Genomic DNA, 54,160 nt, shown 5'->3' with positions numbered 1-54,160 from the left:
ATTCAAGGCCGCAGACAGGGCAGAGCCTCCACGCCGAACGCTCCGAACGCTCGGCTGCCGGGGCCCGCCACGCGAAGAGAAGTAGCATCCGAGTCATGGTGGCATGCCCGACGACAATCCTCTAAAGGTTTTCGAGGGCGTCGCTCATCCAGCACGTCGGCTGGTCCGACGGCAACCGCAATGCGGTCGCGGAAGCCGTGGCCCGGACCCGGGCGAAAGGGATCCGTGGGGCTTCGTCACTCCAGGTAACTCACGGCCGCCCAGCTCAATGAGCGGCCGGATCCGGTGTCCGGCCCAGGCGTGGCGCCCTGTCCGGGGCTGACGCACAGCGGCCTCCCTGTACGCACGCCATCGGATGAGCCTGCCGGCACGGTCACCGCCAAGGGGGCCATGGTCGCATCTGGGCCCGTTCGTACGCGCCCCATGGAATGTCGTCGCTGACGGGAACCACGGCGTTGACGGATCCCCATCGCAAAGTTACGGTCATGACCGTAATCGCGAACGCGCGAACCACACGTGGAGGTGACGCTGTGCAGCAGCACGCTCAACACCTGTCCGTACGCCGGAAAGGCGGAGGCGCTTGAGACGCGCCCTGCGCGGAGCGGTGGCGGCTGCGCTCCTCGCGACATCGCTCGCGCTGCCGTTCGCGCCAGCGTCCGCAGCCGACCTGCGGATCGTCAACGGAGGCTTCGACGGCGGGCTGACCGGCTGGAGCGGCTCGCACAGCCCGGGCGGGGTCGACGCCGCGGTCTGGGACGGGCGTACCACCGCGCGCATCACCGACGCCGACCCGGCTGCCGCCTACGGCCGGGAGAGCATGCCGGGCCTGCCCGCCACGGCGGGGATCCGCTACACGCTGTACGGCGAGGTCTGGGCCGACAGCGGCACCGCGTATCTGTACCTGCGCTTCAGGGACGCCTCGGGCCGCCTGCTCGCTGCCGGTGCGAACGCCTCGGCGACAGGCAGGCAGTGGAACCGCGTCACGGCCTCGGGCGTCGCGCCCACCGGCACGGCCACCGTATCGGCCCTCATCTACTCGGGCGTGACCGACGTGGGCACCGCCTACTGGGACGAGGTGCTGATCACCCGGGACGTGACCGATCTGGGCGTGCAGATCGAGAGCAGCGTGCCGAACGCCACCACGTTCGCGGGCGGCAGCGCGTACGCCCTCTACACCGGCACCGCCGACACCAACCCACAGCTCGCCGTGATCGACGTGGCCACCGAGCAGGTGACCCGGAAGATCACCATTCCGGACACCGCGGCCACTCCGACCGTCGGCGGCTGGGCGGCGGCCACGGCCACCGACGGCAGCATCTACCTCGGCACCTATCCCAACTCCAAGCTCTACCGGTACGTCCCCGGCCAGTCCACGGTCACCGACCTCGGGCGGGCGGAGGGCGGTTACTCGTTCATCTGGGATCTGGAGCCGGGAGCGGACGGCAAGGTGTACGGGGGCACGTACAACGACGGCCGTTACTTCAAGTACGACAACGGCGCCTTCACCACGATCGGGAGCGTGCCCGTCGTGGAGGGCGCCCAGTACGTACGCAGCCTCGCCCACGACCCGGCCGCCAACGCCACATACCTGGGCACCGGCACCAATGCCGGCCTGATCAGGTTCGACAACGTCACCGGGCGGGTGGACAGGCTCCTTCCCGACGCCTACGCCCATAACTCCATGGTCGGCGGGCTCACCTGGACAGGGGGCAGGTTGTTCGCCTGGATCGACCGCACCCTCCTCGTCCTGCGCGTCGTCCGCCAGACCGACGGCTCGTACGCCGCCGTAACCGATGCCACGATCACCGATGTGGACCTGCACCAGTCGCCGGCCCGCGAGGGCAAGGTCTGGTTCGTCCGGGAAGGTCTGCTGCACTCGTACGACGTGGACACCCGAGCCGTGCAGGCGACCGACGTCCGCCCCGGACTCGACGTCACCGGATACACCTGGGTCGACGGCACGCTGGTCGGCCTCGGCACGGCCGCGGACGGCACGAGGATCTTCAAGTACGACCCCGCGAGCGGCCGCTGGAGCACCCGAGTCGTCTCCGGCACTCCCGTACTGCCTGCCGCGATCAATGCTCTCGGCGCGGGACCCGACGGCAAGGTCTACACCGGCGGCTACCTGACCGGCGGCACCGGCGTCTACGACCCGCTACGGGGCGACGGTGACGACAACCGGCCGGACACGCCGACACTCAACGGGCTCAGCCAGACCGACAGCCTGCTGGCACACAACGGGCTGCTCTACATCGGCGCTTACCCGTCGGCCAAGCTCTACAGCTACGATCCCGCCCGTTCGTGGCCGCCCACGCTCAGGTACACCGGCGGCGCGGCGGGCGACAAGGCCGACGACTGCGAGCCGGGCAAGGGCCCACCGCCTCAGGACCGGCCGTACGCGCTGGCGGGCGCGCCGGACGGGACCGTCTACATGGGCACGGTCCCGAAGTACGGCAAGCGCAGCGGCGCACTGACCATATGGAAGGAGGGCACGGCCGGGCGGACCGTCTGCGTGGCGTCGAACCAGTCCGTCGTCTCGCTGGCCTACGCCGGAGGCAGGCTGTTCGGCGGCACGTCCACACGCGGTGCGCTGGGCGTCGACCCCGTCTACGCGCCGGGGGCGTCGGCCATGCTGTTCTCGTACGATCCTGCCGATGGCGGCGTGCGCACGTACCAGCTCCCGCTCACAGCGCCCAAGGCCGTCACGGCCCTTGCCGAGGTGGACGGCGAGCTCTGGGGACTGGCGGGAGGATCGCTGTTCACGCTCGACCCGGCGCGGCCCGAGGCGATCACGGCGAAACGGCTGTTCCCTGACCCTGACTACGCCGCCAAGCCCAGCATGGCCTGGCGTGACGGGGTGCTGCTGACCGTGGCCCAGGATCCGGACCATGTGTACGGCACGAGCGGCGACCAGATCTTCAAGATCGAAAAATCGAGCAGAGCGCTGACCGTGCTGCTGACCGTTCCGGGGATGGAAGGGCTGACGGCCGACGGCTTCGGGAACCTCTACTACAAGGTCAACGAGCGGCTGCACAGGCTCGCTGCCCCCGGATCGTAAGGCCTATTTCGGACCAAGCCGAAATAGGCCTTACGCGGGTTACCGGCGTCGGCCGACCGTGAGGACGGCCAGCCAGTGCCGGGTGAGTGATCCCTCTGGGCGTGCGGCGAGCAGGCGGCGTATCTCGTGGTAGAGGTGCTCCTTCTTGGCCGCCTCCATGGCAATGTGGCCGGAGAATGTCTCCAGCAGGGCGATGTACTCCTCTGTGGTGTAGCGACGGCCCCATACGAAACGCCGTGTCCCGATGACCGCGAAGTGCCCGGAGGCCTCGAATTCCGTGGCGGTGGTATCGGGCTGGTCCTCGGGACGCGGCGGTGGCCAGGAGCCGCCGTCGCCCTCCCCCATCTCGTCGTACACCGGTTGGATTTCCGTGAAGAACGGGTCGAAGTCCGGGGGAAAAGCGTGGTCGGCGTCCCATACGGCCAGATGGCCGCCTGGGGGCAGGAGCGCAGCCGCCTTCTCGTACTTCACCTGGGGATCGACCCATTTCCAGGCAGTGGCCGCGTAGATGAGGTCGAAGTGGGCACCGGCGGGAGGTGTCCATTCCTCGAACGAGGAGGTGGCCACCGAGACGCCGGGGAAATCGCGCAGCCCGCGCCGCGCCTCCTCGGCCAGGGCGTCGCCGAGCTCGACGGCCGTGATCCGGAAACCCGCCCGTGCCAGAGGGAGCGTGGCTTTCCCCGGACCGCATCCGACTTCGAGAAGGTGTGCGGGCGGTTCGATCCCTGTCATCGCGAGCAGCTCGGAGTACAGATCGGCGGGGTAGCCGGGGCGCGCCATTTGGTATTGGGAGGCCACAGTGTCGAAGGTGGCTCGCAGACGTTCGCGGGACATGGCTTAATTCTGATCTATCGCCGTTCGGGAAACAGTTCACCGATCCGCGCCACCGTGTGCGTTCCGTCGCCCGTGCATCGCCAGACAGCGGTCTTGTTCTCCATTTCGGGGCGCAAGCCTCGATCATGGGCGGGGCAGACGGGCCAGACCTTCCAGAGGATCTCCACGATCGCTTCCTGGGCGGCGTCGGCGACGCTCACGAGCGCCCCCTGAGCATCGCTTCCCTCGGCGGGCCAGATGCCGTTGCCGTGGTGACCACCCTGGAACTCCACCCGGGCAGAACCGCTGTCGTCCCAGTCGGGAACGATCAGCTTGAGGGTTCCGGTGATTCCCGCGCCGCGAACGTCGCGTTCGACGACACTCAGCGCCTGCTCCAAGGCCGCCCACAGGCCCGGTTCGAGGGCGAAGGTCGGCTGGAAGTCGATGTCGCGGAGCAGCCTCCTGCCCAGCCGGGCGATGTCGGCCGCTGTCAGATCGGCGGTGGGGCGTTCGAGGAGTTCCCGCGTGGCAGGAGTGCTCACGCCCGCCTCCTCCAGCAAGCAGGCCAGCGCGATGACGGGGTCGGCGTCGAGGTCGCCGTCGCGCAGCGCCACGTGGATGCGGCCCGCCAACTCGTGGGCGAACTGCCGGGTCTGCTCATCGGAGTGCACGCCGCAGTGTTACCTGCGATATGGATCCAAGCAACCTGCGGCTATGGTGCGGCTCGTGACGTATCCCGAGATCATCCCGATTTCATATGAGCCCGACTATCGCACCGCCCACATCGGCCAGTGGCGCGACGGCCAGTTCCTCGGCGGGGTCGTGGCAGCCTTTCGAGAGGGCTACTCGATGACAGAGGACTGGCAGGCCCACAAAAGGTGGTACGCCATCCTTCACCGCTTCAACTCGGACGGGCACTACCTTGACTCGCGCATCGAATGCACCGGCGCCGATGACAGACACAGGGAGTCGGTGGACGCCGGCGATCGGCGTCTGAGTGAATGGCTCGCGGAGCTGCCCGGCCTCGAGTTCGGCGATATCGCCATCCGTCCCTTTCGGTTGGAGTTCGACGGCGTGGTGTTCGGCCTGATCCTGGAAGATCATGGAGGTGCGGAATGCGCCGAGCTGTATCCCGACAACCTCGGGTTCTACGCGCCCTGGGACGGCGAATACGACACCTGATCGTCCCTGCAGCGAGTCGCACCTCGCTGATATCACCCGACCCGTACGGGATGCCGAGGAATGCGGCTGTGTCACCGGACCGGACTCCCCGCACCCGGCGACTGGCTGTCTCGTCGAGCGTCACACCGGCGGACAGTGATCGCAGGCGTCAGCCGGCTCCATCGGTTTCCGGCGTTTCGGGCGACAAGTCGCTGAGGCCGTCGATCCGCGCGCGGAGGGCGTCCGCGTCGCCGGGGGCCAGTTCGGCGGTGAGGTCCAGGGCGCGCCGCAGGGTGTCGCCGCCCTCGCGGAGCCGGCCCGCCGCCAGTTGGGCCTCGCCCAGCCGCCGCAGGGTCCGGGCCCCGAGCGCGCGTTTGCCGCCACGGCGCCAGGCCAGTGACTGGCGGTAGTAGGCGATCGCCTCCTCGTACTGACCGAGCAGGTGATGGATGTGGCCCATGCTGTCGAGCGTGGCCGACTCGCCGGGCATGTCGCCGAGTTCGCGATGGATGGCCAGCGCCTCCTCGCAGCGGCGCAGCGCCTCCTCGTACGCCCCGAGCTGCGCGTGGAACCAGCCGATGTTGTTCAGCACCCGGCCTTCGCCCGCCCGGTCGCCGGCCTCCCGGTACAGCCGGAGCGCCTGCTCGCTCAGGTCCAGCCCCTCCGCGTACAGGCCGTGGCGGTCATGCAGCACGCTGAGATAGATGAGGCAGAGTCCCTGTCCGATGTGGTCGTTCAGCCCGCCGAACAGGCCGAGCGCCTCCCGCAGGTGGGACTCGCTCTCGCCGTCCTGGCCGAGCCGGATGAGGGCCTGGGCGAGCCCGACGCGGGCGTGGGCCTCCGCGGCCCGGTCGTTCAGCCGTACGGCCGCCTCCAGCGCGATGTGGTGCATGGCTGCCTGGTCGTCGGAGCGCCCCTCCTGGGACAGGAAGCCCCAGCAGGCGCCCGCCAGCTGCCAGGCATGCGTGTCGAACCCCGAGTCCGCGGCATGCCGGATCGCCGCCGGCAGCGTCCGGTGCTCGCGGCCGAACCACGCCAGGCTCTGCGCACGGTCGGTGATGCGGGCCAGGACCACGCCGGGCCGCGGCGGCGCCAGCGTCAGCGGCACGCGGTGGTACAGGTCCAGCAGCCGGTCGCCGAGGCGGGCGCTGTGCAGGTAGTGGTCGAGCAGCCGGTGCAGCGCCTCACGGCGCTCGGCCTCCGAGTCGTGGAGGCGGGTCAGCTCCTCGGCGTACGTGCGGAGCAGGTCGTGCCAGCCGTAACGCCCGGGAGAGCGCTCCGCCGCCAGGTTGGCCCGCGTCAGCTCGGTCAGCAGGCGGTGGGCATGCCGTACGGGGATGCCGGCCAGGCTGGCGGCCGCGGCGGTGGAGATCTCAGGCGCCGGTAACAGGCCGCGCAGCCGGAACAGCCGTGCGGCGTCCGGGCTGAGGGCGCGGTAGGACCAGGAGAACACCGTACGCATGTTCGTCGCCGCGTCCCCACCGTCGAAGACGTCGAGGCCGTCGAGGCCGTCAGCGCCGTCGTCAGCGCCGTCGTCAGCGCCGTCGACGCCACCGACGCCCTCGTCGAGGCCCGAGATGAGCGTGCCGAGCGGGAACGCCGGGCGGGCATGGGCGCGGGCGGCCACGATGGCCAGGGCCAGCGGGAGCCCGGCACACCGGGAGACGATGTCGTCGACCGCTCGCGGCTCGGCGCCCACCTTGTCCACGCCCAGCCGGCGCGTCAGGAGCGCACGGGAGTGCGCGGGAGAGAAGAGCCCCAGGGACAGCGTGCGGACGCCCTCCGCCGCGACCAGGCCGGTCAGTTCGGCGCGGCTGGTGATCAGCGCCAGACAGCCGGGCGCGTTGGGCAGCAGCGGCCGGACCTGGTCGGAGTCGAGGGCGTTGTCGAGCAGGATCAGCACGCGCCGCTCCGCCAGCAGGCTGCGGTAGAGCCCGACCTGCGCCTCCAGCGTCGTGGGGATCAGCTGCGACGGCACCTGCAAGGCGTCCAGGAACAGCCGCACCGCCTCGGCCGGCGGCCGGGCGGTGTGGGCGGGGCCGAACCCCTGGAGGTTCACGTAGAGCTGACCGTCGGGGAAACGGTCGCGTACCCGGTGGGCCCAGTGCACGGCCAAGGTGGTCTTGCCGACGCCGCCGGTGCCGGTGATGACGCAGGGCGCCATCACGTGCGCCGCAGGCGAGGAGTCAGCGGCCGGGTGCGTCAGCCGGTCCAGGGCGGCCAGCTCGTCCTCGCGGGCGGTGAACAGCTCGGTGTCCGGGGGGAGGTGCCGCGGGACGGCGAGGGCGGCCGTAACGGTCACAGCGAGGGCGGTCGTGCCGTTCACGGCGTGGGTCGCCCCGCCCTCAGCGACCTCACCCCCGGGCGCCTCACCCCCGGGCGCCTCACCCCCGGGCACCCCGACTCCGGGTGCCCCGACCCCAGGCGCCCCGGTTGCCGCGGTCACGGCCTCGGCCGCCTCATCACGGCCGGCGAGGATCGCCTGGTGCAGCCGTTGCAGTTCCTCGCCGGGCTCGATGCCCAGATCCTCGGCGAAACGGCGCCTGACACGGCGGAAGACGGCCAGCGCCTCGATCCGGCGGTCGCAGCGCAGCAGCGCCGTCATCAGCAGGGACACCAGCCGCTCCCGCAGCGGGTTCTCACCGACCAGGGCAGCGAGCTCCGCAGCCACCTCCTGATGCCGCTCCCGCCGCAGGTCGAGCACGGCCCGCCGCTCCAGTGCGGCCAGCCGCTCCTCCTCGAGGCCCGGTACGACGACGTCCGGCAGCCACCGGCCCGCGACGTCCGCCAGGGGCGCGCCCTGCCACAGCGCCAGCCCCACACGCAGCAGGCCGGCGGCGCGCTCCGGCTCCGTCTCGCCGCCGGCCTCACGCACCAGTTCACGGAAGCGGTGCAGGTCGATGCGGTCACGCCCCACGGTCAGGCAGTAGCCGCGCCCCGAGGTCACCAGCGTCACCTCGGGGAACGGCGTCAGCAGCCGGCGGAGCCTGGAGATGTGCCCCTGCACGGCGTTGCGGGAGGACTCAGGCGGTTCGGCGCCCCACAGCGCCGTCTCCAGCCGCGCCACCGCGACCGGCCGTCCCGTTTCGAGCAGCAACATGGCCAGGACGGTCCGCTGCTGCGCGGTGGACGGCCCCAGCCACCGTCCGGTGTCCCACACTCCTACTGATCCCAGCAGACGGAACTCGACGCCGTCCACGGTCACGCGTCTGCCTCCCGCCGCACAATGCCTCAGATGAGTGCCCGGCATGATCACTTCCTGGCAGCCTAACCGCCGACTCAGCAGAAAATAAGCGCTATTTCAGCCCCAAAAGGCAGTCTTTTCCCAGTGGCACACCCGCTGCCGCGCAACCTCACGAGGAGGCAATCATGGAGATCAAGGTCAAGAAGGTCGAGTCCGTCAAGGCCACCCAGAACCCCGCCACGTGAGGCGCTGACACCGCCTGGCGATACCTCCCGCGGGGAGGGACACGGCGCTCCGCTCTTGCGCGCCGTGCCCTCCCCGCGGGACCCCCTACGTGCGTACTGGCGCTGGAGGCACGATGCGTGTGGCGTTGAAGGAATGCGAGTGGGAGGCGACCGGCGAGGATCTGCTGGTGGTCTTCGACGCTCGCGAGGCGATCACCCTGAGCGATCCCGAAGGCCAGGTGGCCGCGCTCCTGAGCGAGCTGCGCCGGGCCCCGCAGACCGCGGCCGAGCTGAGCGTCGCCCTCGGCAGGCACGGGTTCAGCCTCTCCGAGGAGGACGTCTCCGGGGGCCTGAGCGGGCTCGACTCCCTGGGCCTGATCGAGGACGCCGACGGCAGGACCCTCGGCGACCCGGACGAGGACGAACGCCACTTCTCGAACCTCAGCTTCTACGGCACCTACGCCTCACTGGACCGCCGCCGCGCCGCGTTCCTCCGGCCCCTGCGCGAGGCCCACGTCCTGGTGCTCGGCGTCGGCGGAGGGGGCTCCTCCCTGGTGCAGTGCCTGGCCGGCCTCGGCGTCGGCGAGATGACGCTGGTCGACCAGGACCGCGTCGAACCCCGTAACTTCGCCCGGCAGTTCCTCTACCGGCATGCGGACATCGGCCTGTCGAAGGCCGAGCGCGCGGCCGCGTGGGTGCGCGACTACGACCCGGGCATCAAGGTCCACCCCGTCGACCGCTGGGTCTCCGCCCCCGAAGACCTCGCCGACCTGGTCCAGGGCGTCGATCTGATCGCGGGCGGTCTCGACGGTCATCCGCACGCCAACCTCTGGGCGAACGAGGCCGCGGTCCGGGCCGGCATCCCGTACGTGCTGGGCGGCGCCAACCGCAGCCAGCTGATGTACCTCTCCGTGGACCCGGGCCGAACCGCCTGCCTGGCCTGCGACTACGCCGACCGGCCCGCCGAGGACACCTCGGAGGGGATCGCGTACCGGATCGTGGAGAACATGAAGCTGAGCAACCCGCTCACCGGGCCGATGGCGATGCAGGTCGGCTCGCTGCTCGCCTTCGAGGCGCAGCGGTACCTCACCGGCTACGAACCGCCCCGCGCGGCCGGGTTCCGGGTCACGCTCGACATGCGCGAGGGGCTGGTGCCGGAGTGGCAGCCCCTGCCCAAGAACCCGGAGTGCCAGATCTGCCGCCTGGCACCGCCGCGCGAGGGTGAACGCCGGTGACCACCCCCGGCTCCGCCACGGTCAGGCTCAAGGCGCTCAGCGTCGTTCCCGAGGGCGATGACGAGGTGCTGGTGGGCGACCCCGCCACCGGCACGTTCGTGACGATCCCGGCGGTCGGCGGCGTGGTGATCGCCGCCCTCCAGCGGGGAGCGAGTATCGACGAGGCGGCGGCCGAGGCCGAGGAGTTCGCCGGTCAGCCGGTCAACGTGCCGTCGTTCGTCGACACCCTCGGGGAGCTCGGCTTCCTGGCCGAGGACGCCGGCGATTCAGGCGACGGCGTCGCGCCGGAACCCGTCCGCACCGCACCCATCCAGGCCCGCCGCTGGATGACGGGCATCCGCCCGGAGGCGGTACGCCCCTTCTTCGGCCCCGTGGCCTGGACCTTCTACGCCGCCTGCCTGCTCTACGCGGTGGGCGTCTTCGCCTTCCGGCCCGGTCTGATCCCGGACCCGGCCGAGGACGCCTTCGCCTTCGACGACACCGGGCTGAGCGCGCTGGCCTGGCTTCCCTTCGTGTGGTTCGCGGCGGCCAGCCACGAGTGCGGCCACTGGCTCGGCGCGCGGGCTCTCGGCATCCAGACCCGCTTCGGCGTCGACCGCCGCATGTGGATGCTCGTGTTCGAGACGGACCTCACCCAGCTGTGGACGCTCCCCCGCCGCCGGCGGTACGGCCCGCTGCTGGCGGGGCTGGCTGTGGACTCCGTGCTGCTCGCCGTGCTGCTCACCGGCCGGCTGCTGATCGACACCGGCCACTGGTCGGCCCCGGACCTGGTCCGGTCGCTGCTGGCCGCCTGGGTGTTCATCAAGGTCATGCAGATGCTCTGGCAGAGCCTGGTCTTTCTGCGCACCGACCTCTACGCGGTGCTGGTCAACGCCCTGGGCTGCCGCAACCTGTGGCGCGTGAAGTCGCTGATGCTGCGACGGGCCTTCGGGAGGCTGACGCCGGAGGAAGCCGAGGAACTGGCCGACTCGACCGAGACCGACCTGCGCGTCGGACGCTGGTTCCGCTGGGTGTGGCTCGCGGGATTCCTCGGAGTGGCCGCCTGGTTCTGCCTGCTGCTGCTGCCGGTCTTCGCGGAGGTCCTGCGCTGGACGGCCGACGGGCTCGCCGAGGGTCCCCTGTCCGCCGCGTTCTGGTACCGGCTGCTCTGCGCGGGCCTGCTGCTGGGCCCCGAGACCCTGGCCCTGTCGCTGGCCGTCAAGGAGTACGCGGGGCGGCTCGCCGCCCGCCGGGGTGCGTCGCGCCGCGCGAGCGGGACCGAGGTCGCGGGCTGATCGATAGGGTCGGGCTCATGAGCGTCGAGATCGAGATCGTGCGCGAGGCGAGTGACGACGTCGTGGCGGCGCTCAGTCGGCTGCTGCCGCAGCTGTCGACGACCGCGGAAGCGCTCGATCGCGAGGCCGTGCGCCGGCTGCTGGCCTTCGAGTCGAACACGGTGCTGGTGGCGCGCGTACAAGGACAGATCGTCGGGACCTTGACGCTGGTGACCTTTCCGCTGCCTTCCGGGCTCCGTGCGCGGGTCGAGGACGTGGTGGTGGACGAGGCCGCCCGTGGGCAGGGCGTGGCGGCGGCGCTGACGGACAAGGCACTCGAGCTGGCCAGAGAGTCGGGGGCTCGTACCGTCGACCTCACGTCGCGGCCGTCCAGGGAGGCGGCGAACCGGCTGTATGAGCGCGCGGGGTTCCGGCGACGGGAGTCGATCGTCTACCGGTTCACGGATTTCAGCTGAGGATGATCGGGTTGGTGAGGGCAGCCATCTCCCCACTGGGATGGCGTACCTCGATGCGTACGAACGCCGACTCCTCCGCGCTGGTGCGCCACTCCAAGGATCCCGATCCATCGCCGGGCAGCGCTTCGCCGTGCACCTTGCCGCGATCGGTGTGAAAGCTGACAGCGCCGGACGGCACGCCGCGTACGTCCACCCGCACCACGGCCGGCGCGCCAGAGGTCTCCAGCCGCTCCCCGATGCCGGCACTGCGATCACCGGCCGATACCTCGAACGACAGCGCGACCGTGGCCGATTCGGCGATCCAGCTCCGGCCCGCGCGGATGCCCGCGAGGACCGCTTCGGTGCTCAGCTCCTCCGCCAGCACGACCGTGTGCGGCGTGCCGATCTGGCCCTCAAGATGGGTGTCGCTGTTGCCGATCGCCGGCCGCCACCCTCCCCCGTGAATGTCACAGGTCAGGTTGCGCCCCCATTCGGCCAGTGCCGACTCGTTGTCCGCGTTCCACGGCAGGCTGGAGGTCCACAGCCCGTTCCACACCTCCACCGCGTCGAACCCGTCGTACGGGTACATGAACACGCCGGAGGGGTACGGCGCGTGCGGGTGGGCCGCCACGCAGATCCCACCGGCTTGATGGACCTGGTCGAGGTGCCGGTCTATCACGCCGTCCCGTACGCGATACCGCCAGTCGATCACCTGCCCAGGTCGGATGCCGAGCGCCAGCCAGTGCCCGGTATGGCTGGTGGCCTCCTGGCCGATGATCACGAGCAGATCGTCACCGGCGAGCGTGCCCCAGGCTCCGTGCGCGTCGGAGGTGTTGTGCTCGGTGGTCGCGATGAAGTCCAGCCCTGCCGCGCGGGCACCGGCCGCGAGTTGCTCCGGTGTCAGCTCTCCGCCGTGCGAGAGCTCCGAATGCACATGGCAGTCGCCTCGGTACCAGCCACGCCCCCGGCCGGGCACCCGCTCGGGCGGGAACCGCCGCTCCGCCGTTCCGTGATCCATGACCATCAAGGTAGTTGATCAGCCGCAGCCCCACGGCAGGATCGCCTTCGACAGCAGGTTCGCCTCGAGCACCCGGCTGTTCTTCCCGGCGCCCCAGACGCGCAGGCGCACGCTTGCGCCGCCTCCTCCTCATCGGCTCTGTCCCCCAGCATCATCCTGGGTGCGGGCCAGGTCGTAGGCGGCGGCCGACAGGGCGAGGAGGATGAAGAGCAGCACCACCATCAGGCCGTGGCGGAACGCCACCGGCCAGCCCTGGTTCAGGGCGCCGAAGAACGTCGAGCCGACCGCCGCGATCCCGATGGCCGAGCCCAGGCGCTGGCACGTCTGCAGGACCCCCGCCGCGCTGCCGCCGCCCGCGGGCGGGACCTCCGACAGGGTGATGGCCTGGTTCGGAGAGATGACCAGGCCGCTGCCCATGCCCGCCACCAGCAGGGGAAGCGCGGTGGCCAGGCCCACGCCGCCGCCGGGGATCAGGGCGGTGGCGGCCATGGTCGCGGAGACGCCGATGATCACCGTGGTCAGGCCGAGGGCGACCAGGCGGCGGCCGAGGCGGTTCACCAGCCGGCCGCCGACCACGCTGGCCGAGGCGGAGCCGAGGGCGAACGGGGTGATCGAGAGGCCGGCCTGCAGAGGGTTGTATCCCAGGCCGCTCTGCAGGTACAGGGTGAAGATGAAGAAGATCCCCGTGAAGCCGGAGAAGTAGAACAGGGCGATGGCCGAGCCCAGACTGTACGAGCGCTTCCTGAAGAGCGCCAGGTCGACCAGCGACTCACGCCGGTAGAACCGCTCCCACATCACGAAAGCGGCCAGTACCAGGAACGAGAGGGGGATGAGCACCCATTTGGCGTTCCCCTCCCATTGGTGGCGCTGGATGAAGGGCAGGAGCAGGCCCGCCACCCCGATGCCGAGGAGCAGGACGCCGACCGGGTCCATGCTCTCCCGCCGCTCCCGCCGCGGCATGACGTCAGGAGCGGGCAGTACGCGCCAGGCCAGGGGCAGCAGGATCATCCCGATCGGCACGTTCACCAGGAACACCCATCGCCACCCGTGATCGGCCCCGAAGACGGTGACGAGGGCGCCGCCGATCAGCGGCCCCGCGGCAGTGGAGACGCCGATCGTGGCGCCGAGCGCGCCGAACGCCCGGCCTCGCTCGTACCCGCGGAACATCTGCTGGATCAGGCCCGAGACCTGCGGGTTCAGCATTCCGGCCGCCATGCCCTGCACCAGCCGGGCCGCGATCAGCACCTGCGTGTTCCAGGCGAAGCCGCACGCCGCGCTGGACAGCGTGAACAGCACCACGCCCCACATGAAGAGCTTCCTGCGGCTCCTGGCGTCCCCCAGCCTCCCGGCCGGGACCAGCAGCAGCCCGAACGTCAGGGCATAGCCGGACAGCGTCCACTGCAGGCTGTCCTCACTCGCGTGCAGGCTCGCCCGGATCGACGGCAGCGCCACGTTGACGATGCTCACGTCCAGCCCGGTCATGAACGCCGCCACCAGGCACACCGCCAGCGCGTGCCTGCGCGTGTCCACCCCGGACGCTCCCATTCCGCTCATAGTTCTCCTTTCTCCCCAAAAGACGGGTAACGTCCGGTCATGAATTCGATGACCGTTGAGCAGAACGGCATCAACGCCGTTCCCGAAGCCGAGCGGCGCGGCCGCCCCGGGGACCTGTTCTGGCCCTGGGCGGGCTCCAACCTCTCCCTGTTCGGCGTCGCGTTCGGGGTGTACGTCGTCGGTCTCGGCCTGGGCGTGGTCCCGGCGATCATCACCGGGACCATCGGGTACGTGCTGTCGTTCCTGCTGGTCGGCCTGGTCGCCATCGGCGGGACACGGTCGGGCGTGCCGACGATGGCCCTGGGCCGGGCGCCGTTCGGCTACCAGGGGAACAAGCTGCCCGCCGTCTTTTCGTACATTTCAAACGTCGGCTGGGAGATCGTCCTCGTCACGCTCTCCGCGCAGAGCGGCGCGGCCATCCTCGCCCGCCTCGCGCCCGGCATCCCCGCCACGACGGCGACCGCCCTCTGCTTCGCCGTCGCCGCCGTCGTGGTGGTCGCGGTCGGCGTGTACGGCCACGCCATGATCATGGCGGTGCAGCGGTACCTGACGTACGCGTTCGTCGTGCTGACCGTCGTCTACATGATCCTCATGGCGCCGAAACTCGGCGGGTCGCTGGAGAGCACGGCGGGACCCGGCGGATGGGTGGGCGGGGTCATCTTCGCCATGACGCTGCTGGGGCTGGGCTGGGTCAACTGCGGCGCCGACTACTCCCGGTACCTGCCCGCCAACTCCCGGCCCAGGTCGGTGGCGCTGTGGACGACGCTGGGCGGCGCGCTGCCGCCCATGGTGCTGCTCGTGTTCGGCGTGCTGCTGGCGGGCGGCGATCCGAAGCTGGCCGAGGCCGCCGGGGGCGATCCGGTGGGGGCGCTGGCCGGGGCGCTGCCGACGTGGTTCCTGCTGCCGTACCTGCTGACCGCCATCGGGGGCTTCCTGGCCGGGGCGATCATGGACATCTACTCGTCCGGGCTGTCGATGCTGGCGCTGGGTGTGCCGATCAGGCGGCACTACGCGGTGCTGATCGACGGCGTCCTCATGGTGCTCGGCGGGTACTACCTGCTGTTCGTGTCCGACAGCTTCCTCGGCACCTTCCAGGCGTTCCTGGCGATCATCGGTGTGGTGATGGCGGCCTGGGTGGCGATCTTCCTGGTGGACATGTGGCTGCTGCGGGCCGGCGGCCGGTCGTACGACGAGCGGCTGCTGCGGCCGGGCGCGCCCCCGCTCAACGGGGCCGGGCTGGTGTCGCTGGTCGTGGCGTCGGTCGTGGGGCTCGGGCTCATCACCTCGGCCGATCCGTACATCGCCGATGTGGTCGGCTTCCTGATGAGCGACGAGCTGGAGAAGAGCACGTTCGGGGCGGCCAACATCGGCGTGGTCATCGCTCTCGTGCTGGCCGGGATCCTGTACTTCCTGATCACGACCTTCATGCGGCGGCGTCGCGGCGCGTGACCTCGGCCAGGTCCATTGTTACTGTAGGTGAGTAATGATGGACGTTCCGTCGCGGTTGCTGCGGCGGGCGGTGCACGCCACCGCCTGCGTGCTTCTCGCGATCGCCGTGGTGAGCTCGCTGCGCGAGGGCCGCGTCGCCGTGGCCGTCGGCGGCGTGCTGCTCGGCCTGGCCTACGCCGCCGGCTGCCTGGCGGTGGTCCGGGCGCGGGGGCCCGTGTGGCTCGGGCTGGTGACGGCCGGATGGCTGGTGCTCGCCGCGGTGGCGCCGCCGTTCGTCTGGCTGGCGTTCCCGCTGCTCTTCGCGTATCTCGACCTGCTGCCGCTGTGGGCGGCGATGTTCGGGGTGGCGGTGGTGACGTCGGCGGCGATCCTGGCGGCAGCGTGGCACGCCGGCGAGCTGACCATGCCGCTCGTGGTGGGGCCGGGCGCCGGGGCCGCCGTGGTGACGCTGCTGGTGCTGGCCTGCAGAGCACTCGAGGTCGAGGGCGCTGACTGACGGATCGGAGTGCCCGGAGTGACGGCTCAGGCCGTCACGATGGCGAAGTCGGGCACCGGCCGGTCGAGCACGGCGACCAGCCGCTGCAGGGCCGCCGTGTCCCCCTCGCGCTCCACACCCTCGACGCCCTTGCCCGACAGCAGCCCCACGAGCTGCTCCTTCGTCAGCCGGAGCGTCAGGTCCGCGCTCTCGTCCGCCGGCTCCCGCTGATGGATGAGCGCGCCGTTGGACAGCGTCGTACGGTGCCGCTCCCCCAGATCGGTGAGCTGCCAGTCGATCGACACCCGCTCGTTCCAGGCGCGGGGCCCGTCCACGCGGATGGCGAGCGAGTCGAAGACCTGCTCCACGGTCAGCGCGGTGAGCAGGTCGGGCGAGGTGACGTCCACGGTGGCGGGCACGATGCCCTCGGACAGCTCGAGGGCGCCCATGAGGTAGAAGTTGCGCCACGTGGCGTTCTCGGCGCCGTGGCCGAGCCGGGTGTAGACCTCGGCGAGCAGGTCGCGCGCCTCCTTGTTCCCCTCGTCGGCGAAGACGGCGTGGTTGAGCAGCTGGGCGGCGAAGCGCAGGTCCTTCTCGCGGATGTAGCGCCTGGCGAGCTCGACCACGGCCGAGCCGCCGCCCAGGCATTCGACGTACCGGACCGCGCTCTCCCTCGGTGGGTGCTCCCAGAGCCGCGCCGGGTTCCCGTCGAACCACCCCAGGTAGCGCTGGTAGATGGCCTTGACGTTGTGGCTGACCGAGCCGTAGTAGCCGCGCGTGTGCCAGACCTCCTCCAGCCCGGGCGGCATGTGCAGGACCTCGGCGATCTCGGGCCCGGTCAGGCCCTTGTTGAGCAGCCGCAGGGTCTGGTCGTGCAGGTACGCGTACATGTCCCGCTGCTGCTCGAGGAGCCGTACGATGCCGTCGCGGCCCCAGGTGGGCCAGTGGTGCGAGGCGAAGGCGACGTCGGCCCGGTCGGCGAAGAGCGAGACGGCCTCGTTCAGGTAGCGCGCCCAGAGGCGGGCGTCGCGGACCTGCGCGCCGCGCAGGGTGAGGATGTTGTGCTGGTTGTGGGTGGCGTTCTCGGCCAGGCAGAGTGCGCGGCGGTCGGGGAGGAGGAAGTTCATCTCGGCGGGGGCCTCCGTGCCCGGTGTGAGCTGGAAGACCAGCGGGATCCCGTCGACGGTCTCCTCCTGTCCGGTACGCGTGACGTCCAGCGTGGGCGGGATGAGCGACACGGTGCCCGTCGAGGTGGTCATGCCGAGGCCGCAGCCGATCTGGCCCTCGGGCGAGCGGGGCAGCGCGGGGCCGTACATGTAGACGGCCCGGCGGGTCATGGCGGGGCCCGCGTAGACGTTCTCCGCCACGGCATGTTCCATGAAGCCGGCGGGGGCCAGGATCGGCACGTCTCCGTCGGTGACGCCGCGTACGCCGCCGAAGTGGTCCGCGTGCGAGTGCGTGTAGAGGACGCCGGTGACCGGGCGGTCGCCGCGGTGGTCGCGGTACAGCCTCAGCGCGGCGGCGGCGCACTCGATGGAGATCAGCGGGTCGATCACGAGGACGCCGCGCTCGCCCTCGACCAGGGTCATGTTCGACAGGTCCAGGCCGCGTACCTGGTAGACGCCCTCGGTGACCTCGTACAGGCCCTGCCTGGCGCAGAGCCGGCCCTGCCGCCAGAGGCTGGGATGGGCCGTGTCCGGGCACTCCCCCCGGAGGAAGTCGTACGAGTCGTTGTCCCAGATGACCCTGCCATCCGCCGTCCTGATCACTGCCGGGCTGAGCTTCCCGATGAAACCGCGGTCCGCGTCCGCGAAGTCGCCCTTGTCGTGAAATGGAAGGTCTGCCATGCCAAGCCGAGTGCCCGAGAATCAGCCCGAATAGCCCAATGAATCGCCCTAATAGCATGAATCTAGGGCAATAAGGACACGGCGAAGGCTGTGTGGTTGGCTTGTCGGGTGGAAGCGTGTGTGTTCGACCTCGATGGCGTGCTGGTGGACTCCGAGCCGGTGTGGGAGGAGGTGCGGCGGGCCTTCGTCGCCGAGCACGGCGGCACGTGGCAGCCCGACACGCAGTCCAGGCTCATGGGCATGAGCACCCCGGAGTGGGCCGCGTACCTGCACTCGCTCGGGGTGTCGCTGTCGCCCGACGAGATCGCGCGGGGGGTGGTCGACCAGATGGCCGCCCGCTACCGCGACGAGGTGCCGCTGATGCCGGGGGCGGTGAAGGCGGTGCGGCGGCTGCACGAGTCGGTCACGCTGGGGCTGGCCAGTTCGTCCCCGCGTACGCTGATCGACGTCGTGCTGGCGGCGGCCGGGCTGACGGAGTGCTTCGCGGCCACCGTCTCGACCGAGGAGGTCGAGCGGGGCAAGCCGGCGCCCGACGGATACCTGGAGGCCGCCCGGCGGCTCGAGGTCGATCCACGGCAGTGCGTGGCCGTGGAGGACTCCAGCAACGGGCTGCGCTCGGCGCACGCGGCGGGCATGCGCGTGATCGCCGTGCCGCATCCGCGCTACCCGCCCGCGCCGGACGCGCTGGCCCTGGCGGGGCGCGTCCTGCCCGACCTCGACGCGCTGACCTCCGAGCTGCTGGGGTCGCCCTCGTGAACGTGCAGGCCAGGGGGCTATGCTTACGAAATCGTGCGAGACATCACGGTTTTCAGCGGTAGCGCCCATCCTGAGCTGGCCGAAGAGATCTGCGACCACCTGGACACGCCTCTCCACCCGGTGAGGGTCGAGCGCTTCGCCAATGACGTGCTCGAGGTGCAGCTCCAGGCCAACTGCCGCGAGCGCGACGTGTTCCTCATCCAGCCGCTCGTGCCGCCCGTACAGGAGCATCTGGTCGAGCTGCTGCTGATGCTCGACGCGGCCAGGGGCGCGTCGGCGGCGCGGACCACCGTGGTGCTGCCGCACTATGCTTTCGCGCGGTCGGACAAGAAGGACGCCCCGCGCATCTCGATCGGCGCGCGGCTGGTCGCCGACCTGATGGTGACCGCGGGCGCCAACCGGGTGCTGGCGATGACGCTGCACTCGCCGCAGGTGCATGGCTTCTTCAGCGTCCCCGTCGACCACCTGCACGCGCTGCGCGAGCTGGCCGCGCACTTCCGCCAGTACGACCTGTCGAACACGGTCGTCGTCTCCCCCGACCTCGGCAACGCCAAGGAGGCCGCCCACTTCGCCCGCCTGCTCGGCACCGGGGTCGCGATGGGCGCCAAGCAGCGCTTCAGCGACGACCGCGTGGTGATCAGCTCCGTGATCGGCGAGGTGGCGGGCAAGGACGTGATCATCCTTGACGACGAGATCGCCAAGGGCAGCACGGTCATCGAGCTGCTCGACCGGCTGCGCGAGCTCGGCGCGCGTTCGGTGCGGGTGGCGTGCACGCACGGTCTGTTCGCGAGCGGGGCGGTGGAGCGGCTGAGCGCGCTGCCGGAGGTCGCGGAGATCGTCTGCACCAACACCGTGCCGCCGCCCAAGCCCAGCGAGAAGCTCACCGTGCTGTCGATCGCGCCCGCGCTGGCCGAGGCGATGCGCCGCATCCACGACGGGGAGTCGGTGAGCGCGCTGTTCAACGCCTCGTGATCAGAGGCGACCTTCCCACTCAGCGGTCGATGGATCATAGTGGCGACTATGCACGCAGCGACTCAACGACTGCTGAGCGACTTCCTCCAGGGCATCGAGCCAACCGTTCCCCTGGTCGCGTTATGGGCGCACGGCTCGCTGGCGACCGACGACTACCAGCCAGGGCGTAGTGACCTGGACCTGATCGCGGTCGTCGGCACGCCGGTGACGATGGAGCAGTGGCGCCGCATCAAGGCCGTCCACCGGGGGCTCGACCGGCCGCTGGCGACTCGGCTGCACTGCTCGTACATGGCCAGGGAGGAACTGGCCGACCCCGACACTGAGCACGTGACATGGGCGTATGAGCGGATCTTCCGCCGCCCCGTCACCGCCATCACCCGCCGCGAACTGCACGACGGGGCCCTCCAGTTGTACGGCCCGCCGCCCGCCGGCCTGCTGCCACCGGTGTCCGACGAAGAGGTGGCCGAGTTCGTACGGGCCGACTTACGCGACTTCTGGCTCGTCAAGACGCGCGGACGGCGGCGCTGGCTGCGCGACATCTGGGTGGACCTGGGGATGCTGACGGTCGCCAGGGCCACGGTCACGCTGCGGGAGGGGCGGCTGATCAGCAAGCGGGAGGCCCTGGACGTGCTCGCCGAGCTGGGGGCGCCGGAGAAGGTGGTGGCCGACGTGCGGGCCCGCCGGTACGGCACGCCCCGGCCGGTGCTGAGCCGGTTCAGGAGGGGGCGGCTGGCCCGCGCGTTCGTCAGGTCGGCCATCAGGAAGGCCCTGACCTGAGGGTCGCCGTGAGCTCGGCCAGCGCCCGCGTGATCTGCTCCGGGGTCAGGCCGAGCACCGAGCGCTGGTAGCCGTACACCTCGGGAGCCAGCGGCGCGAGCAGGACGTCCACCAGCGCGTCGGGGTCCGGGGTGCGGGCCGCGACCAGGAGCGCGCGGACGTGCGCCCGCCAGAAGCCGTACGCGCCCGTCTCGAAGCGCGAGCGGCCCACTTCCGAGCCGAGGACCAGGTGCCGGTGGTCCTCCAGCAGGCGCACCATCGCGACGTAGAAGGCGGCGAGCCGCTCGCCGGGCGGCGCTCCCGGGCCGAGCGGCGGGTCGCCGCGCAGCAGCCGCTCCTGCAACGCCCGCTCGTGCTCGTCGAGGAGCGCGACGGCGATCGACGCCCGGTCGGGGTAGCGGCGGTAGAGCGTGCCCCGGCCCACCCCGGCCTTCTTGGCGATGTCGTCCATCGTCACGTCCTGCGGGAGCCGCTCCGCGAAGAGCTGCGCGGCCGCCTCCAGGATGCGCGCGCGGTTCCGCGCGGCGTCGGCTCTCTCCATGCGTCCCATTGTATGTGGACACAGCGTCCGGTTATATTGAAGTGGACAGCGTGTCCACTTCAAGGGAGAGACCATGTTGCTGCATCTGGACGCGAGCGCGCGCCGGGCGTCGTCGTTCTCGCGCAGGTTGTCCGCCGTGTACGCCGACACGTGGCGGGCGGCGCATCCCGATCGCCCGTACGCCTACCGGGACCTGGCCGCGCAGCCGGTGCCGCACATCGGCGAGGCGTGGACGGAGCTCTGCGACCACCTCCTCGAACACGAGATCACCGACATTTCGCGATATCGGGAGGCGGTGCGGACGCCCGCCCAGCGGCAGGCGTGGGCCGTCGTGGAGCCGCTGCTCGACGAGGTGGTGGCGGCCGAGGTGATCCTGATCGGCACGCCGATGTACAACTACTCGATCCCCTCCTCGCTCAAGGCCTGGCTCGACCAGATCACGTTCCCGAAGATGTCGCTCGAAGGCCGCTCGTTCGTGGTGACGAGCGCGCGGGGCGGCGCGTACGGGCCGGGCACGCCCCGCGAGCCCTACGACCACCAGGAGCGCTACCTGCGCGACTTCTTCAAGGGGCACTTCAGGGTCGAGGACGTGACGTTCATCCACGCGGAGCTCGTCAACGCGCGGCTCGACCCGGCCCTGGCGGACCTGCGCGACAGGCACGAGGAGTCCCTGGCGGCGGCGCTCAAGGAGGCGGCCCGGTGAGCTGGCTCGTCCTGCTCCTCGCCGGCCTCGTCGAAGTGGCGTGGTCGCAGAGCATCAAGCCGACGCACAACTTCACCCGACCGGTGCCCACGCTCGTGTGCCTCGTCCTGATGGCCGCCGCCGTCTGGCTGCTGTCCCAGGCGATGAACACGCTGCCTGTCGGCACCGCGTACGCCGTCTTCACGGGCATCGGCGCGGTCGGCGCGATCAGCCTGGGCATCGCGCTCAACGACGACCCCGTCTCGGTCGGCAGGATGGCGGCGCTCGCCCTGATTGTCGGAGGGATAGTGTTGGCGCGAGTTACCACCTAAACCAGGGGAAGGGCGGCAAATGGGGGAAATCAGGCAGTCCTATCTGGTGGCCGCGACGTCGGCGGTGTCCCTGCTGCGCGATCCCGCCGTGGCGGCGGCCTGGGACAAGCCGAGCGCGCTGACCGAGTTCAGCGTCGCGGGGCTGGCCGGGCACCTGGCCCACCAGCTCGTCCGCGTCCGTGACGTCCTCGCGCCCGACGGGGTGGCCGGCGAGCCGGTCGAGCTCCTGGAGCACTACTCGAGGTCGCCGTGGGTGCAGGCGGGGCTCGACCACGAGAGCAACGTGAGCATCAGGCGCGGCGGCCAGGCCGCCGCCGCGGACGGGCCCGGGGCGCTGGCGGACCGGACGCAGGTGCTGCTCGACGTGCTGAGCGCCGCCCTGGCCGCCGAACCCGACGACCGGGTCGTGGGCCTGCCGTGGGCGGGGTGGTCGCTGCGGCTCGACGACTTCCTGCTCACGCGGCTCGTGGAGCTGGTCGTACACTCGGACGACCTGGCGGCGAGCGTGGGGCTGGACACGCCGGAGCTGCCGTCCTCGATCATCGATCCCGTGGTCGAACTGCTGGCCCGGCTGGCCGTCCACCGGCACGGGGCCACGGCGGTCATCCGCACCCTGAGCCGCGCCGAACGCGCCCCGGCCACCATAAGCGCCTTCTGACGCCGCCCGCCGTCAGGAGGCGATCATGCGGAGGGCCGTGACCACCTCGCGGCCCGACAGCGCGCTGTCCGGGTCCAGCAGCCACTGTGACAGGAACCCCGTCAGCATCGCCTGGTAGACCGTCCCCACCAGCCGCTCACGCGCCGGATCGCTCCCCGGCTCCAGCCCCTCGAAGAGCTCCGCCAGCCCCACCCGCGCCTCCTTGATGGAGCGCATCAGCTGCTCGCGCACCTCGGGCACGTGGTCGATCTGCCCCAGCAGCTCGAACTGGGTCACCCACAGCGGCCGGAGCCTGGAGAACGACTCCGTCACCCGGTCCCAGGCCGCCTCGAAGCGCTCCAGCGGCGTCGCGTCCGCCTTGACGTCGGCCGCCAGGGTGGCCCCGAGCTCGTCTCCCCACTCCCGCATCGTCTCGAAGAGCGCCTCGTTCATCAGCGCTTCCTTCGATTTGAAGTGGTAACCGATGCCCGCCAGGCTCACCCCGGAAGCGTTGGCGATGTCGCGCGCGGTCGTGCGCGAATAGCCCTTCTCGATCAGGCACTGCTTCGCCCCCGCCAGCAGATCTTCCCTGTTTCCCATGCCCAGAGGCTAGCACAACTGTCTTGAAAATCTGTCCTAGACAAGCGTCTGAGACATATGTACTGTCTGAGCCATGACGAACATCCTCATCTCCGGCGCGAGCATCGCCGGCACCACGACGGCGTACTGGCTCAGGCGGCACGGCTTCGACGTGACCGTGGTCGAGCGGGCCCCCGCGATCCGCGAGGGCGGCTACAAGGTGGACATCAGGGGCGCGGCCCTCCGGGTGGTCGAGCGCATGGGAATCATGGACGCGGTCCGCGCCAGGAGCACGGACATGCGGATCGCCACCCACTACGACGCCAGGGGCAGGAAGGTCGCGACCATGGACGCCGACCTGTTCGGCGGGCGCACGGGCGACGACGTCGAGATCATGCGCGGCGACCTGAACGAGCTGCTGTACGACCTCACGCGCCACGACGTCGAGTACGTCTTCGGCGACTCCGTCACGGGCATCGCCGAAGACGGCACGGTGACGTTCGAGCGCTCGGCGCCGCGCAGGTTCGACCTGGTCGTCGGCGCCGACGGCGCGCACTCCACCACCAGGAGGATCGCCTTCGGCGAGGAGTCCCGGTACGCCCGCGACCTCGGCCACTACATCTCGATCTGCACGGTGCCCAACAAGCTCGGCCTGGACCGCGAGGAGGCCGTGCACGCCGCCCCCGGCAGGACCGCGAACGTCTACAGCACCAGGCAGGACACCAGTGCCAAGGCCCTGTTCATGTGGTCGTCGGAGCCGCTGGCCTACGACCACCGCGACACCGGCGCCCAGAAGGACCTGCTGGTGGAGGCCATGCGGGGCGTCGAATGGGAGGTGCCGGCGCTGCTGGAGTCCGTACGCGACGCCACGGACTTCTACTTCGACTCGGTCACGCAGATCCACATGGACCGCTGGTCGAAGGGGCGCGTCGTGCTCGTGGGCGACGCGGCGTACTGCGCCTCGCCCGCCTCGGGACAGGGCACGAGCCTGGCGCTCGTGGGCGCGTACGTGCTGGCGGGCGAGCTGGCGAAGGGCGGCGGGGCGGAGGGCTACCAGCGCGAGATGCGCCCGTTCGCGGAGGTCAACCAGGCACTCGGGCCCGCCAACGTCAAGGGCATGGTGATCGGGTCGCGTGCGGCCCTCTGGTTCCAGCTCAAGATGATCAAGCTGCTCCCCCACCTGCCCGGCCGCGACCGGATGATCGACAGGATCGCCGGGCCCATCCACCGCGCCGCGAACGCCATCTCGCTCAAGAACTACATGGAATAAAGCGTTCCGTTCTGATATATTGAGATCAGAACATTCCGTTCCAGAGAAATAGGGGTTCGCCATGACCATCCTCGTCACCGGAGCCACCGGGACCGTCGGCCGTCTCGTCGTCGAGGAGCTCCTTGCGGCCGGGCAGCACGTACGCGCCCTGACCAGGAACCCCGCCAAGGCCGGCCTCCCCGAGAGCGTCGAGGTCGTCGCCGGAGACCTCGCCAGCCCCGATTCGCTGAAGGACGCCTTCGAGGGCGTCACCGGCGTGCACTTGATCAACTTCGCGGGCGACGACTACGCCCCCCTGCCGGACGGCGCCGCGATCGTGGAGCTGGCCGTCGAGGCGGGCGTGCGACGGGCCACCGTGCTGGGCGGCCGCGAGGACGGCCCGCTCGAGCAGGCGCTGGCCGCGACCGACCTGGAGTGGACGCTGCTCCACCCGGTCGAGTTCATGTCCAACACGCTGCGCTGGTGGGCGCAGACGGTGAAGACGGAAGGCGTCATCAAGGAGCCGTTCGGCGACCGGCTGAGCGCCCTCGTGCACGAGCGCGACATCGCCGCCGTGGCCGCGACGGTGCTGGTCGAGGGCGGCCACGGCGGCAGGACGTACGTGCTGACGGGTCCCGAGGCGATCACGCTCAGGCAGAAGGTCGAGATCCTGGGGACGTCGATCGGCAGCCACGTCGAGTACGTGGAGCTGACCGTGGACGAGGCGCGGGCCAAGTGGGCCGCCGACGGCATGGGCGAGCAGACCATCGACTTCCTCGTCCAGGCCCTGGGCAACACCCCGGAGGTCGGCTACACGGTGGTCCCGACCGTGCGCGAGATCACCGGCCGGGACGCGCGCAGCTTCGCTCAGTGGGCCTCGGAGAACGCCGACGCGTTCCGGGTGTGATCGGTGACCTCGGGATAGTCCTCGACCGGGGTCCGCTTGCCGAGCAGGTGCCGGTCGAGGAAGCTGACCAGGTGAGCGCGGGTGATCCGCAGCGCCCGCGCGCCGTCGAGCTGCTGCGCCGGGAGGCCGAGCTGCGGCCTGAGCACGGCGTAGTCGACGAAGGCCGCGTGGTCGGTCCCCGCCACCGTGATCCAGCGCTTCCAGCCCTTCAGGTTGGCCCAGGCCTTGTCCCACGAGCCGTAGCCGGGGGCATGCCCCGGCGCCCCGACCAGCATGAACGGCCGGTCGAGCGGCTCGTCCAGCGCGAACGTGCCGTCCAGGTTGACGCCGGCCTTGATCCGGGTGTCGGCGAGCATGGTCTGGGCGGTGGCGTACCCGCCCATGGAGTGGCCGATCATGGCGATCCTCGACCGGTCGATCGCCCTGCCCCACCGGCCCTTGACCAGCTCTCCGAGCACGAACCGCACGTCCTTGACGCGTCCCGCGGCCACCTTGACGTTGTCCTGGCCCTTCACGCAGGCCAGGCAGGTGGTGGTCCGGCCGTCGGGGAACGTGGTCGCGACCGACTCGTACGTGTGCTCCACCGCCGCCACCAGATAGCCGCGGCTCGCGAACTCCTCGGCCAGCGAGGTCAGGGTGGCGCGCGGGAAGGAGAAGCCGGGCGACATGACGACCAGGGGGTGCCTGCCGGGGCTCACGGGCGCGTCCAGCCGGGCGTACGTCCTGGTCCTGGTGAGCGCGTCCGGAGGGACGTTCGGGAAGTCCTTGAGTACGGCGGCGGACTCCTGGGGCGTCATGTACGGGGCCGGCCGCCCCGCTGCCCGCTTCGCCGGGTACCAGAGCGAGACCATCAGCTCCCGCTCCGACGCCTCGGGGTTCCACGGGTCGGGGCGGCTCGAGTCGACCAGGTGCAGGCTGGTCGTGCCGACCGGCCGCGGACCGGTCGGCTTCGGAAGGGCGACGTCGGCCGCCTGCGCCGGAGCGGCTCCGGCGAGTACGGTCAAGGACATCGCGACTGTTATCAGGGTTTTACGCATGGGCCCAGGCTGGTGCCAGGGGCCGCCGCCCGGGACGCCCCGATCGTCGATCGGCTCTTACTACTTTCGGCTTAATGTCCTGTTCCGGACGGCCCATACGCTGTGAGGCATGCGGTTCGTGCTGCTCGGCGCAGGGGTGTTCGCGGCCTCGCTGCTCGTGGGGAAGGGGCAGGGCGGGGTGCCGTCGAGCCTGCCGCTCCCGGTGCTGGTCGCGGTCGCCGCGGTCGCGGGCCTGGCCGCCTGGCGGGCGCGCCGGTCCTGGTGGCCGCTGGCCGCGGTGGGCGCCGTCGGCTACGCGTGGCTGGTGATGTGGCCGCCGCTGCTGGTGGCCTCCTACTACGCGGGCCTGGCACTGAGCGGGCGGCGCCTGGCCGCCTACCTCGGTGGCTGCCTGGGCGTGTGCGGGGTCGCCGCGCTCGCGGGCGTGTCCCAGGGAGGCCCGCGCGCGATGATGACCGCCACCCCGGGCAACGCCCTGATCCTGGCGCTGGCCGTGATCGGGCTGCCGCTGGCGCTCGGCCTCCTGGTGCGCACCCGCCGGGAGGCGGCCAGGGAGCGCGCGGAACGCCGCGAGCACGAGCAGGTCATGCGGGCCGAGCAGGCCAGGGTTCAGGAGCGGGCCAGGATCGCCAGGGAGATGCACGACGTGGTCGCGCACCGGGTCTCGCTCATGGTGCTGCACGCGGGGGCGCTGGAGATGCGGGCGTCCGACGAGGAGACGGAGCGGTCCGCCGCCCTGATCGGCGGGATCGGGCGGGAGGCGCTGGCGAACCTGCGCGACGTGCTGGGCGTCCTGCGCACGCCCGAGAACTCCCCGCTCCGGCCACCGCCCACCCTGGGGGACCTCGACCGGCTGCTCGACCAGTCCCGTGCCCTGGGCATCGCGGTGACCAGGCACGACGAGGGCGAGGCGCGGCAGGTCGAGCCGACCGTGGAGCGGACCGCGTACCGGGTGGTCCAGGAGGCGCTCACCAACGTGCACAAGCACGCGGGCGACGCCGCCACGGACGTGCTCATCCGCTACGGGGCCGAGGAGCTGGAGGTGGAGGTGCGCAACCAGGCGCCGGGGTCGCCGCCCGGGGAGCTGCCCGGCGCGGGCTGGGGCCTGGTGGGGCTGCGGGAACGGGTGGAGCTGCTCGGCGGCACACTGCGTACCAGCGCCCAGGACGGCGGCGGCTTCCTCGTGAGCGCCAGGATCCCGGCATGATCCGGGTGCTCGTCGTGGACGACGAGGAGCTCGTCCGTTCGGGGCTGCGGCTGATCCTGGAGGCGGCGGGCGACATCGCGATCGCCGGCGAGGCCCGCGACGGCGCTGAGGCCCTCTCCGCCGTACGGCGGCTGCGGCCCGAGGTCGTGCTGATGGACGTCCGCATGCCGGGCATGGACGGCCTGACCGCCGCCGCGCGACTCCTGTCCGAGCCTGACGCGCCCAAGCTGATCATGCTGACCACGTTCGATCTGGACGAGTACGTACACGAGGCGCTGCGTCTGGGCGCGGTCGGGTTCCTGCTCAAGGACACCCCGCCGAGAGAGCTGGCCGCCGCCGTCCGCACGGTCGCCGGCGGCCAGGCCATGCTCTCGCCCTCGGTCACCAAGCGCCTGATCGCCTCGTACGCCAACCGGGTCCCCTCCCGCGCCGAGGTGGCGCGCAGGCAGCTCGACCGGCTCACCGGGCGGGAGGAGGACGTGATCAGGGCCGTCGCCCGCGGCCTGTCCAACGCCGAGATCGGCCGCGAGCTACACCTGACGGAGGCGACGGTGAAGGCGCACGTCAGCCGCATGCTGGCCAAGCTGGGCCTGGCCAACCGCGTCCAGGCCGCCATCCTGGTCCACGACGCCGACCTCGGCTAACCGGTCACATCCGCGTAGTAGCAGGCCGCCTGCGCGTCCGGGACGGCGGGCAGGATGTCCAGCAGCTCCGACCGGCACCTGGCGTCCACCCCCGCCTCGGCCGCCTTCCCGGAGGCGAGCACCTGACAGCGGGCGTGGAAGCGGCACCCGCCGGGGATCCTGGTCGGGTCCGGCGGCTCGCCGGTGAGCACGATCCGTTCGGGAGACTCGGGCAGCACCGACATCAGGGCCTGCGTGTACGGGTGCCGCGGCGCCGTCAGGACCTGCTCCACCGGGCCCGACTCGACGATCCGGCCCAGGTACATGACCGCCACCCGGTCGGCGATGTTCCAGGCCAGGCCCAGGTCGTGGGTGACGACCAGCGCCGACAGCCCCAGCTCCTCGCGGAGCTTGAGCATCAGGGCCAGGATCTCGCCGCGTACGGAGGCGTCCAGCGAGGCCACCGGCTCGTCGGCGATCAGCACCTTGGGGTTCAGCGCCAGCGCGCCGGCGATCACCACGCGCTGCCGCTGCCCGCCGGAGAGCTCGTGCGGGTAGCGCTGGAAGAACCGGTCGGGCGGCCGCAGCCCCGCCCTGGACAGCGCCTCGGCCACGACCTCCCGCTCGTCCGGCAGGCCGTGGATGCGCGGCCCCTCGGCGACCGCCTCGTACACGGTCTGCCTGGGGTTGAGCGAGCCCATCGGGTCCTGCAGCACGAGCTGCACCTGCCTGCGGTACGCCTTGAGCGCCCTGGAGCCGTAGTCCAGCGCGGCGCCGCCGTACCGGATCTCGCCCGAGGTGGGGCGCTCGAGGCCGAGCAGCGTGCGCGCCAGGGTGGTCTTGCCGCAGCCCGACTCGCCGACCAGGGCCACGATCTCGCCCTCGCCGACGGCGAGGTTCACGCCGTCCACGGCCCTGGCGCGGCGCCCGCGCGAGGAGAACTCCACGTGCAGGTCGCGGGCCTCCAGCAGGCTCGGCCGGGCCGTCGAGACGGCCTCCGCGGTGGTCTGCGTCTCGGTCATGAGGCCCCCTCCTTCTCGCGTACGTGCACGCAAGCGGCGCTGCGGCGCTCGCCCGCGGGCCACAGCTCCACGTCCAGGGTCGGGCATTCGTCCAGCGCCACGGGGCAGCGCGGATGGAACGCGCAGCCGCTCGGAAGCTGCATGGGGTCCGGCGGATCGCCGCCGAGGCCCTTCGGGGCCAGCCGCGAGGCCGGGTCGCCCACCGTGGGGAACGCCGCCGCCAGCGCCCGGCTGTAGGGATGCTTGGCATCGTGGAACACCTCGGCGGAGGGGCCGTGCTCGACGACGCGGCCCGCGTACATGACCGCGAGCTGGTCGCACACGTCCGCCAGGACCGACAGGTCGTGCGAGATCATGATCAGTGAGATGTCGTGCTCGGCGACCAGTTCCTTGATCAAGCTCAGGACCTGGGCCTGCACCATCACGTCGAGCGCCGTGGTCGGCTCGTCGGCGATGATCAGCCGCGGCGAGCACGCCAGCGCCATCGCGATCATCACGCGCTGCCGCTGCCCGCCGGAGAGCTCGTGCGGGTAGCTGCGGGCCCGCCAGGCGGGCAGGCCGACCTGTTCGAGCAGCTCGGTCACGCGCTTGCCGGCGGCGTCCGGCTTGGCCAGTCCGTGTACGAGCAGCGGCTCGGCGATCTGGTCACCGATCCTGCGCACCGGGTTGAGCCCGTGCTGCGCGCCCTGGAACACGATCGAGGCCTCGGCCCACCGCACGGCACGCATGCGGCCCCACTTCATGGTGAGCATGTCCTCGCCGTCGAGCAGGATCCGGCCGCCGACGTGCGCGTCGCGGGGCAGGAGCCGCAGCAGCGCCATGGCCAGCGTCGACTTGCCGGACCCCGACTCGCCGGCGACTCCGAGTGCCGCTCCGGAGTCGAGCGTCAGCGACACACCCCGTACCGCGGGCACCTCGCCCGACGCGATGCGGTACGTCACCGACACGTCATCGAGTTCAAGAAGCGTCATGCCGCCCTCCTCAGCCGCGGGTTGAGCACGGCCTCCAGCGCCCGCCCCACCAGGGTGAACGCCATGACGACGGCCAGGATGGCGAGGCCGGGGATGAAGATGTACCACCACGCGCCCTGCGTGGCCGCGCCGAAGTCATAGGAGGCGCGCAGCATGGTGCCCCACGAGGTCTTGTTGGCGCTGGCGCCGAGGAAGGCGAGCGTGGACTCCGTGACGATCGCGCTGGCCACCTCCAGTGTGGTGCTGGCCAGCAGCAGCGGCGCCACGTTGGGGAGCACGTGCCTGGTCGTGATGTGCCAGTGCCCGCCGCCGAGCGCCTTCGACCGCTCGATGTACGGCCGGGACTCCACGGCGAGCGTCTGCGCCCTGATCAGCCGGGCGGTCGACGGCCAGGTCGTGATCCCGATCGCCATGATGATGGTGAAGGTGCTGCCACCCAGGATGGCCGCCAGCACCAGAGCCGTGACCAGCGAAGGGAGCACCAGGAACCAGTCGGTGACCCGCATGAGCGCGCCGCCGAGCCAGCCGCGGAAGTGTCCGGCGGCGACGCCGACCACCAGGCCGATCACGATGCTGAGGAACGCGGCGAGAAAGCCGATGAACAGCGACGTGCGCGAGCCCCACCACACCATCAGCAGGATGGAGCGGCCCGACTCGTCGGTGCCGAACGGCTCACCCAGGCTCGGCGCCGCCCACTTCGCACCCGTGCCTTTGATGACGCTGGTGACGTCCGCGCTGATGAACAGCGGTGCGACGAGAGCGAGCACCACGGCGACGACGAGGATCACCAGGCCGACCATTCCGGCCCGGTGATGGCGGAACTCGGCCCAGAAACGGCTCAGCGCCAGCCGCCTGCGGTCTGCGGCGACACTGGTCATGCCGACCTCACTCTCGGGTCGAGCATGTGGTAGACCACGTCGGCCAGCGTGTTCATGACGATCACCGACACAGTGATCAGCAGGAACGTGCCTTGCATGAGCGTGAAGTCGGGCACACTGACCGCCTCGTAGAACAGCTGTCCCAGTCCGGGCCAGGTGTAGATCGTCTCCACGGTGACCGCACCGCCGACCACGAAGCCGATGCGCATGAAGACCAGGGTCACCGTGGGCAGCAGCGCGTTGGGCACCGCGTGGCGGCGGCGTACCTCGTCATCGCGCAGGCCCTTGGCGCGGGCCACGGTCACGTAGTCCTGGCTGACCTCCTCCAGCAGCGAGGAGCGCATGACCAGGAGGTACTGCGCGTACACGACGGCCACGAGGGTCAGGCACGGCAGCACCATGTGCGAGGCCACGTCCAGGACATAGGCGAACCCGTCGGGCGCGTCCACGCTCTCGATGCCCCTGAAGGGGAAGATGCCGGGAATGGGGCCGATGCCCACGCCGAACACCATCATGAGCAGAAGTCCCAGCCAGAACGTCGGCACCGACCAGAGCAGCAGCGACGCGCCGGTGGAGAACCGGTCGAACCTGCTGCCGGGCCGCCACCCCGCCCGGGTGCCCTGCCAGATGCCCAGGCTGACCGCGATCACCAGGCCCGTCCCCGCCAGCAGGAGAGTGGGGCCGATGCGCTCGCCGATCAGGTCGAGCACCGGCCGCTTGTACTCGTACGAGGTGCCGAGGTCGAGCCTGAGCGTGTCGCCGACGAACTGGAAGAACTGGTCGATCAGCGGCTTGTCCAGGCCCAGCCGGTGGCGTTCGAGGTTGAGCTGGGCCGGCGTCATGTTGCGGCCCTGCGCGAGGTTCCGCACCGGGTCGCCGGGCAGCAGCCGGAACACGAAGAACGTCCCGACGATCACCATGGCGATGCTGAACAGCGCCCCACCGGCCTTGGACAGCGCGTACTGCAGCGTGCCGCGGCGGGTGGAGCGCTCGTCACCAGGGCCCGCCGCCTGGACGGCGGCGGGCTCTGCTGCTTCTAGCGGAGTGGTCATTCGCGCTCGTCGGCGACGCTCTTACGACGCCTGCTCAGGAGGAACACCGCCAGTCCGATGACCACGACGCCCCCCACGATGCCGACGATGAGGCCGGTGTTGGAGCCGCCGCCGGAGCCGCTGCCGCCGCTCGCCGCCGTGGCCTTGACGTCCACGGTGTAGAACGGCCAGTAGCCGCTGCCGCCGTACAGGAGGCCCTTGTCCTCAGGGATCGGGGTGATGCTGGTGATCCGGTCCTTGCGGTAGCCCTCGAGGTCGTTCGGGTAGTAGATCGCGATGATCGGGGCCTGGGTGTAGAGCCGCTCCTGCATCTGCTTGATGAGCTCGGCGCGCTTGGGCCGGTCGAGCTCCTTCAGCTGCTCCTGGTAGAGCTTCTCGAAGGTCTCGTCGCAGAAGAACGACTCGGTGCCGCCGCCCTCGCCGTTCGGGGCGGGCCTACGGCTGCACAGGTGCGTGGCCAGGACCTCTTCGGGGTCGGGGTTGACCGACCAGCCGCTGATCGCGATGTCGAAGTTGCCGGTGACACCGGTCTCCTCGGTGAACTTGCTGGACTCCAGCTTCACCGTGGTCAGGGTGATGCCGACCTCCTTGAAGAAGCCCGTCAGGTACTCGGCGAGCTTGTCCTCGATCGGGGTGTCGGTGTGGATGGTGAAGCGGAACTCCAGCTTCTTCTTGCCGTCGGGCATCGTACGGACGCCGTCGGAGCCCTTCTTGTAGCCGGCGTCGTCGAGGATCTTGTTGGCCTTGGCGGGGTCGTACGTGACCTTCTCATCGCCGGTGGCCTCCCAGAAGAAGTCCTTGAACATCGGCGGCACGATCGAGCCGTCGGCGGGCTTGGCCAGGCCGTTCTGGACCTCGTCGACCAGCTTCTGCTTGTCGATGGCGAAGTGCAGCGCCTGACGGACCTTGACGTCCTTCAGCGCCGGGTGGCCGTCACCGACGGGCTTGTTGTCCGTGGTGGTGGCGCCGTGGTTGATCTGCAGGTACGCCGCGCGGCGGCCCTGGGTGTTCCACGCCTCGATGTTCGGGTTGTTCTGGATGGCCTCGAACTCGGGCGGGCTCAGCCGGCCGATCAGGTCGATGTCACCCTTCTGCAGACCGGCGATCGCGGCCTGGGGGTTGTCGTAGAAGATGACCTGCAGCTCGTCGACCTTGGGCTTGCCCCGCCAGTAGTTGGGGTTGGCCTGCAGCTTGACGTACTGGTCCTTCTTGTGCTCGATCGCGATGTACGGACCGCTGCTGACGCTCGGGTACTTCTCGGCATCGTAGTTGGCCAGGTCGGTGACCGACTCCCAGACATGCTTGGGCATGATCGGGATCGGGTTGTCCAGCATGGACGCCTGCGGGGCCTTGAGCTTGATCGTCAGGTCCTGGCCGCTGGCCGTGACGCTCGCGAAGTTCTCCACTGCCGGGCCGTTGGCCGTCTTGGCGGCCTCGTCCGTCATGATCTTGTTGAACGTCCACGCCGCGTCGTCGGCCGTGATCGGCTGGCCGTCCGACCACTTGGCCTGGCGGATCTTGAACGTCCACGTGAGCCCGTCCGGCGACGTGGTCCACGACTCGGCCAGGTCCGGGCTGGGCTGCAGCGTCTTGGAGTCGGGGACCGTGAGGTAGCCGTACATCCAGCGGTGGATCGACGTCGAGACCAGGCGGACAGCGAGGAACGGGTTCATCGAGTCCATGGACTGCGTGGCCCCGATGCGGACGATCTTCTTCCCCGCCGCAGGTTCCTGAGCCTGTGCCGCTGTCGCGCCCTGACCTGCTACTAATAGCGCGACACCCAGCACTGCCAGGCGCGCGAACCATTTCCTCATAAGTGCCTCACCTTCAGGCGGGGGTTTTCCTGTGTAGAGAAAGGCACACCATACGGAGTCCGCGTGTCAACGAGTGGCGGAAAATTGTTTCACTCTCGTTTCCATTTTCGGTGTAAATTTTCACCATCCGTGGAACCCCCCTGACGCGGCGCCCCCGGCGAGTCCGGCACCACCGTACAAGGCGCATACACCTGGTCCCCTCGGAAAGGGGGTGAGGACATGCAGCCAAGGGAGGAGTTCACATGTTGGACGGCAAGACCATCGCGTTCCTGGTCGCTCCCGAAGGAGTGGAGCAGGTGGAGCTCACCGAGCCGTGGAAGGCGGTCAAGCAGGCGGGTGGCACTCCCAAGCTGGTCTCCACCCGGTCGGGTCAGATCCAGGCCTTCCACCACCTGGACAAGGCCGGCAGGTTCGCCGTGGACGAAACGGTGGACGACGCCGACCCGGCGTCCTACGACGGCCTCGTGCTCCCGGGCGGCGTCGCGAACCCCGACTTCCTGCGCATGGAGCCGCAGGCGGTGCAGTTCGCCCGCGCCTTCTTCGACGCGGGCAAGCCGGTGGCCGCCATCTGCCACGCGCCCTGGACGCTGGTGGAGGCGGACGTCGTACGCGGCCGTACCGTCACCTCGTGGCCCAGCCTGCAGACGGACCTGCGCAACGCGGGGGCGACGTGGGTGGACCAGGAGGTCATGGTGTGCACGGGTGGACCGAACACCCTGGTCACCAGCCGCAAGCCGGACGACCTCAAGGCGTTCTGCCAGGCAGCGACCGACGCGTTCGGCGACCAGCAGTCGTAGTTTCAGGCGAGGAGGGCTTCGGCCAGGCCCCTGACCGAGGACTTGAGCCGGGCCGGCCCGCCATCCGCCATGACATGCCGGGCGAGGTCGGCGTCGAAGGAGCCGAGCAGCGCGTGAGCGGCGAACTCCGCGTCGAGCCGGCCTTCGCCGCCGCCCGGCCCGGCCTCGGCGATCAGCGCGGTCACGTGCGTGTGCCAGCGCAAATAGGTCGGATCCCGATACTTGTCATCGGCGCAGGCCCGCTCGTGGGCGGCGAAGAGGGCGAGGTTGCGCTGAGCCAGCTCGGCCAGCTCGTCCAGGAAGGCGAGCAGCCGCTCCCTGGGCGGGTTGCCGGGCCCGAGCGGCGAGCCGGGCGACTCGATGGCGAGCGCCAGCGCGGCGGCCCGCTCGGCGAGCAGCTCCTGGAACAGGCCGGTCCTGCTGCCGAAGCGCCGGAACAGCGTGCCCTTCCCCACCCCGGCCGCCGCGGCCACCCGGTCGAGGGAAAGGTGCTCGGCCCCATGGGTGGCCAGCAGGTCCTCCGTGGCCCGCAGGATCGCCTCCCGGTTGCGCGTGGCGTCTGACCGCACCCTGATCCTCCTTGGCTTGCAACCGGACTATCGGTCCTCATACTATCCCTGCCATCGAAGCGGACCGACAGTCCGCATCTTGGTGCAGGGAGGTCGTACATGCGCGCATTGGTGTCGGGTCCAGGGGGCGAGGGACGGTTCGCGGAGGTGCCCGAGCCCGTGCCGGGCCCCGGTCAGGCGCTCGTCGAGATCCAGCACGCGTCCGTGAACTTCAGCGACCTGCGGCACATGGGGCGCCTGCCGCAGGGCACGGTGCTCGGCTACGACGCGGCCGGCGTCGTCGTACGGGCCGCCGAGGACGGCACGGGTCCCGGCGTGGGCGCGAGGGTGGCGGCGTTCGGGGCGGGAGCGTGGGCGGAGCGGGCGGCGTTCGACACCGGCTCGCTGGCCCAGGTGCCTGACCAGGTGGATCTGGTACGGGCCGCCGCGCTGCCGATGGCCGGCCTCACGGCGCTGCGCTCGCTGCGTGCCGCCGGACCGGCGCCGGGCTCGCGCGTCCTGGTCACCGGGGCGTCGGGCGCGGTGGGGCGGCTGGCCGTGCAGCTGGCCCGGCGGTCGGGCGCGCACGTCATCGCCTCCGCCAGCAGGCCGGAACGCGCCCACCAGCTGACCGCCGCCCTCGCCGGCACACCCGAGGAGCGGGGACGGCCGGGCGGTGTCGAGGTGGTCGTGGGGCTCGACGGCGTCGAGCCGGTCGACGTCGCGATCGAGACGGTAGGCGGCCCGACGCTCGTCACCGCCTGGGCCCTGGTGAAGCCCGGCGGCAACCTCCAGAGCATCGGCTGGGCATCAGGAGAGTCCGCCACCTTCCCCCCGAACTCGACGTTCTCCCTGGGCCTCGCCAAGTCCCTCAACTCCTTCGGCGACGTGGCGGCCCCTGCGGCGGACCTGGCCCACCTCCTCGCCCTGGTGGCCGCCGGCGACCTGTCCGTCGAAGTCGGCCGGCACGGCCCGTGGGAGGACCTCGAGAGCGCGAAGGCCGCCCAGCTCGACGGCTCCATCACTGGGAAGATCATTCTGAAGATTGGCCGAGTGCCTGACTGGCCCGAAACCCATCCGTAACGCCTTGTCCTCGACCGGGAAATGGTCTAGATGTAGTCCAAATAGAGCGTCCTCCGCGCCCCCCAGGGAGACCTCATGACCACTGAAGAGGATTCCAGGCGACTCGCCGAGCTCGGCTACAAGCAGGAGCTGGCCCGCACCTGGAGCGGTTTCTCGAACTTCGCCATCTCCTTCTCGATCATCTCCATCCTCGCCGGCTGCTTCACGACCTTCGGACAAGCCTGGAACAACGGCGGCCCCATCGCCATCTCATGGGGCTGGCCGCTGATCTCCCTGTTCATTCTGATCATCGGGTTCTGCATGTCGGAGCTGGTGTCGGCGTACCCGACGGCGGGCGGCATCTACTGGTGGGCCGCCACGCTGGGCAAGCCGATCCACGGCTGGTTCACCGGCTGGCTCAACCTGATCGGCCTCATCGCCGTCACCGCGTCGGTCGACTACGGCTGCGCCACGTTCCTCAACATCACGATCAGCCGCCTGACCGGCGGCGCCTGGGAGGGCACGCTCCACCAGGCGTTCCTGCTGTTCGTGATCATCCTGGTCCTGCACGCTCTGATCAACATCTACAGCCACAAGCTCATCTCGCTGCTGCAGAACATCTCGGTCTGGTGGCACGTCGCCGGCGCGGCGGTCGTGGTCGCCATCCTGATCTTCGCGCCCACCCGGCACCAGTCGCTCGGCTTCGTGTTCACCGAGATGATCAACAACTCCGGCTTCGGCTCGCCGGACGACCGGGGACTGCCCTTCTGGCTGTACGTCCTGCCGCTCGGCTTCCTGCTCACCCAGTACACGATCACCGGCTTCGACGCCTGCGCGCACGTGTCGGAGGAGACACAGGGCGCGGCCAGGACCGCCGCCCGCGGCCTGTGGCAGTCGATCTTCTACTCGGCGATCGGCGGCTGGATCCTCCTGCTGTCGTTCCTGTTCGCGGCCACGAACGTCGACGAGATCAACAAGCAGCTGGGCTTCGTCGGCGCGATCTTCACGACCGCGCTCTCCTCGCCGCTGGCCACCGCGATCTTCGCGATCTCCACGATCGGCCAGTTCTTCTGCGGGATGAGCTGCGTGACCTCGATGTCGCGCATGACGTACGCGTTCTCCCGGGACGGGGCGGTGCCCGGCTGGCGGCTGTGGTCGAAGGTGGACCGCAACCGCACCCCCGTCAACGCCATCCTGGCCGGCTGCGCCGTGGCCGCGCTGATCACGCTGCCCGCCCTCTACGCCCCTCCCGGCTCGACGACTCCGGTCGCGTTCTTCGCCGTCGTGTCGATCGCGGTCATCGGCCTCTACCTGGCGTTCCTGATCCCGATCTGGCTGCGGCTGCGCATGGGCGACAGGTTCGTCCCCGGCCCGTGGACACTGGGCAGGAAGTACAAGGCGCTCTGCTGGATCGCGTGCGTCGAGATCGTGATCATCTCGATCTACTTCATCATGCCGTTCTCGCCCGCCGGGGTGCCCGGCAACAAGGCCTTCACCTGGACCTCGGTCAACTACGCCCCGATCGCGGTCGGGGTCGTGCTGATCGGCATCGCCCTGTGGTGGACGCTGTCGGCCAAGCACTGGTTCACCGGGCCCCGCCGCACCATCGACGAGGTCCCGGTGTCCTGACGCTCACGTGGGTACGGCTGACGACGGCCGTACCCACGTGCTAGCAGCCTGCTAGCATCTTCCCATGGCAACGCTCTACATTCGCGATGTTCCGGAGCCGGTCGCCGAGTCGTTGAAGGAGCGTGCGGCCGAAGCAGGCATGTCCCTTTCGGCTTACGTCGCGAGGGAGTTGGCAGATATCGCCGCCAGGCCGACCAATGCCGAAATAGTCAAGCGGCTCAAGTCTCGGGACCGCTCCCAGGGACCCTCTACCGCTGACATCCTCAAGGCCGTCCATGAGGGCAGGCGATGATCATCATTGACTCGTCCGCCATGGTCGAGGCTTTGACGGGGCGCGAGGCGGATGCCGAGCTCATCGACGCTCTCCAGGCGAGCGTCCATGCCCCTCATTTGCTCGATGTCGAGGTTCTCTCCACCCTGCGGGGTCTCTCGCTCGGCGGCAAACTCAGCACGTCCGCGGCCGAGCAGGCACGAGCCGATTATCTCGCGCTGAAGATCACCCGATATGAGATCAAGGGTATTGCGGAGCGCATCTGGGAGCTGCGCCACAATTACACGGCTTACGATGCCTCATATCTGGCACTCGCCGAAGCCCTCGAGGCGCCGCTCTACACCTGCGACGGCAAGCTCGACGGCGGCGGGCACGACGCCGAAGTGCGGGTCTGCCCGCGCAGCTGAAGGAGCGCGCGGCGGTCAGGAGGCCTCGAAGGCGGCGGCCACGGCCGTGCGGACCTCGGCCATCGAGGCCGAGCCGAGCTCGCGCTTGAGCGAGGTCATGTCCACGTCGGGCATCCCGCAGGCGATCGCCCAGTCCCAGGGCGACAGGTCGCCGTCCACGTTGAGCGCGAACCCGTGGCTCGTGACGCCCCGGCTCTGCCGCATGCCGATCGAGATGATCTTGCGGCCGGTCTCGGTCGTCCAGACGCCGGTGAGCAGCTCCGAGCCCGGCGGCGTGTCGCGGCGCTCGGCGGACAGCCCCAGCTTGCCCAGCGCCTCCACCAGTCGCAGCTCCACCTCGCGCACATAGTCGACGATGCCCTGGTCCTCGGCGAGCTTGACGATGAGATAGCCGACCAGCTGCCCGGGCCCGTGGTAGGTGAGCTGGCCGCCGCGCCCGGTCTCCATGACGGGGATGCCCCGCGAGGGGTCGGGCAGGTGGGCCATCGGCGTGCGGCGCCCGATCGTGTAGACGGACGGGTGGCTGAGCAGCCACAGCGTGTCCGGCCGCTCCTCCCGCTGGCGCTGGCCGACCATGTCGGTCATGCGCTCCATCGCCGTGTCGTAATCGACGAGATCGTCCTGGATGAGTGTCAGCGGCCTTGCCCTCATCCTTCGAGGATAAGCCGCCTCCGGAACACCGGCGCACGCAGCCCGAACTCGACGCGACTGCCACTCTTGTAACCCTTTTTCCACTTCTTACCAAGCAGGGGCGTGAACCGACGAAGGGAGCACGGCCGGTGCGTCTGAAACAGCCGAAGATCGCCACGGACCCCGTGGCATTCGAGGCCTTCTACCGGCGGCACGTCGATGCGGTCACCCGTTTCCTCGCCCGTCGTGTGGACGACCCGCACACCGTCGCCGATCTGGTGGCGGAGGTGTTCGTGGCGGTGCTCGACTCCGCGCACACCTACCGGGCCGACCGGGGCACCGAGATCGCCTGGCTGTACGGCGTGGCGCGCAAGACGATCTCGGCCGAGCGGCGGCGGGCGTACAAGCAGTACCTGCTGACCGACCGGGTGAGCGGGCGGCGGCCGTTGGACACCGACGACGTCGCCCGGCTCGAGGAGCGCATCGACGCGGAGCGGCATGCCAGGCGGGCCTTCGAGGCCATGGCCGACCTGCCAGAAGGAGAGCGTGCCGTGCTGGAGCTGGTCGTCATCGACCAGCTCACGGTCACGGAGGCGGCGCTCGCCCTCGGCATCCGGCCGGGGACCGCCAAGGTACGCATGCACCGCGCGCGCCAGACGCTACGGAACCTGCCCTTCGTCATGGATGGAGCACCACGATGAGTTTCGAGGAGCAACTGCTGATGGATCTGAAGGCAGAGATCGGCGTACGGACCGAACGACGCCGTCGCGTCACCCGCCGGCTGTCCGCCGGGGGTGCGGTGGCCGCGCTGGCCGCCGCGGCCGCGATCGCGGTCCCCCTGCTGACCGCGACGGCCGCGCCCGCGTACGCGGTGAGCAAGAACGGCGACGGCACGGTCCGGGTCGAGATCAAGGAGTTCAGGGACGCCGACAAGCTGGAGCAGGACCTGGATACGGCAGGCGTCAGCGCCGACATCACCTACCTCCCGCCAGGCAAGGGGTGCAAGCCGGGTAGAGGAAAGACGGACGGCCAGGTGGCCTTGGGGCCGGATTCCAACGCAGCCGCCCGTATGGTCAACGGCGGCCTGGACATCAATCCCCGGCGCATCGGCGACGGCCGGACGCTGATGCTGGAGTTCGCCGGGAACGACGCGGAGAGCCCCGAGACGAAGAAGCAGCAAGTGCTCTGGTCGCTGACGGCGAGCATAATCACCGGCCACGTCAAACCGTGCGTCGTCATCGACAACCCGGACGGGAAGGACGACGCGAGCGGCGCACCGGGGCAGCCACCCGCGGGCGACTAGCGACCATCCGAATCAGGCCGTCCGCCGATCCTGTGGCGGGCGGCCCTTCGGCACTGCCGCCGCGCACGCTACGCCGCCGTACGGTAGCCCTTCGGCTCCTCCGGGACGAGGATCCACATGGCGACGTAGACGACCCAGAGCGGTCCCGGAATGAGCGACAGCAGCAGCCAGAGGATGCGGACGAGGGTGGGCGGCAGGCCCATCTTGTCGGCGAGGCCGCCGCAGACGCCGGCCAGAATCCTGTGTTCTCGTGAGCGGTACATGATGTTTCCTCCGTGTGTGACGACCTACCTGTGAAACGGACAGCCGGTCCCACGGACTCCCGTCAGGAACCCTGAGAAAACCCTGTAAGGGTCAGCCACTCATGCGCCATGCCCAGATGTCGGCTGGTCAGTCCCGTTCTGGGCTCCACGTGGATGAGGAGGAAATCATCCAGGCCCTGATGCACCCTGAGATACTCCTCGTCCTCCGCCCACACCTGGTCGTCGAACCAGACGAAGGGCCGCCGCCCCGCGTACTCGGCCACGCGCGGCGTCTTGAACATCTCCCCGTGCTCGGACGGCACATCCGGGTTCAGGGGGATGACGGGGAGCGAGGGCAGGCCGATCCTGGGGGCGATCCAGTCGTTGGCGTGGTGCTCCCACGTCGTCGCCCAGACCAGCTCGGAGCCGGTGGTCAGAGCCAGGTCGAGGAGCCGACGGCCGTGTCTCGGGTTGAGGTTCACGATGTAGGTGTCGTCGCCGATCGTGCACCGGTAGCGCCTGAAGTCGGGGGTGGGCCGCCCCATGGGGTTCAGCACGCCGTCCACGTCGAGCAGCAGCAGAGGTTTCATCACATTCCGCCGGCTCCGGTTCGGTACTCCTGTGGGCTGATCCCCCGTACGCGCTTGAAGGCCGCGCTGAGCGCGAACGGGCTCCCGTACCCCACCTTCCTGGCCACCGACCCGATCGTCGCGTCCGGCTCGCGCAGCAGGTCGGCGGCGAGCGCCAGGCGCCAGTCCGTGAGGAAGGCCATCGGCGGCTCCCCCACCAGCTCGGTGAAGCGCCTGGCCAGCGACGCCCTGGAGACGCCCGCCTCGGAGGCCAGGGCGGCGACCGTCCACGGGTGTGCCGGATTGTGCTGCATCAGGCGCATCGCCCGGCCCACCACCGGGTCGCCCATCGCGCGGTACCAGCCCGGCGCCTCGTCCGACCGGGCGGCGAACCACGAGCGCAGCACCGCGATGAGCAGCAGGTCGAGCAGCCGGTCGAGGACCGCCTCCTGCCCGGGCTCGTCCTTGACGATCTCGGCGCCGAGCAGCGAGATGATCGGGTCGCCCGGCTGCGTGAGCAGCGGCGGCAGCGCCTCGAGCAGCCGCCTGCTGACCTCGCCCTCCAGGTTGTACGTGCCGGTGAGCAGCACCGTGCTCCCGTGAGGGTCGTTGCCCCACGTACGCACGCCCAGGTCCATCGCGTCGTGGAGCGACTGACCGTCGGGCGTCGAGCAGTGCTGGCCGGGGTGGATCAGGATCTGCGGCGCCATGTCAGGCTCCGAGGCCACCGTGTACGGCTCCGGCCCCCGGCTGATCGCGACCTCCCCCGGCGCGAGGCGTACGGGCTCGGCGCCGTCGTACACGATCCACGACTCCCCGCGCACCTGCGCGATCACCGACAGCGGGGCCTCGTCCTGGATCCGCAGCGACCAGGGCGGGTCGAGGATCGAGCGGAGCAGGAAGGCGCCACGGGCCCGCGGGCCGTCGAGTAACGCCGCGAGGTGGTCCATGGGCTAGACGATCGCATATGCGAATGCGCTTCTCAACCATGGAGAGTCTTATGGGTATGGCGGCTTACTAGGCATATGACAATTTTGGTGCTGGGCGGCACGGGCAAGACCGGCCGCCGCGTGGCTGACCGGCTCACCGCTCTCGACCTGCCCGTGCGGATCGGGTCGCGCCCGCTCTTCGACTGGCAGGACCGCTCCACGTGGCCGACGGCCCTCGACGGCGTGACGGCCGTCTATCTCTCCTACTACCCCGACCTCGCCTTCCCCGGCGCGTACGACGACATCAAGGCGTTCACGGAGCTGGCCGTGAGCACCGGCGTGCGGCGGCTGGTCCTGCTGTCCGGCCGGGGCGAGCCGGAGGCCCAGGCCAGCGAGCGCACCGTCCAGGAGTCCGGCGCGGAGTGGACGATCGTCCGCTGCAGCTGGTTCATGCAGAACTTCAGCGAGAGCTTCCTTCTCGAGCCGGTCCTCCAGGGCGTCATCGCGCTGCCGGCCGCCGACGTGCCCGAGCCCTTCGTGGATGTGGAGGACATCGCGGACGTGGCCGCCGCCGCGCTCAGCCAGGAGGGCCACGCCGGCAAGCTGTACGAGCTGACCGGGCCCAGGCTGCTCACCTTCGCGGAGGTGGCGAGCGAACTGTCGGAGGCCACCGGCAGGACGATCTCGTTCGTACCGGTGACGCCCGAGGAGTACGTGGCCGGGGCGATCGCGGAGGGTGTGCCGCGGGAGGAGGCCGAGAGCTTCGCCGCGCTGTTCGCGAGCGTCCTGGACGGCCGCAACGCCCACGTCGTGGACGGCGTGCGCCAGGCCCTCGGCCGCCCGGCCCGCGACTTCGCCGAGTACGCCGCCGCCAACGCCGCGGCTTGGCAGGCCTAGCGGACGCCTGCGGCCCCCGTATCCGCTAGCCTCACCTCGTCAGTGCCGCGTCCTCGGAAGGTGTCGTCGTGATCGGCTGGCTTGAAGCGGTGGTTCTGGGGTTGGTCCAGGGGCTCACGGAGTTCCTGCCGATCTCCTCCAGCGCCCACATCAGGGTGGTCTCCGCTTTCGCCGGCTGGCAGGATCCGGGGGCGGCGTTCACGGCGGTGATCCAGCTCGGCACGGAGGCGGCCGTGCTGATCTACTTCCGCCAGGAGATCTGGGAGATCGTCTCCACCTGGTTCCGGTCGCTGTTCGTCAAGGAGCTGCGCACGCACTGGGCCGCGCGCATGGGCTGGTACGTCATCGTCGGCTCGCTGCCCATCGGCGTGCTCGGCCTGGTGTTCAAGGACCAGATCGAGACGGTCTTCCGCGACCTGCGCCTGGTGGGCACGACACTGATCGTGTTCGGCTGCGTCCTGTGGTTCGCCGACCGCACCGCCCGCAACAAGCTCACGCTCGAAAAGCACCTGAGCTTCGCCCACGCCCTCGTGTACGGCTTCGCCCAGGCGCTCGCCCTCATCCCCGGCGTGTCACGCTCCGGCGGCACGATCACCGCGGGCCTGCTGCTCGACTACCGGCGCGAGGACGCGGCGAAATACTCGTTCCTGCTGGCCATCCCCGCCGTGCTGTCGTCGGGGCTGCTGGAGGTGGCCAAGATCGGCGAGGGCCCCGCACCCGCCTGGGGGCCCACCATCCTGGCCACGATCATCTCGTTCATCGTCGGCTACGCGGCCGTGGCCTGGTTCCTGCGCTACATCAGCCACCACCGCTTCACCGGCTTCGTGATCTACCGGATCATCCTCGGCTTCTTCGTGATCCTCGCGGTCACCGCGGGCTGGATTCCGACACTGGGCTGACGGCGGCCCTCTCGCGGGAGGGATAGTAGGCCGCCCACGCCTCGTCGCCCATGCGCAGGACCTTGATCCCGGTCCAGCCCAGCGCGATGACGGGCAGGATCCAGAACAGCACGGTCACCGGCCCGTACGGGATGGGGAACGCGGCGACGTAGCCGACGAAGACGAGCAGCGGCACCCACCACCCGACGAAGCCCGTGCGCCAGACGGCCGCGGTCAGCAGCGGCAGGCCGAGGATCGCGAAGAACATCCACGGCATCTGGAAGCCGAAGATGACCCCGGGCAGGTTCAGCATCTCGTCGAGGATCTTCTGCGCCTGCTCCGGCGGGTAGTGCCGGCCCAGCCACCACTCGACGGGATCGCTCATCAGCAGGCCGGAGGCGGAGATGTAGCCGACCACCGTCGCGGCGCCCGCGACGTGGCCGAGCCTGGTGGCCTTGCGCCTGGTGAGGTGCACCAGGCCCACGGCCGCGACGGCCATCAGCAGCCAGCTCCAGTGGTAGAGCGCCGACTCGGTCTGCGCGAGCGCGGGGTTGTCGCCGTAGCTGACCGCCTCCCTGTCGTCGCCCCAGGTGCCGGGGTCGACGACGACGGCGACGGCCTGGAGCAGCGGGGCCACGACGAGCAGCGTGCCTGCCGCGACGCGCCGGAATGTCACCTGGTTGTTCAACATGGGGATGACGGTAGGCACCGGGACCACCGGCCGTCGTCCGCCTGCGGGGCGACCGGGCGTCACCTGAGCGGCGGAGAAGATCACGCCGCGTTCGGCGTTCAGACGGTCCGGGGATAGCGGCTGCAGAGGGCGAAGACGACGGCGAAGAGGGTCCAGGCGGCGACGTACGCGACGGGGTGGGCCCAGGGGTCGCCGACGATGTCGGCCAGCGCGGCCCGGCCCTCGAAGTAGAGGGCCAGCCCCGCCACCGCTCCCGGGATCGCGCCCCACCAGCGCTGCCACCACACCTCGTGAACGACCACCTCGAACACCACCAGGGCGATCGGCCCCAGGAGGAGGAACTTCAGCCCGGGCGGGTGAGACAGGAGAGCGGCGAGGCCCATGACCGCGACCGCCGAGGCGGCCGTCAGGAGCACCACGGCCCCGAAGGGCGCGGGCTCGTTGCGCGGGTCCTCCTCGGGGCGCGTGGGCGGCTCGCCGTCGCCGTCCTCGTTCCGGAGATCACTCATGATCACCATTATGACGACGACGCGCTACCCGACGGCCACGCTCTCCTTCGGGGAGATCGCCGCCGGACGGTAGGTCGCCAGCGTGAACAGCAGCGCCGCCAGCCCGAGCGCGGTGGCCAGCACGACCACGCCCGCCCGGCCGTACCAGTCGAGCGCGGCGCCACCGGCCAGCCCGGCCACGAAGAGTCCGACGTACTGCGCGGACGACAGCAGCCCCAGGCCGATCGGCACGTTGCCGGGCACGGCGCCGACCATCCTGAACTGCTGGGCCGGGGCCACCAGCCAGCCGAGCGCGCCCCACAGGAACGCCCACACCAGGGCGACGGGCAGGGCGAGGTTCGCGACGGGGATGAGCGCCATGAACACGGTGCTCGTGGCCAGGCCGAGCAGCACCATCCTGCGCGGCCCGTACAGGTCGGTGAAGCGCCCGCCGAGCTGGTTGCCCACGATGCCGCCGAGCCCCCACGCCCACAGCACCGCCGGCAGCGGCAGGTCGAACAGCGACCCGATGTAGGTGTACGCGGTGAACCCGGCCGCGAACAACAGCAGCTGCGTCGTCAGCACCGCCTGCACCTGCCGGTCGCCCAGCGGCGCAAACCGCTCCCTGAGCCGTCCCGACGTCGGGATCCGCACCGAGGGCACCATGGCCGCGACGCCGATGAACCCGATCACGCCCAGTCCCGACACCAGCCAGAGCGTGGCCCGCCAGCCGGAGACCCCGCCCAGCCAGGTGCCCAGCGGCACGCCGATCGCGGATGACACGGTCAGCCCGCCCATCACCAGGGCGAGCGCGCGCCCGCGGCGCTCGGGCGCGGTCAGCGCGTTCGCCACACCGGACGCGGTCGGCGTGAACATCGCGGCGCCCGCCGCCGCGATCACCCGGGTGGCCATCACCAGCGGGTACGTCGGCGCCAGCGCGGTCAGCACGTTGCCGAAGACGAACACGCTCAGCGCCACCACCAGCAGGGTCTTGCGCGACAGGCGGGCGGTGAGGGCGGCGAGAACGGGCGACAGCAGCGCGTACGCGAGCGCGAACACGGTCATGAGCTGCCCGGCCGCCGACGACGAGATCCCCAGATCCCGCGAGATGGGCGGCAGCAGCCCGGCGGTCACGAACATGCCCGTACCTATCGCGAAATTTCCGACAGCAAGCGGGTAGAGCCGGGAGCTCAATGCATCCTCCAGCGCCATGAGAGTTGGACACCCATCAAACTGTCTTATAGTTGGATTGTTGTCAAACAATAAACCGGAGGTAGTGTTTCCCCATGCGCCTGCTACCGCACCCCGCGACGGAGAACATCGAGCTCACGGAGGTCCTGCGGGCGCTCTCCGACCCCGTGCGCCTGGAGATCGCCGTACGTCTCGCTCTGCGGGGCGAGATGACGTGCGGCGTCGCGGGCGACGACCTCGGCGTGCACAAGTCGACCGCCTCGCACCACTACCGCACCCTGCGCGAGGCCGGCGTGGTCCTCACCAAGCAGGAGGGGCGGCTGAAGTACATGAGCCTGCGCCGCGACGACCTCGACTCCCGCTTCCCCGGCCTGCTCGACGCGGTCCTGTCCGCCGCCGGCATCCCGAGCGCCGGCATCCCGAGCGCCGGCGTCCCCGCCCAGCGTTGACGGCCCAGCGTTGATGCGCCACGACTCGCTGCCCATCCGGCACGTCCTGGCCGAGCTGCTCGCCGTCCTCGACCGGCACGGCAGCGCGGTCCTCACGGCCCCTCCCGGCACGGGCAAGACGACGGTCGTGCCACTCGCCCTGGCCGAGGCGGGCATGCGGGTGCTGGTGGCCGAGCCGCGACGCCTGGCCGTACGCGCGGCCGCCCGGCGCATGGGCGTGAGCTACGCCATCAGGGGCGAGCGGCACGTGGGCGCGAACCCCATGGTCGAGGTGGTCACGACAGGCGTCCTGCTCCAGCGCCTCCAGCGGGACCAGGAGCTGGCCGGCGTGGACGCGGTCATGCTCGACGAGTGCCATGAGCGCCACCTGGACGCGGACACGGCGCTGGCGTTCCTCCTGGACGTCCGCGACACGCTCCGCCCCGATCTGCGTCTGCTGGCCACCTCCGCCACCGCCGACGCCGAGCCGTGGTCGCGGCTGCTCGGCGGCCCGGTCGTCGCGGCCACCGGCACCACGAACCCCGTCGAGACGGTGTGGGCCCCGCCCACGCGCCCGGTCGCCCCGCCGCACGGCCTCCGCGTCGATCCCGCCCTGCTGTCCCACGTCGCCTCGGTGGTGCGCAGGGCGCTGACGGAGCGGGACGGCGACGTGCTCTGCTTCCTCCCGGGCGTGGGCGAGATCGCCAAGGTCGCGGGGATGCTGGGCGGCGTCGAGGTCCTCCAGGTGCACGGCCAGGCCCCGGCCCACGTTCAGGACGCCGTGCTCGCGCCCGGCTCGGCCCGCAGGGTGGTGCTGGCCACGTCGGTCGCCGAGTCCAGCCTCACCGTCCCGGGCGTCCGGGTGGTGGTCGACTCCGGCCTGGCGCGCGAGCCGCGTACCGACCACGCCCGCGGCCTCGGCTCACTCACCACGGTCCGGGTCTCGAAGGCCTCGGCCGGCCAGCGCGCGGGCCGGGCCGGCCGCGAGGCGGCGGGCACGGTGTACCGGTGCTGGTCGGCGGCCGACCACGAGCGCCTGGCCGATCACGCGCGCCCGGAGATCGCGCTCGCGGACCTGACGGGGTTCGCGCTGCAGGCGGCCTGCTGGGGCACCTCCGACGCCTCGGGGCTGGCGCTGCTGGACCCGCCGCCGCCCGCCGCGATGTCCGCCGCCGCCCGCACCTTGGAGTCGCTGGGCGCGCTCGACGGCGCCTCACGGGTGACGGACCGGGGCCGCCGGATGGCGCTGGCCGGCGTGCACCCCCGTCTGGCCAGGGCCCTGCTCGACCTGGGCCCACGGGCCGCCGAGGTGGTGGCGCTGCTGTCGGAGCAGCTTCCCCGGGACGCGGGCGACGACCTGGTGGAGGTCTGGCGCGCGGCCCGCAGGGGCGGCACCGGCTTCGCCGCCCGCTGGCGCCAGGAGGCCGGACGCCTCCAGCGCACCGCCGCCCAGGCCCATGACACGACCCCGCCCGGCTCGCGCCCGCTGAACGCCCAGGCCCATGACACGCCCCTGACCGGCACCCACTCCCTGACCGGTGGCGACGCCACGCCCGCGACGGACGGACGGGCCACGGACGGACGGGCGGTGTCTGGGCGGGCGGTGTCGGGGCGGGACGACGCGCTGGCCGGGCTGGCCGTGGCACTGGCCTTCCCCGAACGGGTGGCGCGCCGGCGGGGCGGCGGCTACCTCATGGCCTCCGGCACCCAGGCCCAGCTCCCGGAGGGCTCCAAGCTGCACACGGCCCCGTGGCTGGCCATCGCGATCGCCGACAGACCGACGGGGTCCGCGTCGGCGCGCATCAGGCAGGCCGTGGAGATCGACGAGGAGACCGCGAGACTGGCCCACCCCACCACCACCGAGCACGAGATCACCTGGCACGTGCCCCCGGGAGCGCGCCACGGCGACGTGCTCGCCCGTACCGTCGAGCGGCTGGGCGCGATCGAGCTGTCGGCCACCCCGCTCAAGGACGCCGACGTCCGCGAGGCCGTCCTGTACGGCCTCCGCACGGAACCCGACGTCCTCACCTGGACGAAACAGGCCAGAGAGCTGCGGGACCGCCTGGCGTTCTGCCATCGCGCCGTCGGCGCCCCCTGGCCCTCGATGGACGCGCTCATCGACCTGGCCGACCAGTGGCTGGAGCCGGAGCTGTCCAGGGCCCGCCGCCGGGCCGACCTCGAACGCATCGACGTCGCCGCCGCGCTGAAACGCCTGATCCCCTGGAGCGAACGCCTGGAACAGGCCGCCCCCGAACGCATCGAGGTGCCCAGCGGCTCCCACGTCCGCGTGGACTACTCGGGCGACCAGCCGGTGCTGGCGGTCAAGCTGCAGGAGCTCTTCGGCTTGCAGGAGACGCCCGAGATCTCCGGCGTGCCCGTCCTGGTGCACCTGCTCTCCCCCGCGGGCCGCCCGGTGGCCGTCACCGCGGACCTGGCGTCGTTCTGGCGGGACGGCTACCGTTCCGTACGTGCGGAGCTCCGCGGCCGTTACCCGAAGCACCCCTGGCCGGAGGACCCGCTCACCGCGCCTCCCACCCGCCGTACCAAAGAGAGACGACCATGACGAGCGTCGCCGACGCCGCCCGCGACAATGCCGAATGGTGCGACGCGATGTGCCGCGCGCACGGCTCGCCCGGCACGTTCACCGCCCTGGCCTGGACCAACCCTGCCAGGACCCCACCCCTCTACCCGGACGCCGTCACCCTCTCCCCCGACGCGACGGCGGCCGACGTGCTGGACCACATCGACGCCGGTCCGGGAGCGTCGGTCAAGGACAGCTTCGCCACGCTCGACCTGCCGGGCTTCGAGGTGCTGTTCGAGGGCCAGTGGATCCACCGGGAGCCCCCGGAGCGGCGCGTGCCCGCGATCGCCTGGGAAGTGGTGGCCGACGCCGCCACGCTGCGCGACTGGGAACAGGCGTGCTTCCTGGGCGGGGTCACGGGCCTGTTCCTCCAGGCGCTGCTGGAGGAGGTCACGATCGTCTGCGGCCGGATCGAGGGCGACATCGTCTGCGGCTCGGTGCTCACCGCCCGCGACCGGGTCGTGGGCGTCTCCAACGTGTACGCGTCCGGCTGCGACATGGGCACCGCGTGGGAGGGCACCGTGGCCATGGCCGCCGACCTCTACCCCGGCCGCCCCCTGGTCGGCTGGGAGATCGACCCGGCGGACGCCGTCCGGCACGGCTTCACCACGATCGGCCCCCTACGCGTCTGGAGCAAGGTCGTCTAGGGTCGGGTCCTCCAGCGGCGACCACCGCGCGATGTCCGTGCCGGGCTCCTGCTCGAACAGACGGCGGTCCACACGGGCGTAGTCGTAGGTGATCTCGAGCGGATACGCGATCTCGTCCGACCCTATCGGGGCGGCCCGCCAGGATGCAGACTCTAGTCATGTTGTGGGCAGGCAGGTCCGCCATCGAGATCGCGACGGCCGTCCGGCGTGGGGATGTCACGGCCACGACCGTCGTCGAGGAGCACCTTCACGCCATCTCGGAGCGGGATCCCAAGGTAGGGGCGTTCCGGCTGGTCAGAGAGCAGGCTGTGGAGGAGGCCAAGGCCCTGCAGAAGCGGCGCGACCTGGCGGAGCTGCCGCTCGCCGGCGTGCCGGTCGCGGTGAAGGACAACCTTGAGGTCGCGGGCGAGGCCACCCGTGCCGGGTCCGGGGCCACGGCGGACGCGCCCGCGCCGGACGACCACGCGACGGTGGCGCGCCTGCGCGCGGCGGGCGCGGTGGTGGTCGGCGTGACGAACATGCCGGAGCTGGGCCTGACGGCGTTCGGCGACAGCGCGTACGGCATCGTACGCAACCCCTGGAACCCGTCGCGCACGGCCGGCGGGTCGTCGTCGGGCAGCGCCGCGGCCGTGGCGGCGGGCATGGTGCCGATCGCGCTCGGCAACGACGGCATGGGCTCGCTCCGCATCCCCGCGGCCTGCTGCGGCGTGCTGGCCATCAAGCCGGGCGCGGGGCTCGTGCCGCCGCCGGCCGACGACTGGGACCGGCTCTCGGAGAACGGCCCTCTCGCGACGACCGCCTCCGACCTGGCGCTGGCGCTGTCCGTGCTGGCCGCGGACCCGGCGCTCGCGGAGTCCTGGCGGGGCGGCAGCCGCGTCGAGCCCCGGCCGGTCATGCTCCGCTCGGTCTGGGCGGACGACGACGAGATCTGGGAGCCGCAGCCGCCGCAGGAGAGCCCGGAGCCGTTCGACCTGCGGGTGGCGTACGCGCCCCAGCCGCTGCCCGCCGGCCTGCCCATGGACAGGGAGTTCCAGGCCGCGGTGCGCGGGGCGGCGGAGACGCTGCGCCTGGCCGGGCACACGGTGGTCGAGCACGGCCACAGGCTGCCTGCCTGGCTCGGCCCGGCCACGATCGCCACCTGGCTCACCAGGGCCGCGGCCGCGCTGGGCGACCTCGACCGGCGCCGGCTCGAACGCCGCACCCTCGCGCTCGCCCGCACCGGGCGGGTGCTCGCCGCGCTCAAGCTGAACGGCGTACGCGGCCGCGAACGCTGGAGCGGCTATGGGGCCGACCAGTGGTTCGGCGACGCGGACGCCCTGCTCATGCCCGCCCTGGCGAGCATCCCGCCGAAGGCCGAGCGCTGGGGCGATCGCGGCCTCGTCCGCAACGCGGTGGCCAACGTCAGGTACGCCCCCGCCACCGGCCCCTGGAACATGTGCGGCTGGCCCGCCATCACCGTCCCTCTGGCCACGCACTCCAGCGGGCTGCCCATCGCCGTCCAGATCGTCGCCCCGCCCGGCGGCGAGCCCCACCTCCTCGGCCTGGCCGCCCAGCTCCAGTCCGCCCACCCCCCGGTCCGGCCGCCGGGCTTCTCCTGAATCGCGCCCATTTGTCCGTGCCACCCCCTAAGGTGCCGTGGCATGGAATCAGCCGATCTTCTCGCCCTCCGCGCCAAGCTGGCGTCCGCGTCCCCGAAGAACGCCTGGAAAACCGTCCGCCAGCTCGCGCTCCAAGGCCGGGGCGACGACTTAGAGCTGCTCTTCGAGTTCGCCACCGAGTTCGCCGTCGCTCCCGACATCGACGCCCTGCTGAAGCTCTGGCCCCAGGCCGCCGACCGGGACGGCTTCGCCCAGCACCTGCTCGCCCCGGCCTTCGCCGCCGAGGGGCGCACCGAGCTGATGCTGCGCAAGCAGAACATCATCATCGGGCTGCGACACCTGACGATGCTGCGGACGCTGACCCTGGACCACTGCAAGGGCCTGACGGACCTCACCGAGCTGTCGGCGCTGATTGAGCTCAGGGAGCTGGATCTGGACGGCTGCGCGGCCGTCACCGACCTCGGGCCGCTGGCCGGGCTCACCGAGCTCGAGTCCGTCAGCCTGGCGCGCTGCCGCCAGGTCTCCGACATCACCCCGCTGCTCGGCCTGCGCCGTCTCCGGCGGCTCAACCTGCGCAGCAGCGGCGTGGTCAGCGTCGAAGGGGTCGGCGCGGCCTTCCCGCGGCTCCAGTTCCTTGACCTCAACGGCTGCCGCTTCATCGATGACATCCGCCCGCTGTCGGGGCTGCGGAATCTGATCTCCCTGGACGTCAGCAGTACCAAGATCACGAGCATCGAAGGGCTGCGCGACCTCGACTCGGTCACCGAGCTGTCCATGCACTGCGCCCGGCTCAAGAGCCTCGACGGCATCGCCGCCATGCCCGCGCTCGAACGCCTGTGGCTCAGCGGCTGCACCAACCTCAAGAGCCTGGACGGCCTCGGCCACCATCCCCGCCTCGAAAACCTCGGCCTGCCGTCCGCGCCGCTCCCGGACCTGCGCCCGCTGTCGCGGCTGCCCGCCCTGACGAGGATCTCGATCGACAGATTCCAGCGGCTCACCTCGCTCGATGGGCTCGAAGGGCACCCGTCGATCAGCGAGATCGACCTGTGCTATGCCACGACCCTAACCGACCTCTCCGCGCTGGCCCGCATGCCGGCCCTGCGCGAGCTGACCCTCCAGGGCATGGACCACCTCGGCGACCTCGCTCCGATCTCCGGACTGTTGCAGCTGGAGATCCTCCACGTGGTGTTCAGCGACGGCCTGCGCACCCTCGGCGACCCCAGCGGCCTGCCCGCCCTGCGCACGCTGTACCTCTACCGATGTTCCGCGCTGAGCGACCTCGGGTCGGTCGCCGACCTGCCAGGGCTGAAGGAGGTCATCGTGACGGAATGCCCCGCGCTGCCCTCCGGCATCCTGTCCGATCTGCGTACCCGAGGCCTGCTCAGCGGTTGACGAACGTGCGGCTCAGATCCCGACCGGATGCCAGACGGTCTTGGTCTCCAGGAACCGGGTCATCCGGCCGGTCCCGGGATCGGCCGCCCAGTCCGTGCGGGAGGGGCGCAGGACGCGCTTGAGGTTCTCGGCCGCCGCCTGCTCGCAGCTCAGCGCCAGGTCGGCGTCCTCGACCCCGGTCAGGTCGAGCGCGTTGACGTCCATGTGCGCTGCCAGCCAGGGCGCCAGCTCGGCCTGGTGCCCGGTGAGGACGTTCACGACGCCGCCCGGCAGGTCGGACGTGGCCAGCACCTCCGCCAGCGTGATCGACGCGAGCGGCGAGCGCTCGGACGCCACGACGACGCACGTGTTGCCCGTCACGATCACGGGCGCCACCACCGAGACCAGCCCGAGCAGCGGATCGGCGGGCGCGATCACGGCCACCACGCCGGTCGGCTCGGGCGAGGACAGGTTGAAGTAAGGACCCGCCACCGGATTGGCCGCACCGTGCACCGCGGCGATCTTGTCGGACCACCCCGCGTACCAGACCAGCCGGTCCACCGCGGCGTCCACCTGCTCCAGCGCCGCCTTCTTACCGCCGCCCAGCTCCTCGGCGAACTGCCCGCGCCTGCCCTCCAGCATCTCGGCGACGCGGTAGAGGATCTGCCCCCTGTTGTACGGCGTCGCGCCCGACCAGCCGGGGAACGCCTTGCGCGCGGCCACCACGGCGTCGCGGGCGTCCTTGCGGGAAGCGTGGGACGCGTTGGCGAGGAACTCGCCCTTGGCCGAGGTCACGGGGTAGGACCTCCCACTCTCCGAGCGCGGGAACGCCCCTCCGATGTACAGCTTGTAGGTCTTTCTGACGGACAACCTACTCATCGCCCCGCCCTCTCCACGTGGACTCCTGCGACATCTGGACCGGCACGAAGACCTGGTGGCACCGGCTCACGCCGCAGCGGTGGGCGTACCAGCCGGTGCGTACGGGCCGCCCGGCCCTGGCGAAGGCGTGGCCCCTGGTGGCCTGCGCCCGCCGCCTGGCGCGACGGGGACGGCGATGATCACACATCAAGGTACGCCTCCAAGCCGTGCAGCCCGCCCTCGCGGCCGTAGCCGGATTCCTTGTAGCCGCCGAACGGCGAGGCGGGGTCGAACTTGTTGAACGTGTTGGCCCAGACGACCCCGGCCCGCAGCCTGTCGGCCATCCACAGGATGCGCGAGCCCTTCTCGGTCCAGATGCCGGC

General features: G+C 70.8%; 56 protein-coding genes. 32 read left to right on the top strand and 24 right to left on the bottom strand.

The window, feature by feature from the left end; genetic code table 11:
• The first annotated feature begins 580 nt into the window (after positions 1-580).
• Positions 581-3,058, top strand: coding sequence for a hypothetical protein (locus tag AB0J64_RS42115; RefSeq protein ID WP_364040748.1), 2,478 nt, complete (start codon positions 581-583; stop codon positions 3,056-3,058).
• Between the two features lie 39 nt (positions 3,059-3,097).
• On the opposite strand, the gene AB0J64_RS42110 is transcribed toward AB0J64_RS42115, so the two are convergent.
• Positions 3,098-3,892, bottom strand: a complete 795-nt coding sequence (locus AB0J64_RS42110) for a class I SAM-dependent methyltransferase (RefSeq protein ID WP_364040745.1) — start codon at positions 3,890-3,892, stop codon at positions 3,098-3,100.
• A 14-nt stretch (positions 3,893-3,906) separates the two neighbouring features.
• On the bottom strand, positions 3,907-4,542 hold the full coding sequence (locus tag AB0J64_RS42105) for a hypothetical protein (protein ID WP_364040742.1): 636 nt from the start codon (positions 4,540-4,542) through the stop codon (positions 3,907-3,909).
• A 55-nt stretch (positions 4,543-4,597) separates the two neighbouring features.
• Here AB0J64_RS42105 and AB0J64_RS42100 point away from each other — a divergent pair, with 55 nt between their 5' ends.
• Positions 4,598-5,053 (top strand): hypothetical protein, encoded by a 456-nt coding sequence (locus AB0J64_RS42100; protein WP_364040739.1) that lies wholly within the window; start codon positions 4,598-4,600, stop codon positions 5,051-5,053.
• 148 nt (positions 5,054-5,201) lie between these two features.
• Here AB0J64_RS42100 and AB0J64_RS42095 read toward each other — a convergent pair whose 3' ends face one another.
• A complete protein-coding gene (locus AB0J64_RS42095; RefSeq protein ID WP_364040736.1) occupies positions 5,202-8,237 on the bottom strand; it encodes a BTAD domain-containing putative transcriptional regulator in 3,036 nt (1,011 codons plus the stop codon).
• 337 nt (positions 8,238-8,574) lie between these two features.
• On the opposite strand from AB0J64_RS42095, the gene AB0J64_RS42090 reads away from it, so the two are divergent.
• The 3 genes from AB0J64_RS42090 to AB0J64_RS42080 are packed head-to-tail and all read left to right on the top strand — an operon-like array spanning position 8,575 to position 11,404.
• Positions 8,575-9,675, top strand: coding sequence for a ThiF family adenylyltransferase (locus AB0J64_RS42090; RefSeq protein ID WP_364040733.1), 1,101 nt, complete (start codon positions 8,575-8,577; stop codon positions 9,673-9,675).
• Positions 9,672-10,949 carry a hypothetical protein gene (locus AB0J64_RS42085; protein ID WP_364040730.1) on the top strand — a complete coding sequence of 426 codons (1,278 nt, stop codon included), beginning with the start codon at positions 9,672-9,674 and terminating at the stop codon, positions 10,947-10,949. The genes AB0J64_RS42090 and AB0J64_RS42085 overlap by 4 nt, the downstream gene beginning before the upstream one ends.
• 17 nt (positions 10,950-10,966) lie before the next feature.
• Positions 10,967-11,404: a GNAT family N-acetyltransferase gene (locus tag AB0J64_RS42080; RefSeq protein WP_364040727.1), complete on the top strand. Its 438-nt coding sequence runs from the start codon at positions 10,967-10,969 to the stop codon at positions 11,402-11,404.
• Here AB0J64_RS42080 and AB0J64_RS42075 read toward each other — a convergent pair.
• Both AB0J64_RS42075 and AB0J64_RS42070 read right to left on the bottom strand, forming a co-directional pair.
• Positions 11,397-12,401, bottom strand: a complete 1,005-nt coding sequence (locus tag AB0J64_RS42075) for a CehA/McbA family metallohydrolase (protein WP_364040724.1) — start codon at positions 12,399-12,401, stop codon at positions 11,397-11,399. The two genes, AB0J64_RS42080 and AB0J64_RS42075, sit on opposite strands and share 8 nt — an antisense overlap.
• 129 nt (positions 12,402-12,530) lie before the next feature.
• On the bottom strand, positions 12,531-13,955 hold the full coding sequence (locus AB0J64_RS42070) for an MFS transporter (RefSeq protein ID WP_364040721.1): 1,425 nt from the start codon (positions 13,953-13,955) through the stop codon (positions 12,531-12,533).
• 39 nt (positions 13,956-13,994) lie between these two features.
• On the opposite strand from AB0J64_RS42070, the gene AB0J64_RS42065 reads away from it, so the two are divergent.
• Positions 13,995-15,404: a cytosine permease gene (locus AB0J64_RS42065; protein ID WP_364040718.1), complete on the top strand. Its 1,410-nt coding sequence runs from the start codon at positions 13,995-13,997 to the stop codon at positions 15,402-15,404.
• 34 nt (positions 15,405-15,438) lie between these two features.
• Positions 15,439-15,900, top strand: coding sequence for a hypothetical protein (locus tag AB0J64_RS42060; RefSeq protein ID WP_364040715.1), 462 nt, complete (start codon positions 15,439-15,441; stop codon positions 15,898-15,900).
• 26 nt (positions 15,901-15,926) lie between these two features.
• Here the strand turns inward: AB0J64_RS42060 and AB0J64_RS42055 are convergent, their stop codons facing one another.
• Entirely contained in the window at positions 15,927-17,726 is a 1,800-nt protein-coding gene (locus AB0J64_RS42055; protein ID WP_364040712.1) for an alkyl sulfatase dimerization domain-containing protein, read from the bottom strand.
• A gap of 120 nt (positions 17,727-17,846) precedes the next feature.
• Here AB0J64_RS42055 and AB0J64_RS42050 point away from each other — a divergent pair, with 120 nt between their 5' ends.
• Genes AB0J64_RS42050 through AB0J64_RS42040 form a run of 3 tightly spaced genes read left to right on the top strand, consistent with a single transcriptional unit; the run spans position 17,847 to position 20,231 of the window.
• The gene (locus AB0J64_RS42050; protein WP_364040709.1) at positions 17,847-18,482 is read left to right on the top strand and encodes an HAD family phosphatase; all 636 of its coding nucleotides are present in this window, start codon (positions 17,847-17,849) and stop codon (positions 18,480-18,482) included.
• Positions 18,483-18,515: 33 nt separating this feature from the next.
• Positions 18,516-19,454, top strand: coding sequence for a ribose-phosphate pyrophosphokinase (locus AB0J64_RS42045; protein WP_364040706.1), 939 nt, complete (start codon positions 18,516-18,518; stop codon positions 19,452-19,454).
• A gap of 48 nt (positions 19,455-19,502) precedes the next feature.
• Positions 19,503-20,231, top strand: a complete 729-nt coding sequence (locus AB0J64_RS42040) for a nucleotidyltransferase (protein ID WP_364040703.1) — start codon at positions 19,503-19,505, stop codon at positions 20,229-20,231.
• Here AB0J64_RS42040 and AB0J64_RS42035 read toward each other — a convergent pair.
• Entirely contained in the window at positions 20,212-20,772 is a 561-nt protein-coding gene (locus AB0J64_RS42035) for a helix-turn-helix domain-containing protein (RefSeq protein ID WP_364040700.1), read from the bottom strand. The two genes, AB0J64_RS42040 and AB0J64_RS42035, sit on opposite strands and share 20 nt — an antisense overlap.
• A 73-nt stretch (positions 20,773-20,845) precedes the next feature.
• On the opposite strand from AB0J64_RS42035, the gene AB0J64_RS42030 reads away from it, so the two are divergent.
• From AB0J64_RS42030 to AB0J64_RS42020, 3 genes are read left to right on the top strand one after another with little or no spacing between them, the layout of a single operon-like run.
• Positions 20,846-21,475 carry an NAD(P)H-dependent oxidoreductase gene (locus AB0J64_RS42030; RefSeq protein WP_364040697.1) on the top strand — a complete coding sequence of 210 codons (630 nt, stop codon included), beginning with the start codon at positions 20,846-20,848 and terminating at the stop codon, positions 21,473-21,475.
• On the top strand, positions 21,472-21,786 hold the full coding sequence (locus tag AB0J64_RS42025) for a multidrug efflux SMR transporter (RefSeq protein ID WP_364040694.1): 315 nt from the start codon (positions 21,472-21,474) through the stop codon (positions 21,784-21,786). The genes AB0J64_RS42030 and AB0J64_RS42025 overlap by 4 nt, the downstream gene beginning before the upstream one ends.
• A 19-nt stretch (positions 21,787-21,805) precedes the next feature.
• Complete coding sequence (locus AB0J64_RS42020) at positions 21,806-22,444, top strand: maleylpyruvate isomerase N-terminal domain-containing protein (RefSeq protein WP_364040691.1); 639 nt, start codon at positions 21,806-21,808, stop codon at positions 22,442-22,444.
• 12 nt (positions 22,445-22,456) lie between these two features.
• Here the strand turns inward: AB0J64_RS42020 and AB0J64_RS42015 are convergent, their stop codons facing one another.
• Positions 22,457-23,023, bottom strand: coding sequence for a TetR/AcrR family transcriptional regulator (locus AB0J64_RS42015; protein WP_364040688.1), 567 nt, complete (start codon positions 23,021-23,023; stop codon positions 22,457-22,459).
• A gap of 73 nt (positions 23,024-23,096) precedes the next feature.
• On the opposite strand from AB0J64_RS42015, the gene AB0J64_RS42010 reads away from it, so the two are divergent.
• Positions 23,097-24,272, top strand: coding sequence for an FAD-dependent monooxygenase (locus AB0J64_RS42010; protein WP_364040685.1), 1,176 nt, complete (start codon positions 23,097-23,099; stop codon positions 24,270-24,272).
• Positions 24,273-24,333: 61 nt separating this feature from the next.
• Positions 24,334-25,158 (top strand): NmrA family NAD(P)-binding protein, encoded by an 825-nt coding sequence (locus tag AB0J64_RS42005; protein WP_364040682.1) that lies wholly within the window; start codon positions 24,334-24,336, stop codon positions 25,156-25,158.
• Here AB0J64_RS42005 and AB0J64_RS42000 read toward each other — a convergent pair.
• Entirely contained in the window at positions 25,119-26,195 is a 1,077-nt protein-coding gene (locus AB0J64_RS42000) for an alpha/beta hydrolase (RefSeq protein WP_364040679.1), read from the bottom strand. The genes AB0J64_RS42005 and AB0J64_RS42000 overlap by 40 nt on opposite strands.
• 109 nt (positions 26,196-26,304) lie before the next feature.
• On the opposite strand from AB0J64_RS42000, the gene AB0J64_RS41995 reads away from it, so the two are divergent.
• Positions 26,305-27,402 (top strand): histidine kinase, encoded by a 1,098-nt coding sequence (locus tag AB0J64_RS41995; protein WP_364040676.1) that lies wholly within the window; start codon positions 26,305-26,307, stop codon positions 27,400-27,402.
• On the top strand, positions 27,399-28,046 hold the full coding sequence (locus tag AB0J64_RS41990) for a response regulator transcription factor (protein ID WP_364040673.1): 648 nt from the start codon (positions 27,399-27,401) through the stop codon (positions 28,044-28,046). The genes AB0J64_RS41995 and AB0J64_RS41990 overlap by 4 nt, the downstream gene beginning before the upstream one ends.
• On the opposite strand, the gene AB0J64_RS41985 is transcribed toward AB0J64_RS41990, so the two are convergent.
• From AB0J64_RS41985 to AB0J64_RS41965, 5 genes are read right to left on the bottom strand one after another with little or no spacing between them, the layout of a single operon-like run.
• The gene (locus AB0J64_RS41985) at positions 28,043-29,047 is read right to left on the bottom strand and encodes an ABC transporter ATP-binding protein (protein ID WP_364040670.1); all 1,005 of its coding nucleotides are present in this window, start codon (positions 29,045-29,047) and stop codon (positions 28,043-28,045) included. The two genes, AB0J64_RS41990 and AB0J64_RS41985, sit on opposite strands and share 4 nt — an antisense overlap.
• Entirely contained in the window at positions 29,044-30,018 is a 975-nt protein-coding gene (locus AB0J64_RS41980; protein WP_364040667.1) for an ABC transporter ATP-binding protein, read from the bottom strand. Before AB0J64_RS41980 ends, AB0J64_RS41985 begins: the two co-directional genes overlap by 4 nt.
• Positions 30,015-30,896, bottom strand: coding sequence for an ABC transporter permease (locus AB0J64_RS41975; RefSeq protein ID WP_364040664.1), 882 nt, complete (start codon positions 30,894-30,896; stop codon positions 30,015-30,017). The genes AB0J64_RS41980 and AB0J64_RS41975 overlap by 4 nt, the downstream gene beginning before the upstream one ends.
• A complete protein-coding gene (locus tag AB0J64_RS41970; RefSeq protein WP_364040661.1) occupies positions 30,893-31,948 on the bottom strand; it encodes an ABC transporter permease in 1,056 nt (351 codons plus the stop codon). The genes AB0J64_RS41975 and AB0J64_RS41970 overlap by 4 nt, the downstream gene beginning before the upstream one ends.
• A complete protein-coding gene (locus AB0J64_RS41965) occupies positions 31,945-33,762 on the bottom strand; it encodes an ABC transporter substrate-binding protein (RefSeq protein WP_364040658.1) in 1,818 nt (605 codons plus the stop codon). Before AB0J64_RS41965 ends, AB0J64_RS41970 begins: the two co-directional genes overlap by 4 nt.
• Positions 33,763-34,004: 242 nt before the next feature.
• Between AB0J64_RS41965 and AB0J64_RS41960 the strand changes: the two genes are divergently transcribed.
• Positions 34,005-34,559, top strand: a complete 555-nt coding sequence (locus AB0J64_RS41960; RefSeq protein WP_364040655.1) for a type 1 glutamine amidotransferase domain-containing protein — start codon at positions 34,005-34,007, stop codon at positions 34,557-34,559.
• Between the two features lie 2 nt (positions 34,560-34,561).
• Here AB0J64_RS41960 and AB0J64_RS41955 read toward each other — a convergent pair whose 3' ends face one another.
• A complete protein-coding gene (locus AB0J64_RS41955) occupies positions 34,562-35,128 on the bottom strand; it encodes a helix-turn-helix domain-containing protein (RefSeq protein WP_364040652.1) in 567 nt (188 codons plus the stop codon).
• Positions 35,129-35,227: 99 nt separating this feature from the next.
• Between AB0J64_RS41955 and AB0J64_RS41950 the strand changes: the two genes are divergently transcribed.
• The 4 genes from AB0J64_RS41950 to AB0J64_RS41935 all read left to right on the top strand — a co-directional run bounded on the left by AB0J64_RS41950 (position 35,228) and on the right by AB0J64_RS41935 (position 38,476).
• Positions 35,228-36,190, top strand: coding sequence for a zinc-binding dehydrogenase (locus tag AB0J64_RS41950; protein ID WP_364040649.1), 963 nt, complete (start codon positions 35,228-35,230; stop codon positions 36,188-36,190).
• 75 nt (positions 36,191-36,265) lie between these two features.
• Positions 36,266-37,798, top strand: a complete 1,533-nt coding sequence (locus tag AB0J64_RS41945; protein ID WP_364040646.1) for an amino acid permease — start codon at positions 36,266-36,268, stop codon at positions 37,796-37,798.
• A gap of 64 nt (positions 37,799-37,862) precedes the next feature.
• Positions 37,863-38,090, top strand: coding sequence for an antitoxin (locus AB0J64_RS41940; protein WP_364040643.1), 228 nt, complete (start codon positions 37,863-37,865; stop codon positions 38,088-38,090).
• Positions 38,087-38,476 (top strand): type II toxin-antitoxin system VapC family toxin, encoded by a 390-nt coding sequence (locus AB0J64_RS41935; protein WP_364040640.1) that lies wholly within the window; start codon positions 38,087-38,089, stop codon positions 38,474-38,476. Before AB0J64_RS41940 ends, AB0J64_RS41935 begins: the two co-directional genes overlap by 4 nt.
• A gap of 15 nt (positions 38,477-38,491) precedes the next feature.
• Here AB0J64_RS41935 and lipB read toward each other — a convergent pair whose 3' ends face one another.
• Positions 38,492-39,127, bottom strand: coding sequence for a lipoyl(octanoyl) transferase LipB (gene lipB / locus AB0J64_RS41930; RefSeq protein WP_364040637.1), 636 nt, complete (start codon positions 39,125-39,127; stop codon positions 38,492-38,494).
• Between the two features lie 128 nt (positions 39,128-39,255).
• On the opposite strand from lipB, the gene AB0J64_RS41925 reads away from it, so the two are divergent.
• Both AB0J64_RS41925 and AB0J64_RS41920 read left to right on the top strand, forming a co-directional pair.
• Positions 39,256-39,807 carry a sigma-70 family RNA polymerase sigma factor gene (locus tag AB0J64_RS41925; protein ID WP_364040634.1) on the top strand — a complete coding sequence of 184 codons (552 nt, stop codon included), beginning with the start codon at positions 39,256-39,258 and terminating at the stop codon, positions 39,805-39,807.
• Entirely contained in the window at positions 39,804-40,409 is a 606-nt protein-coding gene (locus AB0J64_RS41920) for a hypothetical protein (protein WP_364040631.1), read from the top strand. Before AB0J64_RS41925 ends, AB0J64_RS41920 begins: the two co-directional genes overlap by 4 nt.
• Positions 40,410-40,477: 68 nt before the next feature.
• Here the strand turns inward: AB0J64_RS41920 and AB0J64_RS41915 are convergent, their stop codons facing one another.
• The 3 genes from AB0J64_RS41915 to AB0J64_RS41905 all read right to left on the bottom strand — a co-directional run bounded on the left by AB0J64_RS41915 (position 40,478) and on the right by AB0J64_RS41905 (position 42,170).
• Positions 40,478-40,672, bottom strand: coding sequence for a PspC domain-containing protein (locus AB0J64_RS41915; RefSeq protein ID WP_364040628.1), 195 nt, complete (start codon positions 40,670-40,672; stop codon positions 40,478-40,480).
• Positions 40,673-40,734: 62 nt separating this feature from the next.
• A complete protein-coding gene (locus tag AB0J64_RS41910) occupies positions 40,735-41,241 on the bottom strand; it encodes an HAD domain-containing protein (RefSeq protein ID WP_364040625.1) in 507 nt (168 codons plus the stop codon).
• Positions 41,241-42,170, bottom strand: a complete 930-nt coding sequence (locus AB0J64_RS41905) for an AraC family transcriptional regulator (protein WP_364040622.1) — start codon at positions 42,168-42,170, stop codon at positions 41,241-41,243. The genes AB0J64_RS41910 and AB0J64_RS41905 overlap by 1 nt, the downstream gene beginning before the upstream one ends.
• 75 nt (positions 42,171-42,245) lie before the next feature.
• Between AB0J64_RS41905 and AB0J64_RS41900 the strand changes: the two genes are divergently transcribed.
• Positions 42,246-43,046 carry an NmrA family NAD(P)-binding protein gene (locus tag AB0J64_RS41900; RefSeq protein WP_364040619.1) on the top strand — a complete coding sequence of 267 codons (801 nt, stop codon included), beginning with the start codon at positions 42,246-42,248 and terminating at the stop codon, positions 43,044-43,046.
• 68 nt (positions 43,047-43,114) lie between these two features.
• The gene (locus AB0J64_RS41895) at positions 43,115-43,945 is read left to right on the top strand and encodes an undecaprenyl-diphosphate phosphatase (protein WP_364040616.1); all 831 of its coding nucleotides are present in this window, start codon (positions 43,115-43,117) and stop codon (positions 43,943-43,945) included.
• Here the strand turns inward: AB0J64_RS41895 and AB0J64_RS41890 are convergent.
• From AB0J64_RS41890 to AB0J64_RS41880, 3 genes are all read right to left on the bottom strand, one after another.
• Complete coding sequence (locus AB0J64_RS41890) at positions 43,914-44,615, bottom strand: hypothetical protein (RefSeq protein WP_364040613.1); 702 nt, start codon at positions 44,613-44,615, stop codon at positions 43,914-43,916. The two genes, AB0J64_RS41895 and AB0J64_RS41890, sit on opposite strands and share 32 nt — an antisense overlap.
• Before the next feature lie 98 nt (positions 44,616-44,713).
• Positions 44,714-45,124, bottom strand: coding sequence for a hypothetical protein (locus AB0J64_RS41885; protein WP_364040610.1), 411 nt, complete (start codon positions 45,122-45,124; stop codon positions 44,714-44,716).
• A gap of 24 nt (positions 45,125-45,148) precedes the next feature.
• Positions 45,149-46,315 carry an MFS transporter gene (locus AB0J64_RS41880; RefSeq protein ID WP_364040607.1) on the bottom strand — a complete coding sequence of 389 codons (1,167 nt, stop codon included), beginning with the start codon at positions 46,313-46,315 and terminating at the stop codon, positions 45,149-45,151.
• A gap of 74 nt (positions 46,316-46,389) precedes the next feature.
• Between AB0J64_RS41880 and AB0J64_RS41875 the strand changes: the two genes are divergently transcribed.
• The 5 genes from AB0J64_RS41875 to AB0J64_RS41855 all read left to right on the top strand — a co-directional run bounded on the left by AB0J64_RS41875 (position 46,390) and on the right by AB0J64_RS41855 (position 52,940).
• The gene (locus tag AB0J64_RS41875; RefSeq protein ID WP_364040604.1) at positions 46,390-46,743 is read left to right on the top strand and encodes a helix-turn-helix transcriptional regulator; all 354 of its coding nucleotides are present in this window, start codon (positions 46,390-46,392) and stop codon (positions 46,741-46,743) included.
• Positions 46,744-46,756: 13 nt separating this feature from the next.
• Entirely contained in the window at positions 46,757-49,285 is a 2,529-nt protein-coding gene (locus AB0J64_RS41870; RefSeq protein ID WP_364040760.1) for an ATP-dependent helicase C-terminal domain-containing protein, read from the top strand.
• Positions 49,282-49,950: a hypothetical protein gene (locus AB0J64_RS41865; RefSeq protein ID WP_364040601.1), complete on the top strand. Its 669-nt coding sequence runs from the start codon at positions 49,282-49,284 to the stop codon at positions 49,948-49,950. Before AB0J64_RS41870 ends, AB0J64_RS41865 begins: the two co-directional genes overlap by 4 nt.
• A 158-nt stretch (positions 49,951-50,108) precedes the next feature.
• The gene (locus AB0J64_RS41860; RefSeq protein ID WP_364040598.1) at positions 50,109-51,548 is read left to right on the top strand and encodes an amidase; all 1,440 of its coding nucleotides are present in this window, start codon (positions 50,109-50,111) and stop codon (positions 51,546-51,548) included.
• Positions 51,549-51,590: 42 nt separating this feature from the next.
• On the top strand, positions 51,591-52,940 hold the full coding sequence (locus tag AB0J64_RS41855; protein ID WP_364040595.1) for a leucine-rich repeat domain-containing protein: 1,350 nt from the start codon (positions 51,591-51,593) through the stop codon (positions 52,938-52,940).
• 12 nt (positions 52,941-52,952) lie between these two features.
• Here AB0J64_RS41855 and AB0J64_RS41850 read toward each other — a convergent pair whose 3' ends face one another.
• Complete coding sequence (locus AB0J64_RS41850) at positions 52,953-53,798, bottom strand: aldehyde dehydrogenase family protein (protein ID WP_364040592.1); 846 nt, start codon at positions 53,796-53,798, stop codon at positions 52,953-52,955.
• A 17-nt stretch (positions 53,799-53,815) separates the two neighbouring features.
• On the opposite strand from AB0J64_RS41850, the gene AB0J64_RS41845 reads away from it, so the two are divergent.
• Entirely contained in the window at positions 53,816-53,977 is a 162-nt protein-coding gene (locus AB0J64_RS41845) for a hypothetical protein (RefSeq protein ID WP_364040589.1), read from the top strand.
• Here AB0J64_RS41845 and AB0J64_RS41840 read toward each other — a convergent pair.
• Positions 53,978-54,160 (bottom strand): aldehyde dehydrogenase family protein (locus AB0J64_RS41840; RefSeq protein WP_364033315.1); only part of this gene is annotated, 183 nt, incomplete at its 5' end.

The sequence above is a fragment of the Nonomuraea sp. NPDC049695 genome, assembly GCF_040674955.1.
Taxonomy (GTDB): Bacteria; Actinomycetota; Actinomycetes; order Streptosporangiales; family Streptosporangiaceae; genus Nonomuraea; species Nonomuraea helvata.
Note: the sequence above shows the minus strand (reverse complement) of the source record. Positions and strands in the feature narration are given on the sequence as shown.

Excerpts from the sequence above, each read along its gene's own strand:
- AB0J64_RS42110 (WP_364040745.1), bottom strand. The coding sequence starts at position 3,892 with ATGTCCCGCGAACGTCTGCGAGCCACCTTCGACACTGTGGCCTCCCAA.
- AB0J64_RS42090 (WP_364040733.1), top strand. The coding sequence starts at position 8,575 with ATGCGTGTGGCGTTGAAGGAATGCGAGTGGGAGGCGACCGGCGAGGAT.
- AB0J64_RS42080 (WP_364040727.1), top strand. The coding sequence starts at position 10,967 with ATGAGCGTCGAGATCGAGATCGTGCGCGAGGCGAGTGACGACGTCGTG.
- AB0J64_RS42075 (WP_364040724.1), bottom strand. The coding sequence starts at position 12,401 with ATGGATCACGGAACGGCGGAGCGGCGGTTCCCGCCCGAGCGGGTGCCC.
- AB0J64_RS42070 (WP_364040721.1), bottom strand. The coding sequence starts at position 13,955 with ATGAGCGGAATGGGAGCGTCCGGGGTGGACACGCGCAGGCACGCGCTG.
- AB0J64_RS42065 (WP_364040718.1), top strand. The coding sequence starts at position 13,995 with ATGAATTCGATGACCGTTGAGCAGAACGGCATCAACGCCGTTCCCGAA.
- AB0J64_RS42060 (WP_364040715.1), top strand. The coding sequence starts at position 15,439 with ATGATGGACGTTCCGTCGCGGTTGCTGCGGCGGGCGGTGCACGCCACC.
- AB0J64_RS42055 (WP_364040712.1), bottom strand. The coding sequence starts at position 17,726 with ATGGCAGACCTTCCATTTCACGACAAGGGCGACTTCGCGGACGCGGAC.
- AB0J64_RS42040 (WP_364040703.1), top strand. The coding sequence starts at position 19,503 with ATGCACGCAGCGACTCAACGACTGCTGAGCGACTTCCTCCAGGGCATC.
- AB0J64_RS42035 (WP_364040700.1), bottom strand. The coding sequence starts at position 20,772 with ATGGAGAGAGCCGACGCCGCGCGGAACCGCGCGCGCATCCTGGAGGCG.
- AB0J64_RS42030 (WP_364040697.1), top strand. The coding sequence starts at position 20,846 with ATGTTGCTGCATCTGGACGCGAGCGCGCGCCGGGCGTCGTCGTTCTCG.
- AB0J64_RS42020 (WP_364040691.1), top strand. The coding sequence starts at position 21,806 with ATGGGGGAAATCAGGCAGTCCTATCTGGTGGCCGCGACGTCGGCGGTG.
- AB0J64_RS42015 (WP_364040688.1), bottom strand. The coding sequence starts at position 23,023 with ATGGGAAACAGGGAAGATCTGCTGGCGGGGGCGAAGCAGTGCCTGATC.
- AB0J64_RS42010 (WP_364040685.1), top strand. The coding sequence starts at position 23,097 with ATGACGAACATCCTCATCTCCGGCGCGAGCATCGCCGGCACCACGACG.
- AB0J64_RS42005 (WP_364040682.1), top strand. The coding sequence starts at position 24,334 with ATGACCATCCTCGTCACCGGAGCCACCGGGACCGTCGGCCGTCTCGTC.
- AB0J64_RS42000 (WP_364040679.1), bottom strand. The coding sequence starts at position 26,195 with ATGCGTAAAACCCTGATAACAGTCGCGATGTCCTTGACCGTACTCGCC.
- AB0J64_RS41995 (WP_364040676.1), top strand. The coding sequence starts at position 26,305 with ATGCGGTTCGTGCTGCTCGGCGCAGGGGTGTTCGCGGCCTCGCTGCTC.
- AB0J64_RS41990 (WP_364040673.1), top strand. The coding sequence starts at position 27,399 with ATGATCCGGGTGCTCGTCGTGGACGACGAGGAGCTCGTCCGTTCGGGG.
- AB0J64_RS41985 (WP_364040670.1), bottom strand. The coding sequence starts at position 29,047 with ATGACCGAGACGCAGACCACCGCGGAGGCCGTCTCGACGGCCCGGCCG.
- AB0J64_RS41980 (WP_364040667.1), bottom strand. The coding sequence starts at position 30,018 with ATGACGCTTCTTGAACTCGATGACGTGTCGGTGACGTACCGCATCGCG.
- AB0J64_RS41975 (WP_364040664.1), bottom strand. The coding sequence starts at position 30,896 with ATGACCAGTGTCGCCGCAGACCGCAGGCGGCTGGCGCTGAGCCGTTTC.
- AB0J64_RS41970 (WP_364040661.1), bottom strand. The coding sequence starts at position 31,948 with ATGACCACTCCGCTAGAAGCAGCAGAGCCCGCCGCCGTCCAGGCGGCG.
- AB0J64_RS41965 (WP_364040658.1), bottom strand. The coding sequence starts at position 33,762 with ATGAGGAAATGGTTCGCGCGCCTGGCAGTGCTGGGTGTCGCGCTATTA.
- AB0J64_RS41960 (WP_364040655.1), top strand. The coding sequence starts at position 34,005 with ATGTTGGACGGCAAGACCATCGCGTTCCTGGTCGCTCCCGAAGGAGTG.
- AB0J64_RS41950 (WP_364040649.1), top strand. The coding sequence starts at position 35,228 with ATGCGCGCATTGGTGTCGGGTCCAGGGGGCGAGGGACGGTTCGCGGAG.
- AB0J64_RS41945 (WP_364040646.1), top strand. The coding sequence starts at position 36,266 with ATGACCACTGAAGAGGATTCCAGGCGACTCGCCGAGCTCGGCTACAAG.
- AB0J64_RS41940 (WP_364040643.1), top strand. The coding sequence starts at position 37,863 with ATGGCAACGCTCTACATTCGCGATGTTCCGGAGCCGGTCGCCGAGTCG.
- AB0J64_RS41935 (WP_364040640.1), top strand. The coding sequence starts at position 38,087 with ATGATCATCATTGACTCGTCCGCCATGGTCGAGGCTTTGACGGGGCGC.
- lipB (WP_364040637.1), bottom strand. The coding sequence starts at position 39,127 with ATGAGGGCAAGGCCGCTGACACTCATCCAGGACGATCTCGTCGATTAC.
- AB0J64_RS41920 (WP_364040631.1), top strand. The coding sequence starts at position 39,804 with ATGAGTTTCGAGGAGCAACTGCTGATGGATCTGAAGGCAGAGATCGGC.
- AB0J64_RS41915 (WP_364040628.1), bottom strand. The coding sequence starts at position 40,672 with ATGTACCGCTCACGAGAACACAGGATTCTGGCCGGCGTCTGCGGCGGC.
- AB0J64_RS41910 (WP_364040625.1), bottom strand. The coding sequence starts at position 41,241 with ATGAAACCTCTGCTGCTGCTCGACGTGGACGGCGTGCTGAACCCCATG.
- AB0J64_RS41905 (WP_364040622.1), bottom strand. The coding sequence starts at position 42,170 with ATGGACCACCTCGCGGCGTTACTCGACGGCCCGCGGGCCCGTGGCGCC.
- AB0J64_RS41900 (WP_364040619.1), top strand. The coding sequence starts at position 42,246 with ATGACAATTTTGGTGCTGGGCGGCACGGGCAAGACCGGCCGCCGCGTG.
- AB0J64_RS41890 (WP_364040613.1), bottom strand. The coding sequence starts at position 44,615 with ATGTTGAACAACCAGGTGACATTCCGGCGCGTCGCGGCAGGCACGCTG.
- AB0J64_RS41885 (WP_364040610.1), bottom strand. The coding sequence starts at position 45,124 with ATGAGTGATCTCCGGAACGAGGACGGCGACGGCGAGCCGCCCACGCGC.
- AB0J64_RS41880 (WP_364040607.1), bottom strand. The coding sequence starts at position 46,315 with ATGGCGCTGGAGGATGCATTGAGCTCCCGGCTCTACCCGCTTGCTGTC.
- AB0J64_RS41875 (WP_364040604.1), top strand. The coding sequence starts at position 46,390 with ATGCGCCTGCTACCGCACCCCGCGACGGAGAACATCGAGCTCACGGAG.
- AB0J64_RS41870 (WP_364040760.1), top strand. The coding sequence starts at position 46,757 with ATGCGCCACGACTCGCTGCCCATCCGGCACGTCCTGGCCGAGCTGCTC.
- AB0J64_RS41865 (WP_364040601.1), top strand. The coding sequence starts at position 49,282 with ATGACGAGCGTCGCCGACGCCGCCCGCGACAATGCCGAATGGTGCGAC.
- AB0J64_RS41860 (WP_364040598.1), top strand. The coding sequence starts at position 50,109 with ATGTTGTGGGCAGGCAGGTCCGCCATCGAGATCGCGACGGCCGTCCGG.
- AB0J64_RS41855 (WP_364040595.1), top strand. The coding sequence starts at position 51,591 with ATGGAATCAGCCGATCTTCTCGCCCTCCGCGCCAAGCTGGCGTCCGCG.
- AB0J64_RS41850 (WP_364040592.1), bottom strand. The coding sequence starts at position 53,798 with ATGAGTAGGTTGTCCGTCAGAAAGACCTACAAGCTGTACATCGGAGGG.